Here is a 57,671-nt window from a genome sequence, read left to right as displayed (position 1 = left end):
AGGGCGTACCGGGGCAGACCGGTGCGCAGGGCCAGCAGGGCGCGCCGGGTGGTGTGCATGCCGCCGCCACCGTGTTCGCGCCGCCCGGCGGCGCGCCGATGCCTCCGCAGGGCGGTCCCGGCACCCCGCAGCCCGGGATGCCGCCCGGCGCCCAGCCGCCCCAGGGCGCGCCGGGCATGCCCCAGGGCGCTCCCGGTGTGCCGCAGGGTGCGCCCGGTGTGCCGCCGGGCGGGTACGGCTACCCGCAGGCCCCGAACGGTCAGCCCATGGTCGGCCCCGGCTACATGGCCGTCCTCCGCTACCGCGCGCAGGACGGCTCCGAGCAGCAGCTCATCCGCCGTTCCGCGCCGGGCCTCCCGCACCCGGAGTGGCAGATCCTGCATGAGCTGCGCGCCCTGGGAGTGCCGCCGCAGCAGGTGCTGGAGCTGCACACGGAGCTGGAGTCCTGCGATCTGCCGGGCGGCTACTGCGCCCGGATGATCCGGGAGACCTGGCCGCAGGTGCGGATCAGCCACACCGCGGCGTACGGCCTCGATCACGCCTCCCGCCAGCAGGGCGTACGGCATCTGATCGACCATCAGGGCGAGCTGCACCAGGTGGCGGACGGGCCCGCGCGGCCGGCGCCGAACCGGGTGCCGCTGCCGCACCCGAGCCAGGTGCAGCGGGTTCCCCCGGTTCCGGCGGAGGGCCTGGCGCACGAGCTGATGCAGGCGTTCGGTCCGCAGGGCGTGTTCCGCTTCGACCAGCGTGCGGTGTCCCGGCAGGGCGTGCCGGACGTGGTCGGGCAGACGCTCGTCTGGGCCGGGCTGCCGCTGGACATGGGCCCGTTCTTCTGGGCGCAGGCCCAGCCGGGCCGTCCCGTGCCCACGCTGGCGGAGCTCGCCGCCGAGCGCGCGGTGCAGCCGGCTCCGGACGCGGCGTCGTACCTGGTGATGGGCAGCGACTTCGGCCGTCAGCTGTGTGTGCAGTACGGCACGGCGGCGATCGTGGCGGTGCCGGTGGAGGCGGGCCCGGGCGGGCAGCCGGTGGCGCCGCAGTTCGTCAATTCCGGGCTGCCGGAGTTCGTCCGCTGCCTGGCACTGCTGGGCCGGATGTGGCGGCTGCGGTTCGGGCTGACGCCCGACCAGGCGGGCCGCTGGACCGTCGACTTCCAGGCGCAGCTGGCCGCGCTGGACCCGGCGGCCCTGTCGTCGCCGGAGAACTGGTGGGCGGTGCTGCTCGAGCAGATGTGGGACGGGCTTCTGTAGCGCCGCCCCGACGAACGGGTGTGCCGGACCGGGCGTCCGGCCTGTGGAAACAGGCCGGACGCCCGGTCCTTTTGTGCTGCCGGTGTCCGGTGGTCCCGGGGCCGCGGTTGCCCCGGATGCCCCGTCCGGCCGTGGTGCGGCCGGTGGGGAGGTTCCGTACTCGGGTGCTCTCGGCGCATCCTTGGGCAGGAGTGTGGCGGAGTGTCGCGTTATGAGTGGATCGCTCCGATCCAGAAAGATGGCGCGCAGAGCGTTGCATGACGGACCAAAAGGGGCTTCAAGATGAGTGCGTCTGTGTCACCTCACGGCTTCGCCGTCGTACGCGGCCGGGAACGCGGCTACGGTCCCGGGCAGGTCGACCGTGCCGTGAGCCGGCTGTCGGCCGACCGGGACGAGGCCTGGGAGCGCGCGGCGCGGCTCACCGTCCTCGCCAAGGAACTGGAGGAGGAAGTCCAGCGGCTGCAGGCCGAGGTCGCGGCACTCCCGCCGCAGACGTACGAGGCGCTGGGGCCGCGGGCGCAGGAGATGCTCGCCATCGCCGAGGCCGAGGCGGCGGGCCTGCGGGAGCGGGCGGACGCCGCGGCGCGGGAGTTCCGGGAGGAGGCGGAGGAGGAGGCGCTGGCGGTCCAGGACGGGGCGCGGACGTATGCCGTCGAGGTGCGGGGCGAGGCGGAGGCGTGGGCCGAGCGGTGTGCGGTGGCGGCCCAGCGGGTGGTCGACGACCTGCGGACCGGGGCCCGGCAGGACGCCCAGGAATGGCGTACGGACGCGACGGCGGTGCTGACGGAGGTGCGGCAGCGGACCGCCACGCTGCTCGCCGCACAGGAGCAGGAGATCGCGGAGCGGGCGGCGGAGGCCGAACGGGCGATCGCCGACGCGGAAGCGGAGTCGGACGCCCGGATCGAGAGCCTCTTCGAGCGGGCGGAGTCGACTCTGGGGGAGGCGCAGCGGGCGCACGCCGAGGTGGAACAGGCGGCGCGCGCCTGGCAGGAGGACGCGGAGACGCGGGGCGCGGAGCTGGTGGCGCGGGCCCGGGCGTGGGAGGAGCGGGTGGAGCAGGAGACGGAGCGGCTGCTGCAGGAGCACGAGCAGCAGCGGGAGGAACTGCGGGAGCACATGGCGCGGGTGCGCAGCACGCTGGCGGGGCTCGCGGGCGGGATGGAACGCGATCCGGGCGCGGTGCCGGGTCCGGCGCCGCGCCCGGAGGGCTGACGGCGGGCGGTTGGCGTCCTCCGGGCGCGGCGCCCCGGGCGTTCTCCGTGATGTGAGGGTGCCGGTCGTGGTGTTGCCGTGCCCGACGTCGTACTCCATCGGGCCCCGGCCGGGTGGGGCGTGGACGCCACGAGGGCCGGGCGGGCCGGTCCTCAGTCCGTCTCGCCGTCGGGCAGGACCGGGAAGCGGCGCGGCGCCAGGAGCAGCAGGACGAGGAAGGCGAGGGCGGCTGCCGCGGCGGCCCCCACGTACACATGGTCGACGGCGGTGTCGACCGCGCGCCGCAGGTAGTCCGCTGCCGGGGCGCTGAGTGACCCGGGGTGCTCCAGGGCGTGGGAGACGGAGTCGAGGTCGTCGGGGAGCCCGGAGCGCATCGCGGCCGGTGCGGTGGCGAGGTGTCGGGCCAGGGTGGCGTTGGCGACGGCTCCGAAGAGCGCCGCTCCGACGCTCTGGCCGACCTGCCGGCAGAAGAGAACGGATGCGGTGGCGGTGCCGCGCTCGGCCCACCGGACGGTCGACTGCACGCCCACGATGAGCGGCAGTTGGAAGATGCCGAGGGCGGCGCCGAGCAGCAGCATGATCAGGGCGGGCTGCCAGGGGGCTCCGGGGTAGGGCAGCAGGGGGAAGGCGAGCAGGATCAGGGCCGCGGCGCCGATGCCGACGAGGGCGCTCTGCCGGAAGCCGATGCGGTTGTAGACGTGGCTGCTGAGCGCGGCGGACAGCGGCCAGCTCAGCGTCATGACGGAGAGGACGAATCCGGCGGCGATGGGGCCGAGGCCGAGGACGGACTGGGCGTAGGTCGGCAGGAACACGGTCGGGGCGATCATGAGCAGGCCGAGCGCGCCGAGCGCCAGGTTGACGGCCGCGATGGTGCGCCGTTTCCAGACCCAGCCCGGAATGATCGGTTCTGCCGCCCGCCGTTCGATGGCCACGGTGGCCGCCGCGCACAGCGCTCCGGCACCGAACAGGGCGAGTGACGGGGCGGACAGCCAGGGCCAGGCGACCCCGCCCTGGACGAGGGCGGTGAGCAGCAGCCCGCCGCAGGCGAACACGGCCAGGGCGCCGGCCCAGTCGATGCGCGGCTTCCGGTCGCGGGCTCTGCGGGGTTCGTGCAGGTGGCGGAGGACCAGCCACACCGCGACCGCGCCGACCGGCAGGTTGATCAGGAAGATCCACCGCCAGTCCGCGTAGGCGGCGAGGAGCCCGCCGACGGCGGGTCCGGCGACGGCCGACACGGCCCAGACCGTGGACAGCCGGGCCTGGATCCGGGGCCGTTCCTTCAGCGGGTAGAGGTCGGCGGCGATGGTCTGGACGGTGCCCTGGATCGCCCCGCCGCCCAGTCCCTGCACCACCCGGAAGGCGATCAGCACGGACATGTCCCAGGCGCCGGCGCACAGCAGCGAGCCCGCGAGGAACAGGCTGATTCCGCAGACGAGGACCGGCTTGCGGCCGAAGGTGTCGGACAGCTTGCCGTAGACCGGCAGCGTGACCGTGACGGCCAGCAGGTAGCCGGAGAAGAGCCAGGAGAAGACGGAGAAGCCGCCGAGGTCGCCGACGATCTGCGGGACGGCGGTCGAGACGATGGTGCCGTCGAGCGCGGCCAGCGCCATCGCGAGCATCAGCGCGGCGACCACGGGCCCGCGGCGGGCCGCCGCCGGGGAGCCGGAGGCAGGCGCCGCGTCCCGGCTCGTACGTCCTGCGGTCCCGCCCACGCTTCCCCCTCCACCGGTCTGTGTACCCCACACCCTTCCATGCCGGGGGAGTCCGGAGAACGGGTCGGAGGGCGTGGCTCGGACCGGCGGCCCGGGTGCCCCGGTCATCGGCGGTGGGGTGGGTGATGTGTCCTGCCGGTCACCGTCGGCCGCTCATCTCCGGCCGCTGGTCATCTCCCGTCGGTCATCCCTTAGGGGGAGGCCCGCGTCTTCTCTCCTCCCATGTCTCGTCCCGGCGGAGGAGGTGGGCGATGCCCGCCGCTCCCTAACCTGTGGGAGCGGGCCCGACCCGGAGGCGGGCCCCGACCGGGGGCGCATTCGGTGCCGCGCAAAGCCGCCACTGAACGCGATCACGACGGCCCGGGTGTGCTGCGGGGGAGCACACCCGGGCCGCGGCGTCTCGTGGGCCTGGGTTCCCCGCGAGGCGGACTCGCCACTTCCTGGTCGCGTCCCGGTCGAGCTTCCCGAGGGCGGCGTCGGATGCGCTTGCAGTAGCGTGCTGGCCAGTCCAACTACCAGCGAGAGTACGGAAGTTGAAAATGCGACAGCGAGCACGAATTCCCGCGGCTGCCCTGCTGGCGGCTTCGGCGATGCTGCTGGCAGCCTGCGGAGGGGAGTCCGAACCCTCCCCGAAGGGGATCGAAGGGGCAAAGAAGGGCGGATCGGAGACTCCGAGTGCGTCGCCCTCGGCCCCTGCGGGCAGGCCGAGCGTCGAGTTGCCCGACGACCTCGAAATGAACTTTGCCTGGGGTGGAACCGGGAAACCTGCGGAGAATGCCGTTTACAGGGACGCCGAACAGTTCTTCCGGGGAATGAAGCGGGCCAGCGCGCGGAATGATCTCAAGGACCCTGCCTACCTGTTCTACTCGAAGAGCGGCGGCACGAAGTACGCCGCTACGCAGATCGGTCTGAACATCAAGGAAAACCTGGCTCCCACCGGGAAGGACCGGTACTTCGACGGCAAGGTGGCCATCGAGGGCGGGACCGCCGGGCTGGTGACGTGCCGGGACCAGAGCAAGGTGTTCAGCAAGAATAAGAAGACGAATAAGGTCTACAGGAACGCCCCTGACCCGAAGACTAGCTACAGCCGTTACACGCTCCGTCTGGAGAAAAGTTCCAAGGGCGTATGGAAGGTCTCTTACGTCTACGTGACCGAGGGAGTGAAGGAATGCATGCCGTGACCGTCCGCATGCCGCCGAACGCCGTCGGTCACGCCGAAGGCATCGTCTGAGTCACCCACTCCTCGCGGCGTGGCGCCGGCTGCGGGCTCGGGATGCACCGTCGCGCCCGGCTCCTGGGGCGGCGGACGCGAGCCCACCCCCGGCACGTCGGAGCGTGGGGCGTGAGCCCGTCCCCAAGCCCCTGCTGCCCGGCGTTCCAGCAGGTCACAGCCCAGGCCCCCCGCCCCTCTCCCGCTGCTCGCCCCCGGCTGTCGGTGCAGCGACGTAGTCTGGACCACCCCGGCCCGTTTCCACGTGTCGGGCGGTGTGCGTTGTCCGCCGCGTTCGTCATGTCCACACGTTCGTCATGTCCACCCCGGGACGGGAAAGCCTTCATGAGCCTGCACGGTCTGCTCGACGTCGTCGTCAATGATCCCGCGCTCGCGGAAGCGGTGAAGGCAGCCGCCGACGGCAACCGCCCGCAGGTGGATCTCGTCGGCCCGCCCGCCGCCCGTCCCCTCGCCATCGCCGCTCTGGCCCGCTCGGCCGAGCGGCCCGTTCTCGCCGTGACCGCCACAGGGCGGGAGGCCGAGGACCTCGCCGCCGCCCTGCGGTCGCTGCTGCCGCCGGACGGCGTGGTCGAGTACCCGTCGTGGGAGACGCTGCCGCACGAGCGGCTGTCGCCCCGGTCCGACACCGTGGGCCGCCGCCTCGCCGTGCTGCGCCGGCTGGCGCACCCGGCCTCGGACGACCCGTCCGCCGGGCCCGTCAGCGTCGTGGTGGCGCCGATCCGCTCCGTGCTGCAGCCGCAGGTCAAGGGCCTGGGCGACCTGGAGCCGGTGAGCCTGCGGGGCGGGGACACCGCCGATCTCGGCGAGGTGACGGACGCCCTCGCCGCGGCCGCGTACTCCCGGGTCGAGCTGGTCGAGAAGCGCGGCGAATTCGCGGTGCGCGGCGGCATCCTCGACGTCTTCCCGCCGACCGAGGAGCACCCGCTCCGGATCGAGTTCTGGGGCGACGACGTCGAGGAGATCCGCTACTTCAAGGTCGCCGACCAGCGCAGCCTCGAAGTCGCCGAACACGGCCTGTGGGCGCCGCCCTGCCGTGAGCTGCTGCTCACCGAGGAGGTGCGCACCCGCGCCGCGGCCCTCGCCGAGCAGCACCCCGAGCTCACCGAGCTCCTCGGGAAGATCGCCGAGGGGATCGCCGTCGAGGGCATGGAGTCGCTGGCCCCCGTCCTGGTCGACGAGATGGAGCTGCTGCTGGACGTGCTGCCCGCGGGCAGCATGGCCGTCGTCAGCGACCCCGAGCGGGTGCGCACCCGGGCCGCAGACCTGGTCGCCACCAGCCAGGAGTTCCTGCAGGCGTCCTGGGCGGCCACCGCCGGCGGCGGCGAGGCGCCCATCGACGTCGGCGCCGCCTCGCTGTGGGGCATCGCCGACGTCCGGGACCGGGCGCGCGAGCTGGGCATGATGTGGTGGACGGTGAGCCCGTTCACCACCGACACCGAGCTGGAGGGGGACGCGCTCCGGCTCGGGATGCACGCCCCCGAGACCTACCGCGGCGACACCGCCCGGGCGCTGGCCGACACCAAGGGCTGGCTGGCCGAGGGCTGGCGCGCCGTCTACGTCACCGAGGGGCACGGCCCGGCGGCCCGTACCGTCGAGGTCCTGGGCGGCGAGGGCATCGCCGCCCGGCTCGCCGACGCCGGGGGCCGGGCGGGCGACCTCGGCGAGATCGCCCCGTCCGTGGTCCATGTGGCCTGCGGCTCCATCGACTACGGCTTCATCGACCCGGGCCTCAAACTGGCGGTGCTCACCGAGACCGACCTGTCCGGGCAGAAGGCCGCGGGCAAGGACATGGGCCGGATGCCGGCCCGCCGCCGCAAGACCATCGACCCGCTGACACTCGAACCGGGCGACTTCATCGTCCACGAGCAGCACGGCGTGGGCCGGTACGTGGAGATGGTGCAGCGCACCGTCCAGGGCGCCACCCGCGAGTACCTCCTCGTCGAGTACGCCCCGGCCAAGCGCGGCCAGCCCGGCGACCGGCTGTTCGTGCCGACGGACCAGCTGGAGCAGGTCACCAAGTACGTCGGCGGCGAGGCCCCGACGCTGCACCGGCTCGGCGGGGCGGACTGGACCAAGACCAAGGCGCGGGCCAAGAAGGCCGTCAAGGAGATCGCCGCCGATCTGATCAAGCTCTACTCGGCGCGGATGGCGGCCCCCGGGCACACCTTCGGCCCGGACACCCCCTGGCAGCGGGAGCTGGAGGACGCCTTCCCGTACGCGGAGACGCCCGACCAGCTCACCACCATCGCCGAGGTGAAGGAGGACATGGAGAAGTCGGTCCCGATGGACCGGCTGATCTGCGGAGACGTCGGCTACGGCAAGACGGAGATCGCGGTCCGCGCGGCGTTCAAGGCGGTGCAGGACGGCAAGCAGGTGGCGGTCCTGGTCCCCACCACGCTCCTCGTCCAGCAGCACATGGGCACCTTCTCGGAGCGGTACTCCCAGTTCCCGGTGGCGACCCGCGCCCTGTCGCGGTTCCAGACCGACACCGAGGCCAAGGCCGTTCTGGAAGGGCTCAAGGAGGGCTCGGTCGACATCGTGATCGGCACCCACCGGCTGTTCTCGTCCGAGACCAAGTTCAAGGACCTGGGGCTGGTCATCGTCGACGAGGAGCAGCGCTTCGGTGTGGAGCACAAGGAGCAGCTGAAGAAGCTCCGCGCCAATGTCGACGTCCTCACCATGTCCGCGACCCCGATCCCGCGGACGCTGGAGATGGCGGTCACCGGCATCCGCGAGATGTCGACGATCACCACGCCGCCGGAGGAGCGGCACCCGGTGCTGACCTTCGTCGGCCCGTACGAGCAGAAGCAGATCGGTGCGGCCATCCGCCGTGAACTGCTGCGCGAGGGCCAGGTCTTCTACATCCACAACCGGGTGGAGTCGATCGACCGGGCCGCGGCGCGGCTGCGGGAGATCGTTCCCGAGGCGCGGATCGCCACCGCGCACGGGCAGATGACGGAGGGCGCCCTGGAGCAGGTCGTCGTCGACTTCTGGGAGAAGAAGTTCGACGTGCTGGTCTCCACCACCATCGTGGAGTCCGGGATCGACATCTCCAACGCCAACACCCTGATCGTCGAGCGGGGCGACAACTTCGGCCTGTCGCAGCTCCATCAGCTGCGCGGCCGGGTGGGCCGGGGCCGGGAGCGCGGCTACGCCTACTTCCTCTACCCGCCGGAGAAGCCGCTCACCGAGACCGCCCACGAGCGGCTGGCCACCATCGCCCAGCACACCGAGATGGGCGCGGGCATGTACGTCGCGATGAAGGACCTGGAGATCCGCGGCGCGGGCAATCTGCTCGGCGGTGAACAGTCCGGCCACATCGCGGGGGTGGGCTTCGACCTGTACGTCCGCATGGTCGGCGAGGCCGTCGCCGACTACCGGGCCTCCATCGAGGGCGGCGCCGAGGAGGAGCCGCCGCTGGAGGTCAAGATCGAGCTGCCGGTCGACGCGCACGTCCCGCACGACTACGCGCCCGGCGAGCGGCTACGGCTCCAGGCCTACCGGTCGATCGCCGCCGCCACCTCGGAGGAGGACATCGCCGCGGTCCGCGAGGAGCTCACCGACCGCTACGGCAAGCTGCCGGAGCCGGTGGAGAACCTCCTCCTGGTCGCCGGACTGCGGATGCTCGCCCGCTCCTGCGGGGTCACCGACATCACCCTCCAGGGCTCCAACGTCCGCTTCTCGCCGGTGGAGTTGCGCGAGTCGCAGGAACTGCGGCTCAAGCGGCTGTACCCGCGCACGGTCCTCAAGCCGAACACGCAGCAGATCCTGGTGCCCCGTCCGGCGACGGCCCGTATCGGCGGCAAGCCGCTGGTCGGCCGGGATCTGCTGGCCTGGACGGGCGAGTTCCTGACGACGATCCTCGGCTCCTGAACCCTGGGGTGCGCCACCGGGGCGGCATGCCCCGGTGGCGCACAGGACGCGGATTCGGTGGAGTGGTGTACCGGTAGGGGCCGGCGCCTCGGATCCGAACCGGTCGGCTCCTGAGGGGGCGGGCTCTCGGGGGCACGCTCCGGGAGGACCTCTCCGGCCTCAACTCCCCAGCAGGGAAACCGACTTGAACGGGCCGTCGTCCTCGCGCCCGTCGATACCCCTGCCGCAGCTCCCGCAACAGCCGCGCCGCCGTACCGGCCGGCGCGCGGCCGGGCGCAGGCGCGCCGCTCTATGCTGCCCTTCGGATCGCTGGATCGTCGCAGCTCATCGTGGGGGGCCGGGCCATGCACACCGAGGGGCACACGGATCGCGGACGGGCCGCGCGACGGAGTGCGGCGGGCGCCGCCGTACTGCTGGCCGCGGGGCTCCTGCTCACCGGCTGCAAGGGGATCGACCCGCCCGGGGACGGCGGCTCCTCGGCATCGGCCCCGGCCTCCGGGCCCGGACGCGCCGTCAGCCCGCTGCGGAACCCCGACGGTACGAAACCGGGGCTGGCCGCCATCACCTCGGCGGCCGAGAAGGCGCAGGCCAGAGCCGTCATCGAGAAGGTGACGACGAAGGGCCGCGGCCCGCGGACCGGATACGACCGGGACGCGTTCGGCTACGCGTGGATGGACTCGGCGGACGGGGTGCCGCTGGCGCGAAACGGCTGTGACACACGAAACGACCTGCTGAAACTCCACGGTCGGAACGTCGAGTTCCGTACGGGTTCCGACTGCGTGGTCGTTTCGATGGACTTGCACGACCCATACACCGGCAAGGACATCGCCTGGAAGAAGGCGAAAGCCACCGAGGTGCAGATAGACCACGTGGTGCCGCTCTCGTACGCCTGGCAGATGGGCGCCGCCCGCTGGAGCGAGGGGAAGCGGCAGCGGCTGGCCAACGACGTGCTGAACCTTGTGCCGGTATCGGGTTCCGCGAACTCCGCCAAGCGTGACTCCGGTCCGGCGTCCTGGCTGCCGCCCAGCAAGGCGGTCCGCTGTTCGTACGCGGTGCGGTTCGCGCAAGTGGCAGCCAAGTACGAACTGCCCGTGACGTCGGCGGACAAGACCATGATGCTGCAGCAGTGCGGCGCTTGAGGGGCCAGACGTTCGGCAGCTCTGCAGGCCGCTGCTGTCAGACTTGGGCACCCCGGTTCTCGTCTCCGCAGGCACCCTTTGGGCCACACCACCAGGAGGAACCAGTGTCATACCCGCAACGCACCACCCCTGAGGAGAAGCTTGCCGACGCGAAGAAGCAGCTGAGCCTCCCGCGTATCGTCGTGATCTGCGGCTCCACCCGTTTCATGACCGAGATGACCGAGGCCGATCTGCGGGAGACCAAAGCCGGAAAGATCGTCGTCAAACCGGGCTGTGACATGAAGTCGCCGCACGTACTTTGGTCCGATCCTGTCGAGGCCGAGGCGCTGAAGGTTCGACTCGACGATCTGCACCGAGCGAAGATCCGGCTCGCTGATGAGGTGCTCGTAGTCGGCGACTACATCGGAGACAGCACCCGAGCCGAAATCGCCTACGCCCGGTCGCTGGGCAAGCCCGTGCGGTTCACGCACCCCGAAGTCGCCCCCGACGCCTGACCGCCCACCCCCACACCCTCCGCAGTCACCCCTTGGTGGAGCTTCGTGGAAGACGGGCGGGATGCGTAGCAGCGCTATGACGGCATCGGGCACGGTGTGCGCGGTCTCGCGGGGGAGCGCGGGGATGCCCCGGCCAGCCGCTCGGCGCTCGGCGATGAAGGCCAGAGCCCGTTCGCGTGCCTGGCCGTGACCGAGGTTCCGGCCCTTGCGTGCTGCTTCGAGCGCGGCTACCTCCCGCTGTGCGGCGAGGATGTCGTCGCCGGCCGTCTCCACGTAGAAGACCGCCGCCTGCAGCAGTGGCGCGAGTACCTCCTCGGGGATGCGAGGGGTGGCGTTCTCTCCCTTGATCCGCCGCACCCCGGCGACGGCGTAGGCGCTGCGGCCATTCCAGGGCAGCTGCCAGTACGTCGGGCGAGCCGGCACGCGCGGGTGACGCCGGCCGACAAGCGGATGATGCTGCGGCAGTGCGGCGGGTGACCGGGGCCTCGTTTCCCGGTCCCCGTACTGCCCGGGGCCCGGTCCCCGTACCGCCCCGGGCACCGGTACCGGGCGTTCCGGACGGGCCGCGTACCCAAGTGACCGCGGAATCGTTGGTCGAATCAGTGGCTACGGTCCCGCGGACTCCCTAACATCGATCAACGCCGGATCGATATGCCCGCTCGTCGCACGCCACCGTCCCTCATGGAGGGTTTCGCCCGCACGCTGTGCCGATCTTTGCCGGGAGGCTTGATGCTGCCGTACCGCCCGAGGAACCGCTGGACCGCGCTCTCCGTGACCGCCGCCGCACTGCTCACCGCGTCCCCGCTGCTCACCGCCTGCGGCAGCACCCCGCACCCCGGTGCCGCGGCCGTGGTCGACGGCGACCGGATCACGGTGTCCCAGCTCCAGGACACGGTGGAGGGGGTACGGGAGGCACAGCGCAAGGTCCCGCAGTCCGCGCAGCTCATCCAGGACACCGGGCAGCTCAGCCGGGCCACCCTGAACAGCATGATCTTCGACAAGGTGCTGGCCCGGGCGGCCGAGGACGCCGGGATCGCGGTCAGCCGCCGCGACATCCAGCGGGCGCAGACCGCCGCCGAACAGGGCGCGGGCGGCGCGGCGCGGCTGCGGGCCCTCTGGCTCCAGCAGTACGCCATCGGTCCCGGCCAGGTGACGGACACCGTCCGCAACCAGCTCATGATGGACCGGCTGGCGCGCTCGCTCGGTGTGGAGCCCAACGACCCGAAGGGCCAGAGCAAGCTGGGCCGTGCCCTGCAGCAGGCCTCCGGATCGATGGGTATCGACGTCAATCCGCGCTACGGCACCTGGGACGAGAAGAAGGTGCTGCTCGGCACGGTGAAGGAGAGCTGGCTCCGCAAGGCCCCGCCGGCCCCCGGCGAGCCGGCCTGACGCCGCACCGCCGCAACCGCCGGCCCCCGGAGCACCGCCCGTCGGACCCGCGGGCCCCGACCACCCGCGCCCATCGGGACCGCGGAGCAAAGCGATGGCGGAGTAATGGGGCCGCGGAGCACAGGGATGGCGGAGCAAAGGGGCCGCGGAGCGCGGGGATGGCGGAGTAGAGGGACCGGAGATCAAAGGGATCAGGGGGCAAAGGGACCGGGGCGCACCGCCATCACCGGGCACGGGGTCCGACCGGGCCCCGACCGGCGGCCGGGTGCCCCCGCCCGGTGGGTTACGTTCGACGCGTGACTGCAGACGCCCCCGGCCGAATCGTCCTTCTCACCACCAGCCACCGGGTCGCCCCCGGGCTGCTGTCCTGGCCCGCCTGGCAGGTGCTGCACGGCGCCGACCGGGTGCTGTGCGCCGACCCGGCCCACCCGCAGCTGCCGTATCTGCGCGAGGCCGGGATCACGGTCGAGGAGGCGGCACCGGACGCCCAGGAACTGGTCGACGACAGCGCGGGCGGCCGCACCCTCGTCGTCATCCCGTCCGGTGAGGGCGACGCCCGGCTGACCGACGGGCTCGCCCGGCTCGCCGGATCGGGGCGGGTGCAGATGCCGGACCTGGAGCTGCTGCCCGCCTCGTACGACCTGCCGGGCGCCCGCCTCCTGGACCTGGTGCAGGTCATGGACACCATCCGGGCCGAGTGCCCGTGGAGCAGCGCCCAGACCCACGAGGGCCTGGCGAAGTACGGCATCGAAGAGGCCTACGAGCTGGTGGAGGCCATCGAGGCGGGGGACCGCGAGGAGCTCCGGGAGGAGCTGGGCGACGTCCTGCTCCAGGTCGTGTTCCATGCGCGCATTGCGCAGGACGACGCGGAGGAGCCGTTCTCCATCGACGACGTGGCGGGCACCATCGTGGAGAAGCTGATCCACCGGCACCCCCATGTCTTCGGGACGGAGACCGCCGAGAGCGCCGAGGACGTCAAGGCGCACTGGCGCCGCACGAAGGCCGCCGAGAAGCAGCGGGAGTCCGTCACGGACGGCATCCCGCTGGGGCAGCCCGCGCTGGCCCTCGCCACCAAGCTGGCCTCCCGGGTGCGGACGGCGGGGCTGGAGGTGGCCGAGCCGGTGTCCGCGGGCGGCGGTGACCTCGGCGAGCGGCTGCTGTCCCTGGCCGTCCGGGCGGAGGCGGAGGGCGTCGATCCGGAATCGGCGCTGCGGGCGGCCGCCCGCGCCTACCGGGACGCCATCCGGATGGCCGAACAAGTCGAGTGACCCCCCGCGACCCGGGTACTCGTCCGATATGTACCAGCAGCTGAGCTCGGACATCGCACTCCGGGACTACCTGGTCGGCATCGCCCCGCTGGTGGTCGGCATCATCGTGGTGCTTCTGCTGATCGGGGCCGTGTGGCTGGGGTACCGCGTCCGCTCGCGGGAACCCGACCCGCCGCAGCAGCCCCAGCCGCGCGGCGGTGCCTGGGAGACCCAGGTCGAACACCGGAGCGGGGAGGCCCCGCCCAACCACGGGCCCGGTCACCAGGACGTGGCCCGGCCGCGCACGGATGTGTCCGAGTACCGCGAAGGGGACGAGGTCCCGCGGGACGGCGTCCGGCGCATGCCGTACGAATTCGGCTCCGGGTCGCGGACCAAGGACGACGGGGAGCCCCGGAAGTGGGACCACGGCGGCAGCGGCCACGGCACGGGGTGACCCGCCGCGCGTGACGCGCCCGGACGGCGCGCACGCCCCGGCGGGACCCCGGCCCTTCGGGCCGCGGTCCGGGGGAGCGCTGCGCCCATGGGCCGACGGCCACCCGTCCGACGGGCCCGGTGGGAGCGGCACATCACATCACCCCACCGTTGACGGGGCATCAGCGGCATCGCGAGACTGCCTGCCATGGCGATCTTCGGGCAGGGCGGGCAGTGCAGGCGGACCCGGCAGGGCGGCACCCGGCGGCAGGGCGTACTCCGGGCGGCGGCCGCGGCCGCACAGCAGCTGACCCGGCCCGACGGCCACGGGCGCGGTGCGCTCGCCGCGTTCGGAGCGCTCTCCGCGGCCGACCTGGTGGGCGTGAGCAGCAGCCCGCGCGGCCTGTCCCGGGCCGCGAAGCCGCTGCTCATGCCCGCGCTCGCGGCCCATGTGCTGCGCCGCCGCCCCGACACCTCCGCGCCGGTCCCCAAGGCCCTCGTCGCCGGGCTCGCCTTCGCCGCCGCCGGTGACACGGCGCTCCTCTTCGACGAGCACAAGCCCGCCTTCCTCCTCGGAATGGCGGCGTTCCTGGGTACCCAGGTCAGCTACACCGCGGGCTGTACCGGACTCGGCGCACTCCGCGGCATCGCGCGGAAGCCCTGGCCGGCGGTCGGCTGCCTGGCGGGCTGGGCCGCGGTGAACGCCGCCCTCGCGCCGACCCTCGACAAGCAGCTGCGGCTGCCGGTCGCCGGTTACAGCCTCGCGCTGGTCGCGATGACGGCCACCGCGCTCGGCGTCGGCGGCCGGGTCGGCGCGGGCGCCGCCGCCTTCCTGGGCTCGGACCTGCTGATCGGGCTCAAGGCGGCGGGCCGGGAAGTGCCCTCCCAGGAGGTGCTGATCATGGCCGGGTACCTCCTCGGCCAGTACCTCCTCACCTCCGGCTGGCTGGAGCACCACGACGCCCGGCAGACCGCGTAACGTCCTCCGGCTCCCGGCTCCCGGCTCCCGGCTCCCGGCTCCCGGCTCCCGGCTCCCGGCTCCCGGCTCCCGGCTCCCGGCTCCCGGTGACCCGGCTCCCTGCTCCGGGGACCTGGGACCCGGCCCCTGACTCCCGGGGCACTGGCTCCGGCTCGTAAGACCCAGGCTCCGGGACCCTGGCCCGGCTCCGGCTCGCAAGCCCCAGGCTCCAGCTCCAAGCCCCCGGCTCCGGAGTCTCCCGCGGACGGGCGGCGGGGCCTCCCGGCGGGGGCGGTTACGGTGAAGCGTGCCCCAGGAAAACCCCGATCCGACCCCGGACGCCACAGCCCCGGACGCCGAGACCCCGGACATCACAGCCCCGGACGCCACAGCCCCGGACGCCGAGACCCCGGACATCACAGCCCCGGACGCCACCACCGCGGACCGCCGGACGCCGGAGGCCACCGCCCCGGAGCCCGCAACTCCGGATGCCGCCGCCCCGGCCCCCGAGACCCCCGGCGCCCGGGACCGAGACGCCTCCGACCCGGACTCCCCGCCCCAGCTCTTCGGCTGGGAGTTCGCCGCCGACCCGTATCCGGCGTACGCCTGGCTGCGCGAGCACAGCCCCGTGTACCGGACCGCGCTGCCCAGCGGCGTCGAGGCCTGGCTGGTGACCCGGTACACCGACGCCCGGCAGGCCCTCGCGGACGCCCGGCTCTCCAAGAACCCCGTCCACCACAGCGAGTCCGCCCACGCCAAGGGAAAGGTCGGCATCCCCGGCGAGCGCAGCGCCGATCTGATGACCCATCTGCTCAACATCGACCCGCCGGACCACACCCGGCTGCGCCGCCTGGTGTCCAAGGCCTTCACCCCGCGCCGGGTGGCGGAGTTCGCGCCCCGGGTGCAGGAGCTGACCGACCGGCTCATCGACGGCTTCGCCGGGAACGGCACCGCGGACCTCATCCACGAATTCGCCTTTCCCCTCCCCATCTACGCCATCTGCGACATGCTGGGCGTACCGGCCGAGGACCAGGACGACTTCCGTGACTGGGCCGGGATGATGATCCGTCACGGCGGCGGACCGCGCGGGGGAGTGGCCCGCTCGGTCAAGAAGATGCGGTCGTACCTCGCCGAACTGATCCACCGCAAGCGGGCGGAACCGGGCGACGACCTCATCTCCGGCCTGATCCGCGCCAGCGACCACGGTGAGCACCTGACCGAGGGCGAGGCGGCCGCGATGGCGTTCATCCTGCTGTTCGCCGGCTTCGAGACCACGGTGAATCTCATCGGCAACGGTATGTACGCGCTGCTGCGCCATCCCGTTCAACGGGAGCGGCTGCAGCGCTCCCTGGCGGCCGGCGAGACGGAGCTGCTCGCCACCGGCGTCGAGGAGCTGCTGCGCTACGACGGCCCGGTCGAGCTCGCCACCTGGCGCTTCGCCACCGAGCCGCTGAGGCTCGGCGGGCAGCGGATCGCCGCCGGGGACCCGGTGCTGGTGGTGCTGGCCGCTGCCGACCGCGATCCGGAGCGCTTCGACGCGCCCGGCACCCTCGACCTCGCCCGCCGTGACAACCAGCACCTCGGCTACGGCCACGGCATCCACTACTGCCTGGGCGCACCGCTCGCCCGGCTGGAGGCGCAGACCGCGCTGGCCACCCTGCTCCGCCGCCTGCCGGATATGCGGCTTGCGGTGGAAACGGATGAATTGCGGTGGCGTGGCGGGCTCATCATGCGGGGGCTGCGGACCCTTCCGGTGGAGTTCAGCCCTACAGGAAGTGAAGGTCTGTCAACTACGTGACCAATACGTGATCTCGACTACATCGTCTTGTGACTGCCGTGGGCCGCCGCTACTTTCAAGCGGTCCCCCCACGGCTCCCTGTCACTCGCTCGAAAGGCAACCGCATGCGTTCCGGGAACGGTCGACACCGCCGCCCCCGTCAGGCACCCGCCATCTTCGTCACCGTCGGCATGACCGGCGCGGGCATCGCGATGCCGCTGCTCGGGGCCACCGGCGCCCAGGCGGCGGACGCCGACACCTGGGACCGGGTCGCCCAGTGCGAGAGCGGCGGGCTGTGGAGCGCCGACGCCGGCAACGGCTTCTACGGCGGCCTGCAGTTCACCCAGGAGATGTGGGAGGAGTACGGCGGGCGGGACTACGCGCCGCGCGCCGACCTGGCCAGCCGCTCCCAGCAGATATCGGTGGCCGAGAAGGTCCTCGCCGACCGCGGGCCGGAGGCCTGGCCCAGTTGCGCCACCAACGCGGGGCTGCAGGAAGGGGGCGAGGCCCCCGACGTCGACCCCGGCAGCACCGAGCCGCCGGGCCCGCTGGAGTCCCTGCTGCCGCTCGACCCGGAGTACTCCGACGGCGCGTCGTCCTCCGGCAGAGCCGACGACGCCGACCGTGCCAAGAGCGGCGACGCCGATGACGACGAGGCCGACGGCAAGCAGCGCGAGGGCGAGAAGAGCGGCGACGAGAAGAGCGACGGCGCGGACGGCGACAAGAGCGGCGACGACAAGAGCGACGACGACAAGGCCGACGCCGACCGGTCGGACAAGAGCGACGGCGCGTCCGGCGGGAAGGACGGCTCGGGCAAGGACGGCTCGGACCAGGACGGCGAAGGCACCGGCCGGCACCGTGGCTCCCCCGCCGACGAGAAGGAATCCGGCGACGAGGAGCGCGACAGCGGACGGCACGCCTCGCGCGGTGAGGACCGGGCCGACACGTCCGCGGACGGCCGGTACACCGTCCAACCGGGTGACAGTCTGTCGGATATCGCTCAGGAGTACGCCCTTCCCGGTGGTTGGAGCGCGCTCTACGCGTCCAACGAGGACGTCGTCGGCTCCGACGCGGACGTGATTCGCCCAGGCCAGAACCTCGATCTGGTCGATTCCGAAGGGTAGTTCGAGCCCCTTTCGACCGTTGTGGGTGCGTGAGAGAAGCATCTCATCGGCCCAACGCGCCTGTCTGGACGGTCGGATGGCCCCGTACCCGCCCTCACCTGCGGTGATGCGAGTGACGGGCGGGCCGGGAGGGGTGAGACGGTCGGGATGTCGCACTTTGAACCCGCGGGGCGGGTGTGCTTACCGTCGTGTCCGCTCGCCACCGCGGGCGCCTCCGACCGTCACGCCGAATCCTGCCGGCGGCCGGAGGGAATCGTCGCGAAAGCGCCGTAGGCAGGAGCGGGGGACCCAAGGTAAGTGCCGGACACGTCCGTTGAAGGATGAACGGACCGACCGGCTAGGGGTGAAGCCCGGTGCGCAGGCACCGGGCCGGGCACTCACAGCCCGAACCCGACAGCTCACCTCGCAGGCGTCGGTGAGGAGACCGTTCCATGCTGCTTTCCGGCAAGAACAAGCACCGCCGTCCGTCCAAGGCCGTCCGTATGGCCGCGCTCGCCGGTCTGGCGGGCACGGCTGTGGCCGCCCCGCTGATCGGCGCCACCTCGGCCTCCGCCGCCTCCGTGGACACCTGGGAGAAGGTCGCCCAGTGCGAGTCCGGTGGCAACTGGTCCATCAACACCGGCAACGGTTACTACGGTGGCCTGCAGTTCTCCCAGTCCAGCTGGGCCGCCGCGGGCGGCACCCAGTACGCCCCGCGCGCCGACCAGGCCACCAAGGAGCAGCAGATCGCCGCTGCCGAGAAGCTGCTCGCCCAGCAGGGTCCGGGCGCCTGGTCCTGCGCCGGGGCCGGCGGCCTCACCGCGGGCGGCCCGGCCGCCGGTGTCGACACCGGCTCCTCCTCCGGCGGCGGCGCCGCGGAGGACCGCGGTGCCCCGGAGCACGCCGACCGCAGCGACCGCCCGGCCGCGGCCCCGCAGAAGCAGGCCGCGCCGAAGGCCGTCAAGAAGGGTGACGGCGAGTACAAGGTCAAGACCGGCGACACCCTCGGCACCATCGCGAAGGCCGAGGACGTCAAGGGCGGCTGGAAGAAGATCTACGACCTGAACAAGGACATCGTGGACGACGCCGATGTGATCTACCCGGGCCAGCAGCTCCACCTGAGCTGATCCGCCTCCCGCCGCCCGCCGCCCGGCCCCGGCCGGGGCGGCGGGCGGCGGGCCTGCCGCCCCGGCCCTGGCGCTCTGCCCCCGGACGCGCCCGGCCGGGGCGTGCTTTTGCGGGCCTATGGGCGCCTTTTTGTCTCGCCGGGCGGGCAGAGGCCGACCGATGCGGCCGGTCCGGTTAGGCTCGTGGCGCAGCGCCACTGAGACACTGCGAATCTGCGTCACACCTATGAAGGAGATGCTCGTGCCGTCCATCGACGTCGTCGTAGCCCGGGAAATCCTCGACTCGCGAGGCAACCCCACGGTCGAGGTCGAGGTCGGCCTCGACGACGGCAGCACCGGTCGTGCCGCCGTCCCCTCCGGTGCCTCCACCGGAGCCTTCGAGGCCCTCGAGCTCCGCGACGGTGACAAGAGCCGCTACAGCGGCAAGGGCGTCGAGAAGGCCGTCCTCGCCGTGATCGAGCAGATCGGCCCGGAGCTCGTCGGCTACGACGCCACCGAGCAGCGGCTGATCGACCAGGCGATGTTCGACCTCGACGCCACCCCGGACAAGTCCTCGCTGGGCGCCAACGCCATCCTCGGCGTCTCGCTCGCCGTCGCGCACGCCGCCTCCGAGGCGTCCGACCTGCCGCTCTTCCGGTACCTCGGTGGCCCCAACGCCCACCTGCTGCCGGTCCCGATGATGAACATCCTCAACGGCGGCTCGCACGCCGACTCCAATGTGGACATCCAGGAGTTCATGATCGCTCCGATCGGCGCGGAGTCCTTCTCCGAGGCCCTGCGCTGGGGCGCCGAGGTCTACCACACGCTGAAGTCCGTGCTGAAGGAGCGGGGCCTGTCCACCGGCCTCGGCGACGAGGGCGGCTTCGCCCCGAACCTGGACTCCAACCGTGAGGCCCTCGACCTGATCGTCGAGGCCATCCAGAAGGCCGGCTACACCCCCGGCCAGGACATCGCGCTCGCGCTCGACGTCGCCGCCACCGAGTTCTACAAGGACGGCGCGTACGCGTTCGAGGGCAAGTCGCTCTCCGCCGCCGAGATGACCTCCTACTACGCCGAGCTGGTCGCCGCGTACCCGCTGGTCTCCATCGAGGACCCGCTGAACGAGGAGGACTGGGAGGGCTGGAAGACCATCACCGAGCAGCTCGGTGACAAGGTCCAGCTCGTGGGTGACGACCTGTTCGTCACCAACCCGGAGCGCCTCTCCCGCGGCATCGAGAGCAACACGGCCAACGCCCTGCTGGTCAAGGTCAACCAGATCGGCTCGCTGACCGAGACCCTGGACGCCGTCGAGCTGGCCCAGCGCAACGGCTACAAGTGCATGATGTCCCACCGCTCCGGCGAGACCGAGGACGTCACCATCGCCGACCTGGCCGTCGCCACCAACTGCGGCCAGATCAAGACCGGCGCCCCGGCCCGCTCCGAGCGCGTCGCCAAGTACAACCAGCTGCTGCGCATCGAGGAGATCCTCGACGACGCCGCGGTGTACGCGGGCCGCTCCGCCTTCCCGCGGTTCCGCTCCCAGTAAAGGGGGCCTTGCACCAGGCTCGCCACGGCGGGGCCGCCGCACACGGCCCCGCCCGGCATCCGGACGTCCCCGTCCCCGGTCCCGTACCGTGGCCGGGGACGTTCGTACTGGACACGGAGAGCCGGTACGGGGAGCGACAGGGGAGGCGACGTGGCCGGAGACCGGGAGCGGTTCTCCACCGCGACCAGACTCAAGGCCCTCGGCGAGCAGGCCGCCGCCCGGGTCTACCGGGCCGGCCGGCGCGCCGGACCGCCGCGCCGCAGCCGGCTCACCGGCCGGGCGGCGCTGCTGGCCCTGGTGGTCTGCTCCCTCGTCGTCGCGCTCGCCTACCCGATGCGGCAGTTCGTCTCGCAGCGTTCCCAGATCGCCGAACAGCAGCGCCGCGCCGAGCGGGCGCGCGCCGAGGTCGAGCGGCTGCGCGACGAGAAGGCCCGCTGGCAGGACCCGGCGTACGTCGAGCGGCAGGCCCGCGAGCACCTGCACTATGTGCGCCCCGGCGAGACCGGCTACACCGTGGTCCGCGAGGGCGGCCCCGACACCGTCCGCAGCCGTGACGAGGAGGCGGCCGCCCGCCCCTGGTACAGCGAGCTCTGGGACGGCGTCGACCGCGCCGACGCGGGCCACCGGACCCGATAGGCGACGCGGGACACCGATCCCCGATCAACCGACCGAACCGACGAAGAGATCTGCGCAGGCATGGACACGCCCCCTCCCTCGACCGACCCCACCCCGCCGACCGACGCCGATGTGACGGCGATCGGTGAGCAGCTCGGCCGCGTTCCGCGCGGGCTGCGGGCGATCGCCCACCGCTGCCCCTGCGGGCTGCCCGACGTGGTGGAGACCGCGCCGCGCCTGGAGGACGGCACCCCGTTCCCGACGCTGTACTACCTGACCTGCCCGCGCGCCGCCTCCGCCATCGGCACGCTGGAGGCCGACGGCGTCATGAAGGACATGACGGCCCGGCTCGCCGAGGACCCGGAGCTGGCAGCCGCCTACCGGGCCGCGCACGAGGACTACATCCGGCGCCGGGACGCGGTCGAGGTGCTCCAGGGCTTCCCCAGCGCGGGCGGCATGCCGGACCGGGTGAAGTGCCTGCACGTGCTGGTCGGCCACTCCCTGGCGGCCGGCCCCGGGGTGAACCCGCTCGGCGACGAGGCCATCGCGATGCTGCCCGAGTGGTGGCGGAAGGGCCCGTGCGCGGGCTGCGGCCCGGCCGGGGCGGCGGAGGAGGCGCAGTGACCCGGGTCGCCGCGGTCGACTGCGGTACGAACTCCATCCGGCTCCTCGTCGCGGACGCCGACCCGGCCACCGGGAGCCTGACCGAGCTGGACCGCCGGATGAAGATCGTCCGGCTCGGGCAGGACGTGGACCGGACGGGACGGCTGGCGCCCGAGGCGCTGGAGCGGACCTTCGCCGCCTGCCGCGAGTACGCCGAGGTGATACGCGACCTCGGTGTGGAGGCCCCGGCCCGGCTCCGCTTCGTCGCCACCTCCGCCTCCCGGGACGCGGAGAACCGTGCGGACTTCGTCCGGGGCGTGGTCGACATCCTCGGGGTGGAGCCCGAGGTGATCACCGGCGACCAGGAGGCCGAGTTCTCCTTCACCGGCGCCACCAAGGAGCTCGGCGGCGCCGGCGACGGGACGTCGCCGTTCGAGGAGCCCTACCTGGTCGTGGACATCGGTGGCGGCTCGACCGAGTTCGTGGTGGGGGACGGCGCGGTCCGCGCGGCCCGTTCGGTCGACATCGGCTGTGTGCGGATGACCGAGCGGCACCTCGTCCGGGACGGGAAGGTCGTCGACCCGCCGACGCCCGGCCAGGTCACCGCGATCAAGGCCGACATCGCCGCCGCGCTGGACGTGGTCGAGGAGACGGTCCCGCTGCACGAGGCCCGCACGCTCGTCGGGCTGGCGGGCTCGGTGACCACGGTCGCCGCCGTCGCGCTGGGCCTGAGCTCCTACGACCCCGCCGCGATCCACCACGCCCGCATCCCGGTGGAGAAGGTCCGGGAGATCACCGGCGACCTGCTGACCTCGACCCACGAGCAGCGCGCCGCCAGCCCGGTGATGCACCCGGGCCGGGTCGACGTGATCGCCGCGGGCGCCCTGGTACTGCTCTCGATCATGGAGCGGACCGGTGCCCCGGACGTCGTGGTCAGCGAGCACGACATCCTCGACGGCATTGCGTGGAGCGTGGCGGCCGACGCGCACTGACGGTTCGCGGCGCCGTACGGGCCGCCCCGGAGCCATGGGCTCGGGGCGGCCCTCGGCGTTCAGCGGGTTCCCCGGCAGCGGGTCCCCGGCGTTCAGCGGGTCCTGGCGCGTGCCGGAGCGCGGCATTCCCGCACGCCTCCGGGCCTCCGGTGAACGGGGCGTTGACCTCTCCCGTCGTGCCGATGCCAGGGGTGCGAACCGCCCCGGCAGGGCCTCCGGAGGGGGCCTTGGGGGCCCCTGCCGAAAAAGCTTCGTGAAACTCTTCACATGAAAAAGTGCCCCCGCGACCGCTCTGGAGGGCTGTAAACCCCGGATAAGTGCCCGCTCCGCCTCCGAAGTCGGGGTCGCCGCCCTGTTTCGGGAGTGTTGCGCCGCGTCGGTCCGCTTCGGGCCGCATGGTGTGTCGGCGGACACAATGCCAGTTCAGGGGGGTGTTCAACGCCCCTGCCTACACTGAGGTTCCGTCCGTCGCCATGACCTCGGTCACGGCGGCGGCGGAGTGTAGCAGAGGGGTGCCCGATGCTTGTGAAGGGGCTCACGAGCACCCCCCGGAGGGGTGCTGGATACTCGAATCATGAGCACCACGGAGCGTCCCAGGATCCTCGTAGTAGGCGGTGGGTACGTAGGCCTGTACGCGGCACGCCGCATCCTCAAGAAGATGCGGTACGGCGAGGCGACCGTCACGGTCGTCGACCCGCGCTCGTACATGACGTACCAGCCCTTCCTTCCCGAAGCCGCCGCCGGCAGCATCTCCCCGCGGCACGTCGTTGTCCCCCTGCGACGCGTGCTTCCCAAGGCGGAGGTTCTCACCGGCCGGGTCTCCACCATCGACCAGGACCGCAAGGTCGCCACGATCACGCCGCTCGTCGGCGAGGCGTACGAGCTGCCGTTCGACTACCTGGTGGTGGCCCTCGGCGCGGTCTCCCGCACCTTCCCGATCCCGGGCCTGGCCGAGCAGGGCATAGGCATGAAGGGCGTGGAGGAGGCCATCGGCCTGCGGAACCACGTCCTGGAGCAGCTCGACAAGGCCGACTCGACGACCGATGAGAACGTCCGCCGCAAGGCCCTGACGTTCGTCTTCGTGGGCGGCGGCTTCGCCGGCGCGGAGACCATCGGCGAGGTCGAGGACATGGCCCGCGACGCCGCGAAGTACTACCCGAACGTGGAGCGCGAGGACATGCGCTTCGTGCTCGTCGACGCCGCGGACAAGATCCTCCCCGAGGTCGGTCCCGAGCTCGGCAAGTGGGGCCTGGAGCACCTCCAGAAGCGCGGCATCGAGATCTACCTCAGCACCTCGATGGAGTCCTGCGTCGACGGCCACGTCGTGCTCAAGAACGGCCTCGAGGTCGACTCCAGCACCATCGTGTGGACCGCCGGCGTCAAGCCGAACCCGGCGCTGGCCCGCTTCGGCCTGCCGCTCGGCCCCCGCGGCCACGTGGACACCACGCCGACCCTCCAGGTCAACGGCACGGACTACATCTGGTCCGCGGGCGACAACGCCCAGGTGCCGGACCTCGCCGCCCGGTCCGCCGGCGTCGAGAACGCCTGGTGCCCGCCGAACGCGCAGCACGCGCTGCGCCAGGCCAAGGTCCTCGGCGACAACGTGATCTCCGGGATGCGGGGCTTCCCGCAGACCGAGTACAAGCACGCGAACAAGGGCGCCGTCGCCGGTCTCGGCCTGCACAAGGGCGTCGCGATGATCGTGATGGGCAAGGCCAAGATCAAGCTCCGTGGCCGCCTCGCCTGGTACATGCACCGCGGCTACCACGGTCTGGCCGTCCCGACCTGGAACCGGAAGATCCGGGTCTTCGCGGACTGGGCCCTCGCGATGTTCCTCAAGCGCGAGGTCGTCTCCCTCGGCGCGATGGAGAACCCCCGCGAGGAGTTCTACGAGGCCGCCCGCCCGGTGCCGGCCGCCGTGTCCGCCGAGAAGGCCGCCGGCCCGTCGGAGAAGGCCAAGGCCTGACGCCGCAGGGCAGCACAGAGCAGTAGTCCGGAGGGACGTCCGCCATCCGTGGTGCGGACGTCCCTCCGGGCGTTCCGGGGCCGGTTCGCCGAACCGGCCCCGCGGTGCGTCCGGGCACCCCGGCACCACCCCGGCCTGCGGGGTCCCTTCCGGCCCGTGGGGGCCGCCCTCCGGTGCGGACGCCCGTTCGGGTGCTTTTGGCGGGCCCGGCCCCGAGCCTCGCCGGATGCCGTGGGCCCCGAGCCGACACTGGCTTCTGCGCCGGGCGCCCCCGGTGCGGGGTGGTTTGCGGGCGCATTTCGGCGTATGGACTGTAGGTGCTCTTTGCCGTTCTCTTACGCGGCAACAGGACTGCGTTCCGGGTCCGTTGGCGTTGATACAGGTGATGGACCCCGTCGATCCGCCGTCACGGAGGTGTACGACATGGCCGAAGCCGCGTCGCGGCTCACCGCACTTGCCGAGGAACTGCTGGGATCACCTCTCCCGGTCCGCATTCGTGCCTGGGACGGCAGCGAGGCCGGCCCACCGGGCGCCCCCACCCTGGTGCTGCGTCACCGCCGCGCCCTGCGCCGCCTGCTGTGGCGGCCGGGGGAGCTCGGGCTCGCCCGGGCCTGGGTCGCCGGCGAGATCGACTTCGACACCGATCTCTACGAGGGCCTCGACCGGCTCGCCGGCCTCCTCTGGGAGCGCGACCCGGGCACCGGTGGGGGCGGCGCGCTCGGTCGGCTGACCGCGCTGCGGGACCCCGGGCTGCGGTCCGCGGTCCGGGAGCTGGTCACGCTGGCCGGTCCGGGCCTGCCGCCGGCCCCGCCGCCCGAGGAGATGCGCAGCCGCACCGGAGTACTGCACAGCCCGCGCCGCGACAAGGCCGCCATCAGCCACCACTACGACGTCGGCAACGACTTCTACGAGCTGGTGCTCGGGCCGTCCATGGTCTACTCCTGCGCCTACTGGGAGGAGGGGGCGTCGCTGGAGGAGGCGCAGCGGGCCAAGCTCGACCTGGTCTGCCGCAAGCTCGCCCTGCAGCCGGGGGACCGGCTGCTGGACGTCGGCTGCGGCTGGGGCTCGATGGTGCTGCACGCGGCGCGCGAGTACGGCGTGCAGGCCGTCGGCATCACCCTCTCCACCGAGCAGGCGGCCTACGCCCGCAAGCGGATCGCCGACGCGGGCCTCACCGACCGGGTGGAGATCCGCGTCCAGGACTACCGCCACGTCACCGACGGCCCGTACGACGCGGTCTCCTCGATCGGGATGGCCGAACACGTGGGCGCCGCCCGCTACCGGGACTACGCCGCCGCCCTGTACGGCCTGCTGAAGCCCGGCGGGCGGCTGCTGAACCACCAGATCGCCCGCCGTCCGGTGGGGGACGAGGAGGGCTACCGGGTCGACGCCTTCATCGACGCCTACGTCTTCCCCGACGGGGAGCTGGCGCCGGTCGGCCGCACGGTCTCGCTGCTGGAGGAGGCCGGGTTCGAGGTGCGGGACCTGGAGGCGATCCGCGAGCACTACGCCCGCACCCTGCGCCGCTGGGTGGCCAACCTCGAAGCGGGCTGGACGGACGCCGTCCGCCTCACCTCGCCCGGCCGGGCCCGGGTCTGGCGGCTCTACATGGCCGCGTCCGCGCTCTCCTTCGAGCGCAACCGGATCGGTGTCAACCAGGTCCTCGCGGTGCGGACCTCCGGCTCCGGGGACGCGGGGCTGCCGCTGCGCAGCCGCGACTGGCGGAGCTGAGCCCGCCGCCCCGGCGTGCGGGGCGGCACAACGGACAGGGCCCGTCCGCACGGTGCGTACCGTGCGGACGGGCCCTGCCGCCGGGGGTCATTCGGCCTTGATGGCCTCCAGGGCGTTGAGCCGGGCGGCCCGCCGGGCCGGCCAGACCGCGGCCAGGACGCCGACCACCGCGGCCGCCGCCAGGAAGACGCCGATCCGGTCGAACGGGATCTCCATCGCGTAGGTCTTCACCTCTTCGCCGATGGACCGGCCCGCCGCCCAGGCCAGGAAGATGCCGAGCCCGATCCCCAGCAGGGCGCCGAACAGCGAGATCACCACCGACTCCAGCCGGACCATCTGCTTGACCTTGGCGCGGTCCAGGCCGATCGCCCGCAGCATGCCGATCTCGTGCTTCCGCTCGAACACCGACATGGCCAGGGTGTTGACGACACCGAGCACCGCGATGAGCACCGCCATGCCGAGCAGGCCGTACAGCATCTTCAGCATCAGGTTGATCATCTCGCCGAACTTGTTGCTGATGTCCTCCTTGTCCATGATCTGGATGCCGGGGTTCTTGCCCAGTTCGTTCACGATGGCGGTCTGCGCCGCCTCGGAGGCGCCCTTCTCCATCTTGACCAGCACCTGCTCGTCGCCGGGCTTCTCCAGGTGCGGGGTGACCACGGACGTGGCCACGTAGATGCCGTGGACCATGTCGTTGGCGTGGTAGATCCCGACGACCTTCAGCCGGTCCTTCTTGCCGTCGTCGAACTTCACCGGGAGCGGGTCGCCCATGCCGAGGTGCAGGTCGTCGGCGGTCTGACGGTCGATCACCGCTCCCTTGTCCGCCAGGCCGGCGAACGAGCCGCTGGTGAAGTCCGGGCCGAGCAGCCGGTCGACGGACTTCGGGTCGACGCCGTTGAAGGCCGAGTAGCTGCCGTCCGCCTCGCCGTACGCCTCGCGGACCGGGCTGGTCGCCGCGACACCGTCCAGCTCCGCCAGCTTCTCGCCCACCTCCGGGGCGAGCGGCGAGTAGTTGGCCATGCCGACGGTGTAGTCGGCCTTCAGGGAGTCGGCGGCCATCCGGTCGAGGGCGCCCTGCGTGGAGGTGGCCAGCACGGTCATCGCCGTGATGAGGGTGAGGCCGATCATCAGCGCGGCCGCGGTGGAGGCGGTGCGGCGCGGGTTGCGCAGCGCGTTCGCCCGGGCCAGCCTGCCCGGGACGCCGAGGCGGTCGAGCAGCGGCGTGGCGGCCGCGATGACCGGGCGGGACAGCAGGGGCGTCAGCACGATGACACCGATGAGCAGGCATCCGGCGCCGCCCGCCATGACGGGGTTGCCGTCCTCGCCCATCGAGGCGCCCAGGAGGACCAGCGCGCCGCCGAGCGCGGTGATGACCGAGCCGATGACGTTCCGGACGACCAGACTGCGGGTGGTGGGCGTGGCGTGGACGCTGTTCATCGCGGCGACCGGCGGCACCTTCGCGGCGCGGCGGCCGGGCAGCCAGGCGGCGAGCATGGTGACGACGACACCGACGACGAGCGAGACGAGCCCGGTGGCGGGCGCGATGACCAGTGGCCCGTCGGGCAGCGAGGCGCCGGTCATGGTGATGAGCGAGCGCAGGCCCACGGCGACGCCGATGCCCAGCAGGAAGCCGGAGGCCGCCGCGACCACGCCGACGAGCAGCGCCTCGACCAGGACGGAGCGCGTCACCTGGCGGCGGGAGGCGCCCACCGCGCGCATCAGGGCGAGCTCCCGGGTGCGCTGGGAGACCAGCATGGTGAAGGTGTTGGCGATGATGAAGATGCCGACGAAGAGCGCGATGGCGGCGAAGTAGAGGAGCGTGCTGCTCATCGACGCGGTCTGCTTGGCGATCATCTCCTCCTGCTCGGCCGCGAGGGTCCGGCCGGTGACGGCCTCCGCGTCCTTCGGCAGGATCTTCTCGACGGCGCTCTTGAGGGCTTCCTCGGAGGTGCCGGAGGCGGCCGCGACGGTGATCTCGTCGTACTCGGAGGTCTTGTCGAGCGCCGTGCGGGCGGTGGCGTTGTCGAACAGCACGAGGCTGCCGCCGGCTATGACATGGCCGTCGTCGGTGTGGAAGACGCCGGTGATCCTCGGCTTCATCACAGGCCCGTTGGTGGACAGCCGGACGGTGTCGCCGACCCGGTAGCCGGTGCGTCCGGCGGTGGCGCTGTCCAGCGCGATCTCCCCGGAGGACCGGGGGGCCCGGCCGGTGGAGAAGGAGTAGCGGGCGTCCTTGCCGTCGGGGCCGGGGACGTAGTTGGCGCCCATGGTCCCCCAGTCCTTGCCGACCAGCTTGCCCTGCTTGTCGGCGAGCGCGGTGAAGCCGGAGACGACGCCGGTGGCGGACTCGGTGCCCGGCAGCTTCCGGATCTTCGTCAGCAGTCCGTCGGTGAGCACGGCCTCGGGCTCGGACGCGCCGTCCTCGGGCATGGCAGCGTTGCTGCGGACCGACACGGAGGTGTGGTCGAAGCTTCTGGACATCTTGTTCTTGTAGGCGTCGCCGACGGTGTCGGTGAAGACCAGGGTGCCGGAGACGAAGGCGACGCCGAGCATCACGGCGAGCACGGTCATCAGCAGTCTGGCCTTGTGCGCGAGCACATTGCGCAGGGCGGTTCGGAACATTGGCTTTCCTGAGGGAGAAGCCCCCGCCCCGGTCTCGGGGCGTGCCGGTGGCAGCAGGGGCGGAGGGCGGACGACGGAGCGCGGCGGAGCCGCGGGACGGCCGGGCGGCGCGCGACGGCGGACGAGGAAGGGCGCGACGCGGAACGACGGGGGCGGCCGGCGGCGGGCCGCTCGGCGACCGGTGGAGCGGGCGGCCGGTGGCGGGCCGCTCAGCGACGGGTGGTGCGGGCGGCCGGTGGTGCGGGGCGGCGGGTCGGCCGTGGGTTCAGCTGGTGCGGCCCTTGGCGTCGAAGCGCTTCATCCGGTCGAGGACGCCGTCCGCGGTCGGTCCGTGCAGCTCGTCGACGATCCGGCCGTCGGCCAGGAAGATCACCCGGTCGGCGTAGGAGGCGGCGACCGGGTCGTGGGTCACCATCACCACGGTCTGGCCCAGCTCCCGCACGGAGTTGCGGAGGAAGCCGAGGACCTCGGCGCCGGACCGCGAGTCCAGGTTGCCGGTGGGCTCGTCCGCGAAGATGATCTCGGGCTTGCCCGCCAGGGCGCGGGCGACGGCCACGCGCTGCTGCTGGCCGCCGGACAGCTCGGTCGGCCGGTGCTTCAGCCGTCCGGAGAGCCCCACGGTCTGCACCACCAGATCGAGCCACGTCGCGTCGGGCTTGCGGCCGGCGATGTCCATCGGAAGGGTGATGTTCTCCAGCGCGTTGAGGGTCGGCAGCAGGTTGAAGGCCTGGAAGATGAAGCCGATCTTGTCGCGGCGCAACCGGGTGAGCTGCTTGTCCTTCAGTCTCGTCAGCTCGGTGTCACCGATGAGGGCGGATCCGGACGATATGGAGTCCAGGCCCGCGACACAGTGCATCAGCGTCGATTTGCCGGAGCCCGAGGGGCCCATGATCGCGGTGAACTCGGCGCTGCGGAACTCCACGGAGACCCTGTCGAGCGCGACCACCTGGGTCTCGCCCTCGCCGTAGACCTTCGTCAGATCCGTGGCGCGGGCGGCCACCGCGGTGCGGGAGGCGGTCTGGACGCCGGAAGAGGTGGTGGTCACGGAAGGGTGCTCCTGTCGGACGGTGCTGTTCGTGAGGACCGCTCCATCGTGCTGGCCGAGGGGGCCCTCCGTAATCAGTCCCGACGCCGGTTCCGTCGGCAGTCCTGGGAGGTAGCCCGGCGTCGCCGGGTCCTCCTTGGGGATGACAGCACCCCTGAGAGGGGCGGCCATTTTCCGTCAATCCCGGCCGAACAGGTGACCCGGGCCATCCGGCCCGACAAGGTCTCTACCACTGTCAGCGCCTTGCTGACGCCCCCTCAGCTGCCAATAAAATCAGACAACCTCGTTCTGTCGCAGGGCTGTTCAGGGGGCGGGCCCGGATAGGCTCGGGCTGCGCTCTGGGGAGGACCGTAAGACGTTCGGACGGTTCGGGAAGCCCGCCCGGATGGTGGAATGCAGACACGGTGAGCTTAAACCTCACTGGCCTTCGGGCCGTGCCGGTTCAAGTCCGGCTCCGGGCACCTCGCCATCCCCCCGGGCGCACTCTTCGTGCCCGTCCGGTCGCGACACGTGGCTCCGGGATCCTCTGGGGGGCTCACCGACTCCTCCCAAAGATCCTCCTCCGGTACTAGAGTGCATCCTTTGCTTACCCATTACTCTTGGGGCAAGGTCGCGCCCGACGGCCATGGAGGAATGAGATGAGGAGCAGCAACCCGGTCTTCTCGCGACGAGGGTTCAGCCGCGACACCGGCTACGCGGGCTTCAACGCGCCGCCGCAGGCCGGGGGCCCCGCCGCAGCCCAGCAGGGCAACCCGTACGCAGGCAACCCGTACGCGCAGGCGCCCGGCAACCCGTACGCCCAGCAGGCGGGCAACCCGTACGCGCAGCCCGCCGACCAGCACACGCAGATGGCCGACCCCTACGTACAGGGAGCGCCGCCGCAGGCCGGCCGGATGACGATGGACGACGTCGTCATGCGGACGGGCATGACGCTCGGCACGGTCATCGTCGGTGCCGTCGCGGGCTGGATCGCGCTGTCCGGACAGGGCCTCGGCCTCGCCATCGGCGCCGGTCTGGTCGCGATGGTGCTCGGCCTGGTCCAGGCGTTCAAGCGCAAGGCGTCGCCTGCCCTGATCCTGACGTATGCGGCATTCGAAGGCCTGTTCCTCGGCGGTCTCAGCGGCGCGATCAACGCCCAGCTCGAGGGCGCCCCGATGCAGGCGGTCCTCGGCACGCTGGCGGTCTTCGTCGGTGTGCTGATCGCCTACCGGACCCGGCTCATCCGGGTGAACCAGCGCTTCTACCGCTACGTGATGGCGGCCGCCATCGGCTTCGTGCTGCTGACCGCCGTGAACCTGCTGTTCATGGCCTTCGGCGGCGGTGACGGTCTCGGCTTCCGCACCGGTGGCATGGGCATCCTCTTCGGCGTCATCGGCGTCGTCCTGGGCGCCTGCTTCCTGGCGCTGGACTTCAAGCAGGTCGAGGACGGCATCGCCTACGGCGCGCCGCGCGAGGAGTCCTGGCTCGCGGCGTTCGGTCTCACCCTGACGCTGGTGTGGATCTACCTCGAACTGCTGCGCCTGATCTCGATCCTGCGCGGCGACTGACGCACGGGTCCCGGCGCACCGCGCGCCGTACGGACACCGCGAAGGGCCCGGAGGCACTGCCTCCGGGCCCTTCGGCCTGTGCTCGGACGGGTGGTGGTGTGCGCGGCCACGGCCGGGCCGGGCACCCGGGCGCGTCCTAGCCGCGCTTGCGCGCGGCGCGCCTCAGATCGTGTTCATGGATGATCGCTTTGGCGTGGCCGTAGGCGAGCTCGTGCGCGCCGCGGAGCCAGTTGACCTTTTCCTCGAAGCGGAGGAGAGCGGGGCCGTCATCGACGGTGCGCAGCCAGTCGGAGACTTCACGACCAGTGCACTGGGGGATACGGGAGAGCAGGTTCCGGTGGGTCTCTTCGGAGAAGACTTGGGACATCAGCGCCTCCGGACGCGTCCATTGCCGGTTCACTTGCGTGTGCCGGATTGGTCCTTCCGGACACCGTGCCCGACTGTCCGCCCGTTGGCAACAGGCCCGGGGCGGCGCATAGGCTCGCGCCGTGCTTGATGTGACGCCCTTGGTGGCTGCCGTGGACAGTCTGGCCGACCGGCTGCGGTCGGCCCCGCAGAGCCGCCTCCAGCGGGGCGCCGCCGACGAGGGGCTGGCGCTGGCCCGGGAGTTGGCCCGGCGGGCCCACGGCATCGAGTCCCCCGGGGCGGAGCCCCGGCCGATGCCCGAGGTGGGCATGTTCGCGGTGGCCGACCAAGTGGCGGTGGCGGGTCACGATCTGGCGGAGGCACTCCGGAGCGCGTCCGGCGCACAGCCGGCCGCCCCCGCGCCGGGGGGCGCCGACCTCGCCGACGCCGTCGCACTGGTGGAGGCCGCGGCGGAGCGCTGCGGCCTCTGACACGTGCCGGTACGCGGGCCGGGCGCGCCATGGGTGGTGGTGCCGGGCGCCCGGTCGGCCGGGGGCCGGTTCGGGGCGTGCCCGGAGCCGGTTCGGGGCGTGCGGCGGGCCGGTGGCGCCGGGTGGCGTTCCGGCGGGCGCGTGCCGACGTACGGGCACGGGCCCGGTCCGGGCGTGCCGGGGGACGGTGCCGCCGAGGGGCGCGCAGGCGGGCCGGCCCGGGGCGGTCGGCTCACGGTCCGACGCCGGTACGGCCGGCTCCGGGGGCGGCTCCGGGGGACGGCTCCGCGGGCGTCAGAGCGAGGCGATGACGCGGTCCGCGAGGACGAACACGCTCTCCTCGCCGTAGGCGAAGGTCATGGCGTAGGCGCCGGAGATCCCGGAACCGCCCAGCAGTACCGGCGCGTTGCCCGCGCGCAGCGCCGCGGCGAGCTGTTCCGCGGTCTCCCGGTCGCCCGGCGTCATGCAGATCGTGGTGCCGTCCGCGAAGACGTACACGTCCAGGGTGCCGAGCGGGCCGGGGCGGACGTCGGTGAGCGGGGTGGCGTCCTCCGCCAGCTGCTCCAGCCGGGTCACGGTGCGCTCGTGGTCCGCGACGGCGGGCACCGAGGTGCCGCCGCCCGTGTCCTGGGAGTTGGCGGGGTGCGAGGGGTGCCGCCGGCGGGCCGCGGCCAGCTCCGGGGACTCCGCGGACTCCGGGACGTCCTCGGCGGGCACGCCCGGCTCCTCGATGGCCGCCTCCAGGGCGTCCAGCGCGTCGAGCGCCTCGGCACCCAGGAACGGCTCCACCCCGGCGAAGTCGGTCTGGCGCGGCAGATACAGCGGGGCCTCGTCACCCGGGCCGGTCAGCGGGCCCAGCAGCGGGGGCGAGTCGGCCGCGTCGCGGGCCTCCTGCGCCGCCCAGAACGCCCGCGCCTCGGCGAGCTCCCGCTCGCGCTCCTCGGCGAGGGCGTCGGCGACGGCCGCCCGTATCTCCTCGGCGGGCACCGCGCGGGCGGCGGGGACGGCGGCGGACTCCGCCGCGGCCGGTCGGGCGAGCTCCGCGCGCAGGGCGGTGAGCTGCTTCCGCAGACCACGAGCAGTGTGCAGGGCCGCTGCGCCCAGAGCCGTGGCGGCGACCGCGGCCAACAGCAGGGCAAGGGACATGGCGCTCACTGACGTACTCCCGATTCGACTGGATCCCCCGAATTCCTACCTCAGCTTGTCGTGCGCCGCCTCCCTCGGGCAGTGCAAAACGTCCTGAAACGGTCGGGCCCTTGGACCTTGTCCGTCCACGGGCAAGGGTTCGACCTGCACAAATGAAGCTCCCCCAGGACATACATCACATCCTGGGGGAGATTCGGTCACGGCCGAGTGGCCGGTGCGGACGCCCGTATCCCGGGCTGTCGCGCGCCGGCCGGCGGCGCGTTCCCCGGGGGTCGGTTCCGCTTCGCTTCCGCTGCGGGCCGCGGGTGACTCCGGCTCCCCGGAGCGTCTCTGCCCTCTGCGGCGGCTCGGCTCAGCCGCGTGCTGCTGCCGGTCGCGTTCCGCTTCGCTTGCGGCGGGCGGGGGCGGGGCCTCGTTCCTCGTTCCCGGGCCGGGCCGTTTTCCCGGGCCGGCCCCGGCCGCCGTCGGCGCCACCCGGACGAAGGCGGCCGGCATCCTCCCCCGGCAGGTTGCTCAGCTCAGCCGCTCGATGACCATCGCCATGCCCTGCCCGCCGCCGACGCACATGGTCTCCAGGCCGAACTGCTTGTCGTGCCACTGCAGGCTGTTGATCAGCGTGCCGGTGATCCGGGCGCCGGTCATGCCGAAGGGGTGGCCGACGGCGATGGCGCCGCCGTTGACGTTCAGCTTGTCGATGTCGATGCCCAGGTCGCGGTAGGAGGGGATGACCTGCGCGGCGAACGCCTCGTTGATCTCGACCAGGTCGATGTCCCCGATGGACAGCCCGGCCCGCCGCAGGGCCTGCTTGGACGCCTCGACCGGGCCGTAGCCCATGATCTCGGGGGAGAGGCCGGAGACGCCGGTGGAGACGATGCGGGCCAGCGGGGTCAGGCCGAGCTCGCGGGCCTTGGTGTCGGACATGATCACCAGGGCGGCGGCGCCGTCGTTCAGCGGGCAGCAGTTGCCCGCGGTGACCAGGCCGTCGGGGCGGAACACCGGCTTCAGGCCCTGCACGCCCTCCAGGGTGACGCCCGCGCGCGGACCGTCGTCCTTGCTGACGACCGTGCCGTCGGGGGTGGTCACCGGGGTGATCTCGCGCTCCCAGAAGCCGTTCTTGATGGCCTCCTCGGCGAGGTTCTGCGACCGCACGCCGAACTCGTCCATGTCCTGGCGGGTCACGCCCTTGAGGCGGGCCAGGTTCTCGGCGGTCTGGCCCATCGCGATGTACGCGTCCGGGATCAGGCCGTCCTCGCGCGGGTCGTGCCAGTCGGTGCCCTCCTGCTCGGCGCGGGCGGCCGTACGGGCCTCGGCGTCGGCGAACAGCGGGTTGTGGGTGTCCGGCAGGCCGTCGGAGCTGCCCTTGATGCTGCGCGAGACGGTCTCGACACCGGCCGAGATGAAGACGTCGCCCTCACCGGCCTTGATGGCGTGCAGCGCCATCCGGGAGGTCTGGAGCGAGGAGGAACAGTAACGGGTGATGGTGCAGCCCGGCAGGTGGTCCATGCCCAGCTGGACCGCGACGATCCGGCCCAGGTTGTGGCCCTGCTCGCCGCCGGGGAGGCCACAGCCGAGCATCAGGTCGTCGATGTCGCGCGGGTCCAGCTCGGGGACCTTGGCGAGCGCGGCCTGGATGATCCCGGCGGTCAGGTCGTCCGGGCGGACGTCCTTGAGGGAGCCCTTGAAGGCGCGTCCGATCGGTGTGCGGGCGGCTGAGACGATCACGGCTTCGGGCATCACGGCTCCAGAGGGAATGAGGTGGCGCGCGCGGCGCCTGGTCGGGGCGCCGGGCCACGGCGGGCGGGACGGCGGAACTGTGTGGGAAGTTACCTGCACGTACTGCCGAGGTCACGGCTTGGGTGCTGTGACGCGGGCCTCTTTTCTAAGCGCCCGCTCAGGTGTCGTCGGGGAGTGCGGGAGCCCGGCAGCCGTGGCCCGGCGCCGCCGACCGGGGTGTACCCGCGGCCCGGACCCGGCAACCGGCGGATCCGGAGCCGTTCGTTGACAGCTCCGGCCCCGCGGCCGGCTCCGGTCGGCGGGCCCGGATCGCCGGTCGCGGGCGTCCCGTTTCCGCCGGTCGCGGGCCCGCTTTCCGTCGGCCGGCGCGTCCGGATCTCCGGCCGGCCGGCCCCGGTCCGCCCACCGGAGCGGACGGGACGAGGTGCCCGCCGGGTCAGTCCGGGCCGTGCACCGTCGAGTCCGGCCCCCGCACCCTCGCCCGGGCCGCGCCCGGCAGGTCGCTCGGCGGGAGACGCCGCCGGCGGCGGCGCTTGAGCAGCACCCACGGGCCCCGGATGCCGACCGGCGCGGCCGCCGCGACCTCGGTGCCGCCCTCGGCGGCCGCCTGCGCCGCGGCCTCCGCGACCGGCAGGATGCCCTCGTGCCGTGAGGCGTCCGGGCGGTCCTCCGCCGCGGGCCACAGCCCCAGCACCGCGCAGAGCGTCGGCAGCACGGCCATCGCGGCGGTGGCGTAACCCTCGGCCGACGGGTGGTAGTTGTCCGGGCCGAACAGCTCCCGCGGATTCGCCTCGAACTCCGGGCCGAGGAGATCGCCGAGGGAGACCGTCCGGCCGCCCTGTTCGACCGCGCCGATGGTCTGGGCCGCGGCCAGCTGGCGGCTCATCCGGCGGGCCACCCAGCGCAGCGGCTGGTAGACCGGCTCGATGGTGCCCAGGTCGGGGCAGGTGCCGACGACCACCTGGCAGTTCTTCTCCCGGAGCCGGCGCACCGCGTCCGCCAGCAGCCGCACCGAGCGGGCGGGCGGCATGCGGTGGGTGACGTCGTTCGCCCCGATCATGATCACGCAGACGTCGGGCACCAGGCTGCTGTCCGCGAGCAGCAGCGCGACCTGCCGTTCCAGGTCGTCGGACTGGGCACCGGGGAGCGCCACGGTCCGCAGGTCCACCGGGCACTCGGCGACCGCCGCCAGCCCCGAGGCGAGCAGCGCGCCCGGTGTCTGCCGCGGCCGGTGCACCCCCTGCCCGGCCGCCGTGGAGTCACCGGCCAGGGCGAGCCGCAGCGGCCGGTGCCCGGCCTGCCGGGCGAAGGCCAGTCCGTAGCGGCCGTCCGCGTTCGGCGGGAGGTCGCCCGAGCCGCCCACCACCCGTCGCGCCAGCTGCACCTCGGTCATCAGCAGCCCGACGGTGGCGCCGCCCAGCAGCCCGATCCCCCCGCCGCCGTATGCCGCCGCCGCCGCGATCCGCCGCGCCACCCTCGCCCTCGACATCGACATGTGTCCGGCCCGCCTCCCGCTGTCCGACCGTGCCACTGGTTAGGTGCCCCGTGCGGCCGGTCCCGCAACGCCTCCGTACGGCGGGCCCCGGCGGAATAGGCTGGGCAGGCACGGGCCCGCGAGAGCGGCTGCCCGCCCGACCGCGGAGACCCCGCCTGACTTGGAGAACGTCGTGCAGTATCACGATTCGATGATTGAGCTCGTCGGCAACACCCCGCTGGTGCGGCTCAACAACGTGACCGAGGGCATCCAGGCGACCGTCCTGGCCAAGGTCGAATACTTCAACCCGGGCGGGTCCGTGAAGGACCGCATCGCCGTCCGGATGATCGAGGCGGCCGAGGAGTCCGGCGCGCTGCAGCCAGGCGGCACCATCGTGGAGCCCACCTCCGGCAACACCGGGGTGGGCCTGGCGATCGTGGCCCAGCAGAAGGGCTACAAGTGCATCTTCGTCTGCCCGGACAAGGTGTCCACCGACAAGATCAACGTGCTGCGGGCGTACGGCGCGGAGGTCGTGGTCTGCCCGACCGCCGTCGACCCCGAGCACCCCGACTCGTACTACAACGTCTCGGACCGGCTCGTCCGGGAGACGCCCGGCGCCTGGAAGCCCGACCAGTACAGCAACCCGAACAACCCGCGGTCGCACTACGAGACCACCGGCCCGGAGCTGTGGGAGCAGACGGCGGGGAAGATCACGCACTTCGTCGCGGGCGTCGGCACCGGCGGCACGATCAGCGGCACCGGCCGGTACCTGAAGGAGATCTCCGAGGGCCGGGTGCGGATCGTCGGCGCGGACCCGGAGGGCTCGGTGTACTCCGGCGGCTCCGGCCGCCCGTACCTGATCGAGGGCGTCGGTGAGGACTTCTGGCCCACCGCGTACGACCCGAAGGTGACCGACGAGATCGTCGCCGTCTCCGACAAGGACGCCTTCCAGATGACCCGCCGGCTCGCCAAGGAGGAGGGCCTGCTGGTCGGCGGCTCCTGCGGCATGGCGGTCGTCGGCGCGCTGAAGGTCGCCGAGGGCCTCGGCCCCGACGACGTGGTGGTCGTGCTGCTGCCGGACAGCGGCCGCGGCTACCTCAGCAAGATCTTCAACGACGAGTGGATGGCGGACTACGGCTTCCTGGAGGAGGCCGGGACCAGCGCCCGCGTCGCCGACGTGCTGGCCTACAAGGAGGGCGCCCTGCCCTCGCTCGTCCACATGCACCCGGACGAGACGGTCGGCGAGGCCATCGACGTGCTGCGCGAGTACGGCGTCTCGCAGATGCCGATCGTGAAGCCCGGCGCCGGCCACCCCGACGTGATGGCCGCCGAGGTCATCGGCTCGGTGGTGGAGCGGGAGCTGCTGGACGCGCTCTTCGCCCAGCGCGCGTCGCTCACCGACCCGCTGGAGAAGCACATGAGCCCGCCGCTGCCGCAGGTCGGCTCGGGCGAGCAGGTCGCCGACCTGATGTCGGTCCTGGAGCGGGCCGACGCCGCGATCGTGCTGGTGGAGGGCAAGCCGAAGGGTGTGGTGAGCCGGCAGGACCTGCTCGCGTTCCTGGCGAAGGACGCCAAATGACCCTCCCGGGCCGGGCCTTCGCGTAAGAGGTACGTATGCGTCACGCGCCCGCAGCACGGACTTAACACGGGTGGGGCACCGTAGGGGATGTCGGCAAGGACGACACCGGCTTCCACAGGCGGCGCCCAGGACCTCCGGAGCGGCTCCCGGACCTCCGTGGCGCCCGGACGTGGCAGACCGGCCCTGACCCGGCCCGCGTCCCCCGCGGGGACCGCCGTCGTCCCGCCCCCGGCCTCCCGGCCGGGGTGCGGCGGTCCCCGCTCATCCGCTTCCCCTCTGCGGCCCCGGCTCCGGCCGGGGCCGCAGGGGTTTCCGGCGTGCGTGGCCCACGGCGTCACGGTTCCCCGGCTCGGGCCCGCCGTGCCCCGCGCGCTACGGTCACGGTGACCGCAACCGGGGGCCCGGCCCCCAACCGAACCGGGGACGTCCCCGGGGTGAAGGAGCGCATCCGTGACCGGAGTTCTGCTGCCCTCCCTGGCCGGGCCGTACGGCGCCGACCGTCCCGACGCGCTCACCGTCGCCGGGCGCTCCTCCTCCCGGGAGGAGCTGGTGGGGGCGGCCGGCGCGGTCGCCGGACGGATCGCGGGGGCCCCGGCCGTCGCCGTACGGGCCGACGCGTCGCTGGAGACCGTGGTGGCCGTGGTCGGCGGGCTGCTGGCCGGGGTCCCGGTCGTCCCGCTGCCGCCCGACGCGGGACCGGCCGAGCGGAGCCACATCCTGCGGGACTCGGGCGCCGAACTGCTGCTCGGGGGCGACGGCGCGGACGGCGTGGAGGGCGTCCCGGTGGACGTCCGGGAGCGGGCCGACTGGAACAAGGCCGAGCCCGCGCCGGACACCACCGCGCTGATCCTCTACACCTCCGGCACGACCGGAGCCCCCAAGGGCGCGCTGATCCCGCGCGGGGCCGTCGCCGCCGATCTGGACGCCCTGGCCGAGGCGTGGGCGTGGACGCCCGGCGACACCCTGGTCCACGGGCTGCCGCTGTTCCATGTGCACGGCCTGGTGCTGGGGGTGCTGGGGGCGCTGCGGGTCGGCAGCCGCCTGGTCCACACGGGCCGGCCGACGCCCGGGGCGTACGCGGCGGCGGGCGGCTCCCTGTACTTCGGCGTCCCCACGGTGTGGGGGCGGGTCGCCGGGGACGCCACGGCCGCGCGGGCGCTGAGCGGCGCCCGGCTGCTGGTGTCGGGCAGCGCGGCGCTGCCCGCCCCCGTCTTCCGGGACCTGGCGGAGCTGACCGGGCACCGGCCGGTCGAGCGGTACGGCATGACCGAGACGCTGATCACCGTCAGCGCGCGGGCCGACGGGGACCGCCGGCCCGGCTGCGTCGGCACCCCGCTGCCCGGCATCGCGACCCGGGTCGTCGCCGAGGAGGGGGGCGGGATCGGGGAGCTCCAGCTCACCGGCCCGACCCTGTTCAGCGGCTACCTGGGCCGGCCCGAGGCGACCGCCGCGTCCTTCACCGACGACGGCTGGTTCCGCACCGGCGACATCGCCGCCGTCGAGCCCGACGGCACCCACCGCATCGTGGGCCGCGCCTCCACCGACCTGATCAAGTCCGGCGGCTACCGGGTCGGTGCGGGTGAGGTGGAGAACGCCCTGCTGGACCACCCCGCGGTCCGGGAGGCGGCCGTCGTCGGCGTCCCGCACGACGACCTGGGGCAGCAGATCGTGGCCTATGTCGTGGCCGACGGGGCCGGTGAGGACGAGCTGATCAACTTCGTGGCCGGGCACCTGTCGGCCCACAAGCGCCCGCGCCGGGTGGTCTTCCTGGAGGCGCTGCCCCGCAACGCCATGGGCAAGCCGCAGAAGCGCCTGCTGCCGCCGCTCTGAGCTCGTCCTCCCGGGCGGGCCGGCCGGACTGCGGAAGGGTGCGCCGACCGGGGCCGCCTGTATATGGTCATGCAGAGCTCATGGTGGCTGAATAGGCGCCGCCGCGGTCCCCGGGCCGGGACGGACACGGCGCCTTCGGCCCGGGCCCGGCCGCCGACGGACGACGCGACGCGGCCGGATCCCCGCTCGCCCACCGGACCGCGGGCGGAGCTCGGCGCACGACGGACAGGGAGGACCGGATGAGCGACGCGGACACCGGCGGCACGGAGGGCGCGGCCGCCCGGCTGCAACAGCTCTTCGAGGGACACCGGCTGACGCCCACGCAGCGGCGCATCGCCCACTGCATGGTGCGGCGGGCCGCGGACGTCCCCTTCCTGTCCAGCGTCGAGCTGGCCGAACTCGCCGGGGTCAGCCAGCCGTCGGTGACCCGGTTCGCGGTCGCCCTGGGCTTCGACGGCTACCCGGCGCTCCGCAGGCACCTGCGCGAGGTCGCCCCCGCGGAGCGGCCGGAGGCGGAGGCCGCGGCGCTCAACGAGTACCAGCAGGCGGTCCAGGCCGAGATCGGCAATCTGCGGCACCTCGCGGCACTGCTCGCCGACCCCGCGCCGGTGGAGCGCGCGGGACGGCTGCTGGCCGGATCCCGTCCGCTGCCGGTCCTCGGGCTGCGGGCGGCCTCCGCCCAGGCCCGCGGCTTCGCCTACTTCGCCGCCAAGGTGCACCCGGACGTCCGGCTGCTCGACGAGGGCGGCACGATGCTCGCCGACCGGATCGACGCCGCGGCGCGGGCGGGGGCGAACGCGCTGCTCTGCTTCGCGCTGCCCCGCCACCCGCGGGAGGTCGTGGACGCCCTGGAGCACGCCCGGGAGTCGGGCCTGACCGTGGTCACCGTGGCCGACAGCGCCTTCGCCCCGGTGGCCGGGCACACCGATCTGCTGCTGCCCGCGGCCGTCGGCACCGGGCTCGCCTTCGACACGGCCTGCGCGCCGATGCTGCTGGGCCGGGTCCTGCTGGAGGCGATGTGCGACGCGCTGCCGGACGCGCAGGCGAGCCTGGAGGAGTTCGACGCACGGGCCGCGGCGCGCGGGCTGTTCGTGGACTGAGCGGGCTGTTCGCGGACTGAGGAGCGCCCGCCGGGTGTGTGGCCCGGCGGGTCACGCCCCGTCGGAGGAATGTCCTGTCGGCGCCCCCGGCCGTCGGACCGTCGCCGTCACCCGCCCGCCCTCACGCCCCGGCCCTCACGCCCCGCCGTCACGCCCCCGTGAAGGCGTCCCGGAAGCCGCCACCGCTCTCCGCGACCAGCTCCTCCACCGTCTGCTGGGGGCGCGCCATCGCGAAGCGCACCGGTTCCGCCGGCCCGCCGGTGAAGCCGTGCACCGCCGGGCGCGGCAGCGTGTTGTAGGCGAAGTGGTTGGTGAAGTAGTACGCGCCGGTGTCGAGCAGCGCGACGAGGTCACCCGCCTCGACCGGCGGCAGGGGGCGGTTCTCGGCCACCAGGTCGCCCGCGAAGCAGCAGGGCCCCGCGACGTCCTGGGCGACGGCCGGTCCGGTCCGGGGCCGGCCCTGCGCGTCGTACGCCTCCACCCGGAGCGGCCAGGCATCGGGGACGAAGACCGTACGGGTGGCCAGCTGGGCCCCGGCGTGGGTGACCGCGATGGGGCGCCCGCCCGCGCTCTTGGTGTACTCCACCCGCGCCAGCACCAGGCCGTTCTTGGCCAGCAGCGACCGGCCGAACTCGGTGACCAGCCCGTACCGGCCGTCGAGCAGCCCGGGGACGGTGTCCCGCAGCACCTGCGCGTACTCCCGGAAGGTGGGGGTCGTCTCGTCGGAGCCGAAGTTGACCGGGAGGCCGCCGCCGATGTCCAGGGTGTCGACCTGCCGCCGGCCGGCCGCCGCGTTGATCTCCTCGGCCAGCTCGTACGTGGCCCGGACGCCCTCCGCCATGAGCTCCAGCGGGACGCCCTGGGAGCCGGTGTGGGCGTGCAGCCGGGTCAGCCACGGCCGCTCCGCGTAGGCGCGCAGCACCCAGGCGCGGGCCCCCTCGTCGCGCAGCGCGACCCCGAACTTGGAGGTGGCGGTGGCAGTGCTCAGCGCGCCGATGGATCCGCCGCCGACCTGCGGATTGACCCGCAGTCCGAGCGGCGAGCGGCTCGGCGCGGCGGCGACCGCCGCGTCGATCCGGGCCAGCTCCTGGGGGTTGTCGGCGTTGAGGGCGATGCCCAGCTCCAGCGCCTCGCGCAGCTCGGCGGGCGTCTTGGCGGGGGAGTCCAGCACGGTGTCCTCGATGGGCACCCCGGCCGCGCGGGAGAGCGCGAGCTCCCCGGGGCTGGCCACCTCGCAGCCCACCCCCTCCTCGGCGAGCAGCCGCAGCACCGGCACCAGGGGCGCGGCCTTCACCGCGAAGGCGTGCAGTACGGGGGTGCCGGGGGCGGTGACCTCGTCGAACGCCGCCCGCAGCGCGGCGGCGGACTCCCGGATGCCGGCCACGTCCAGCAGTCCGACGACCGGCTCCTCCGTCCCGATCAGGCCCTGCTCGACGGCGGCCCGTACGGCCCGCTCGCGCCGCGCCGCCCGGTCCTCGTCGCTCCCGGCCGCGATGCCCCCGCCCGTGGTCTCTGCCGCCGTGATGTCCCCCGCCGTGGTGTTCCTGTCCGAGGTGCTCATGAAGCCACTCCACCATCCGCCCGCCACCTCTGGCCAGAAATGACCCGGATACAGTGGCGGCCGCCGACCGAGGAGGAGCCGTGGCCGGGGAGCAGGGGCGGGCGGGGCGGATGCTGGGGGCGAACCTCCGAGCCCTGCGCACGGAGCGGGGCCTGTCGCTGTCCGAGGTCGCCCGCAGGTCGGGCGTGGCCAAGAGCGCGCTGTCCCAGCTGGAGGCGGGGCTCGGCAACCCCACGATCCAGACAGTGTTCAGTTTGTCGAACGCCCTCAAGGTGCCCGTCTCCGATCTGCTGACCGAGCGCACCGAACCGGACGTGCTGCTCGTCCGCTCCGCCGGCCTCGAAGTGCTGAGCAGCGAGGCCGTGGACCTGCGGATCCTGCGCCGGATCGAACCCCGGGGCGGGGTGCTGGAGGTCTACGACCAGCGGGTGCGCCCCGGGGCCCGGCAGTACTCCGAGGGGCATCCCGGCGTGGAGCACGTGGTGGTCACCGCGGGGGTGCTGCGCGTCGGCCCGCCGGAGGACCCGTACGAGCTGGGGCCCGGCGACTACGTCTGCCTGCCCGGGGCGCGTCCGCACATCTACGAGACCGCGGGCGACACGCCGGTCTCCTCGGTGCTGGTGATCGAGTACCCCGAGGGCATTGACCGCTCCACGGTGCCGCACTAACGTCACTGCCGTTCTTTCTAGAGAACGGCGGTGCGGTGCATGCTCGTCCTCCGGAAACACCCCGACGTGATCGTCGTCGGCAGCGGCATCACCGGCGCGGCCTGCGCCGAGGCCCTGACGCGCCGCGGCTTACGGGTCGCCGTCCTGGACCGCGGGCCGCTCGCCTCCGGCACCACCGCGTGCGGCGAGGGCAACCTCCTCGTCTCCGACAAGCCGCCGGGCCCCGAACTCGCCCTCGCCCAGGCCTCCCTGCGCCGCTGGCCGCGGCTGCTCGCCGCCCTCGCGGACGAACTGGGCCCGGGCGCGGCCTGCGAGTACGAGCCCAAGGGCGGGCTGGTCGTCGCCACCGGCCCCGAGGAGGCCGGCGCCCTCACGGAGTTCGCCGCGGCCCAGCGCGCCGCCGGCGTCACCGCGCAGGCACTCACCCCGGCCGAGGCCGCGGACCGGGAACCGGGCCTGACGCCGGAGGTGCGCGGCGCGGTGTTCTACCCGGAGGACGCCCAGCTCCAGCCGGTGCTGGCCGCCACCGCGCTGCTCGCCGCGGTCCGCGCCCGCGGCGGGGAGGTCCGGACCGGCATCGAAGCGGTCGGCGTCGACCGGACCGGCGACCGGGTCACCGGCCTGGTCACCCGCTCCGGCACCGTCCCCTGCGGCGCGGTGGTGAGCGCCTGCGGCCCGTGGACCGCGTCCTTCGCCGCCGCGGCCGGCGCCCCGCTGCCCGTCCTGCCACGGCGCGGCATGATCCTGGTCACCGCCCCGCTGCCGCCCGGCACCGTCCGGCACAAGGTGTACGACGCCGGGTACGTCGGCGCGGTCGGCAGCGACGACGCCGACCTGAGCACCTCGACCGTGGTGGAGTCGACCCGGGCCGGCACCGTCCTCATCGGGTCGAGCCGGCAGCGCGCCGGCTTCGACGACACCGTGCGGATCGACGTCCTGCGCCGCCTCGCCCGCCGGGCCGCCGTCCTCTTCCCCGGCCTGCGGAACGTCCCGGTGATGCGCGCCTACGGCGGCTTCCGCCCGTACACCCCGGACCATCTGCCGGTCATCGGCGAGGACCCGCGGCGGCCGGGGCTGTGGCACGCGACCGGCCACGAGGGCGCGGGAATCGGCCTGGCCGCGGCCACCGGCGAACTGCTCGCCGAGCTGTACGCGGGGGAGCGGCCGCATCTGGACCCGGAGCCGTTCCGGGTGGACCGTCCGGGACTGGAGGAACCGCCGTGCCCACAGTGACCGTCGACGGGGAGCCGCGCGGCTTCCGGCCCGGACAGACCGTGGCGGCGGTGCTCCTGGCCGCGGGCCGAGTCTCCTGGCGCACCACCCGGACCGGCCGCCGGCCGCGCGGCGTCTTCTGCGGGATCGGGGTCTGTCACGACTGTCTGGTGACGGTCAACGGCCTGCCGGACGTGCGCGCCTGCCTCCGCGAGGCGGCCGACGGCGACGCGATCGGCACCGCGTCATGAACGCCGTGGTCGTGGTGGGGGCCGGACCCGCCGGGATGGCGGCGGCCCTCGCCGCCGGCGCCGCCGCGGACGTCGTGCTGCTCGACAACGGCGCACGCCCCGGCGGCCAGTTCCACCGGCAGACGCCCACCGGACCACCCGCCGCGCCCGCCCGGGCGGTGCTCGGCCATCCCCGGATCGACCACCGCCCGCACACGTCCGTCTGGGCCGTCGAACCGGGCCCGGACGGCACCCACCGGATCCACACCCAGCAGGGGCCCGCCGACGCCGCCCGGCCGGTGGACACCCTGGACGCCCGGTCGCTGATCCTCTGCCCCGGCGCGTACGACCGGGCGCTGCCCTTCCCCGGCTGGGACCTGCCCGGCGTCTGCACCGCGGGCGCCGCCCAGGCGCTGGCCAAGGGACAGGGGCTCGCGGTGGGCCGCCGGGTGGTCCTCTCCGGCACCGGCCCGTTCCTGCTCCCCGTCGCGTCCGCACTGCTGGACGCGGGCGCCGAGCTGCTCGGCGTGTACGAGGCGGGCACCCCCGCCCGCTGGCTGCGCCGGCCCGTCACCGCGCTCCGGGACGGTCGCGCCAAACTCCCCGAACTCGCCGCGTACACCGCCCGGCTGGCCCGCCGGAACGTCCCGTACCGCCACCGCACCGCGGTGGTCGCGGCGCACGGCGCGGACCGCGTCGAGGCGGTGACCGTGGCCCGCCTGGACCGGGACTGGAACATCCGCGCGCTCCGGCGCATCGACGGAGTGGACGCCGTCTGCGTCGGCTTCGGCTTCACCCCGCAGCTCGAACTGGCCGTCGCCGCGGGCTGCTCCCTGCGTCCCGGCCCGGACGGCCACCCGGTCGTCGCGGTCGACGCCCGCCAGGCCACCTCGGTGCCCGGGGTGTACGCGGCGGGCGAGATCACCGGCATCGGCGGCGCGGACCTCGCGGCGGCCGAGGGCACCGTGGCGGGCGCGGCCGTCATCGGCGCGAACACACCGCGCGCCGCGGCCCGCGTCCGGGCCGGCCGCCGGTTCGCCGCCGCGCTCGCCGCGGCCCACCCGGTCCGCCCGGGCTGGCCCGGCTGGCTCACCGACGACACCCTCATCTGCCGCTGCGAGGAGGTCGGTTACGGCGACCTGCGGACCGCGCTCCGGGACCGCGGCGCCGACGGCATGCGGGTCCTGAAACTCACCAGCCGCGCCGGCCTCGGCCCCTGCCAGGGCCGGATCTGCGGCCGCAACACGGCCGAACTCGCGGGCCTCCCCCCGTCGGACCGCCGCCCGATCGCCCAGCCGATCCGCCTCGGAGACCTGGCCGAACCACCGCCACAACCGCCGTAGCGCCCAGGGGCCGACCCCGAACACCTGGGGCCACAGGACCGGTCGACGGCAGGGCGCGGTGAACAGAAGCGGCCGGGCAGGTCCGGGGACGCTACGACGGGGGTCGGTCCGGACGTCAAGGAATGGGGCCGCAGGGCTGGGTGGACGTCAGGGGGTGGGGGCGCAGGGGTGGGGGGTTCCGGAAGCTGCCGTGTATTTGTGGGCCCCCAGGGCCCGTAAATATACGTTCCGGAACCCCCCCCCCCCCCCCCCCCCCCCCCCCCGCCCCCGAAACCCACCACAGGCCCGCACCCAACAACGACACCCGGCGACCCACAGGGACCCCGCACCCCGCAACCCCGCACCCGGCACCCCGTACTCCGCACCCGCAGGGACACCGCCCCCGGCACCCGCAGGGACCCCGCACCCGGCACTGGCAGGGACCCCGAACCAGCACACCCCGTCACCGCAATCCCGCGCTCCACACCCCGCCCGAGGAGGACCGCCACCATGCCCCCCGACACCGCCCACACCCGTCACCCCGGCCACCCCGACGCCAACCCCACCCCCAACCCCCTCACCGGCGTCATCGTCGCGACCGCCCTCCCCTACACCGAGGCCCCCACCGCCCCCGCCGCCCTCCGCCCCGACCTCGACCGCTACGCCGAGCACTGCCGCTGGCTGGTGGACAACGGCTGCGACGGCGTGGGCCCCAACGGCTCCCTCGGGGAGTACTCCTCGCTCACCGACGCCGAGCGCCGCGCCGTCGCCCGGACGGCCGTCGAGGCGGTCGGCCGGGACGCGGCCGTCGTCGTCGGAGCCCATGGCCCCGGCGCGCACCAGGCCCGCCACTGGGCCGAACTCGCCGCCGAGGACGGGGCGGACGGGGTGCTGGTCCTGCCGCCGACGATGTACCGGGCCGGCACCGCCGAGGTGGTCCACCACTTCACCGAGGTGGCGAAGGCGGGCCTGCCGGTCATGGCGTACAACAACCCGATCGACACCAGGGTCGACCTGACCCCCGAGATGCTGCGCGAGATCGCCGCGATCGACAACGTCGTGGCGATCAAGGAGTTCTCCGGGGACATCCGCCGCATCCTGCACATCCAGGAGCAGGCACCGCGGCTCGCCGTCGTCGCCGGCGCCGACGACCTCGTGCTGGAGGCCCTGCTGATGGGGGCCACCGGCTGGTTCGCGGGCTTCCCGAACGTCTTCCCCGCCGAGTGCGTACGCCTCTACGACCTGGCCCGGGCGGGAAAGCTCACCGAGGCACGGGCGCTCTACGAACCCCTGGTCGCGGCCTTCCGGTGGGATTCGCGCACCGAGTTCGTGCAGGCCATCAAGCGGGGCATGGATCTCGTCGGCCGGTACGGCGGTCCGAGCCGCCCGCCGCGCGGTCCGCTGACCGGGGAGTCCCTCGCCCGGCTCGACGCCGATCTGCGGCAGGCCATCGCGTCACTGGAGCGGTTCGAGGCCGGCCCGATGCTGTCCGAGGGCGAGCCGATGCCCAGCACGACCGGCCCGATGTCCGGCACGACCGGCCTGATGTCCAGCACGACCGGCCCGATGTCCGGCACGACCGGATCGACGCCCGAGGCGGCCGGCCCGGCCCCGGCGGAGGCCGACTGATGCGCGCGGCCCGGTACTTCAGCGCGGTCGACTCGCACACCGAGGGGATGCCCACCCGGGTCGTCACCGGCGGGGTCGGCCCGATCCCCGGCGGCACGATGGCCGACCGGCGCCGGTACTTCGTCGAACACCTCGACCACATCCGGCAGTTGCTGGTGAACGAGCCCCGCGGCCATGCGGCGATGAGCGGCGCGATCCTCCAGCCGCCGACCCGGCCGGACGCGGACTGGGGCGTGCTGTTCATCGAGGTCTCCGGCTGTCTGCCGATGTGCGGGCACGGCACGATCGGGGTGGCGACGGTGCTGGTGGAGACCGGCATGGTCGAGGTGACCGAGCCGGTCACCACGGTGCGGCTGGACACCCCCGCCGGTCTCGTCGAGGTCCGGGTGGCGGTCCGGGACGGGCGGGCGGAGCACGTCACGCTGCGGAACGTGCCGTCGTACGCGGACGAGCTGGACGCGGCCGTCCGGGTGCCCGGCCTGGGGGAGGTCCGCTATGACATGGCGTACGGCGGCAACTTCTACGCCGTCGTTCCGCTCGAACGGCTCGGCATCCCGTTCTCCCGGGAGCACAAGGACCGGATCCTCGCCGCGGGCCTCGACCTCATGGCGGCGATCAACAAGGAGCGGCGGCCGGTGCACCGGGAGGACCCGGCGATCTCGGGCTGCCACCACGTCCAGTTCACCGCCCCGGGAACGGCGGCCCCCGAATCCACAGCACGCGAATCCACAGCACCCGGAAGCACAGCACGCGAATCCACAGCACCGGAATCCACTGACCCCGCCCCCGCGGCCGCCCCCACTCCCGACCCCACCCCCGTCAGCCACGCCCGGAACGCCATGGTCATCCACCCCGGCTGGTTCGACCGCTCCCCGTGCGGCACCGGCACCAGCGCCCGTATGGCGCAGCTCCACGCCCGCGGCGAACTGCCGCTGCACCGGGATTTCGTCAACGAGTCGTTCATCGGCACCCGCTTCACCGGCCGTCTGGTCGGCACGGCACAGGTCGGCGGGAGCGAGGCCGTCGTCCCGACCGTCACGGGCCGCGCGTGGATCACCGGGATGGGCCAGTACCTGCTGGACCCCTCGGACCCGTTCCCGTCCGGCTTCACCCTGTAGCGCCGCCGCGGCTCCGGCCGGATCCACCCCTGCCCGGCCGGAGCCACCCCCCCGGTCCGGCCGGAGCCGCACCGCTCCCGCCCGGAGCCGCACCGCTCCCGCCCGGAGCCGCACCGCTCCCGCCCGGAGCCGCACCGCTCCCGCCCGGAGCCGCACCGCTCCCGCCCGGTTCCCGCCCCGCCCGATTCCCGCCACCGCACCCCTCCCGGCCCGGCGGCCGGGACCCGGTCGCCGGATTTCCGCCGTGGCGCCGCCTCCCCCTGTTGACTACTCCTATTCACCCAAGGAGTATGTGCAGTGCCCTATTCAAAGGTGCCGTATTCACCGGTGCCCCATTCAGAAGTGTCCGACTCAGGAAGGTCCCGGTCCCCGCCTCCGGCGGACGGTCGCGGGCCGATGGCAGGGAGGCAGTGCCGATGTCAGGACCGCGACCCGTGCGAGCACCGCGTGGTACGGAACTGAGCACTCCGGGGTGGCAGCAGGAGGCCGCCCTGCGGATGCTGCAGAACAACCTCGACCCCGAGGTGGCCGAGCATCCGGACCGGCTCGTGGTCTACGGCGGCACCGGCAAGGCGGCCCGCGACTGGCGCTCCTTCGACGCCATGGTCCGCACCCTGCGGACGCTGAAGCAGGACGAGACGATGCTCGTCCAGTCCGGCCGTCCGGTCGGCGTCATGCAGACCCACGAGTGGGCGCCTCGCGTGCTGATCGCCAACTCCAACCTGGTGGGGGACTGGGCCAACTGGGAGGAGTTCCGGCGGCTCGAAGCCCTCGGCCTGACCATGTACGGCCAGATGACGGCCGGTTCCTGGATCTACATCGGCACCCAGGGCATCCTCCAGGGCACCTACGAGACGTTCGCGGCGGTCGCCGCCAAGAAGTTCGGCGGCAGCCTGGCCGGGACGATCACGCTCACCGCCGGTCTCGGCGGCATGGGCGGCGCCCAGCCGCTCGCCGTGACCATGAACGACGGCGTCGCCCTCTGCATCGACTGCGACCCGCGCGCCATCGAGCGCCGGATCGAGCACCGCTTCCTGGACGTCCGGGCGGACAGCCTGGAGCACGCGCTCGCCCTGGCCACCGACGCCCGCGACCGCCGCAAGCCGCTCTCCATCGGGCTCCTCGGCAACGCCGCCGAGCTGCTGCCGCGGATGCTCGCCGAGGGCGCGCCGATCGACATCGTCACCGACCAGACCTCCGCCCACGACCCGCTCGCCTACCTCCCGCTCGGCGTCGACTTCGCCGACATGGCGTCCTACGCGGCGGAGAAGCCCGCCGAGTTCACCCAGCGGGCCCGGGAGTCCATGGCGCGGCACGTCGAGGCGATGGTGGGCTTCCAGGACGCGGGCGCCGAGGTCTTCGACTACGGCAACTCGATCCGCGGCGAGGCCCAGCTCGCGGGCTACGAGCGGGCGTTCGCCTTCCCCGGCTTCGTCCCCGCGTACATCCGGCCGCTCTTCTGCGAGGGCAAGGGCCCGTTCCGCTGGGCGGCGCTGTCCGGCGACCCGAAGGACATCGCGGCCACCGACAAGGCGATCCTCGACCTCTTCCCGGAGAACGAGTCCCTGGCCCGCTGGATCAGGATGGCCGGGGAGCGGGTCCACTTCCAGGGCCTGCCCGCGCGGATCTGCTGGCTGGGCTACGGCGAGCGGGACCGGGCGGGGGAGCGGTTCAACGAGATGGTCGCCGACGGCACCCTCCAGGCGCCGCTGGCCATCGGCCGCGACCACCTGGACTGCGGCTCCGTCGCCTCCCCGTACCGGGAGACCGAGGCCATGCTCGACGGCTCGGACGCGATCGCCGACTGGCCGCTGCTGAACGCCATGGTCAACGTGGCCTCCGGCGCCTCCTGGGTCTCGATCCACCACGGCGGCGGCGTCGGCATGGGCCGTTCGCTGCACGCCGGTCAGGTCACGGTCGCCGACGGCACCGCGCTCGCCGGGGAGAAGATCCGCCGGGTGCTGACCAACGACCCGGGCATGGGCGTCATCCGCCATGTCGACGCGGGGTACGACCGGGCCGACGAGATCGCCGGGGAGCGCGGCGTGCGCGTCCCGATGCGTGAGGGCGAGTCCCGTTGAGTTCCTCCTTCCACGAGATGTGGGCGGAGCTGCTGCCCATCGGCCGCAGCTCCGCCACCGGCGGCTACCGCCGCTACGCCTGGACCGGGGCCGACGCCGACTGCCGGGCCTGGTTCCGGGCCCAGGCCGAGTCCCGGGGACTCGCCTACGAGCTGGACCGGAACGGCAACCAGTGGGCCTGGCTGGGCGACCCGGCGGCCGGGAACGCCGTGGTCACCGGCTCCCACCTGGACTCCGTGCCGGACGGCGGTGCGTTCGACGGCCCGCTCGGCGTGGTCTCCTCCTTCGCGGCCCTCGACGAGCTGCGCGCCCGCGGCGCGCGCCCCGACCGGCCGCTGGCGATCACCAACTTCGGGGACGAGGAGGGCGCCCGCTTCGGGCTCGCCTGCGTCGGCTCCCGGCTCGCCGCCGGACAGCTCACCCCCGAGCGGGCCCATGAGCTGCGGGATGCCGACGGTGTCAGCCTCCCGCAGGCCATGGAGCGCGCCGGATACGACCCGGCGGGCATCGGGCCCGACCCCGAACGGCTCGCCCGCATCGGCGCCTTCGTCGAGCTCCACGTCGAACAGGGCCGGGCGCTCGCCCTGCCGTCGGACGGTGCCCCGGAGGGTTCGCCGGTGGGGGTGGCGTCCGCGATCTGGCCGCACGGCCGCTGGCGCTTCGACTTCCGGGGCGAGGCCAACCACGCGGGGACGACCCGGATCGAGGACCGCCGCGACCCGATGCTCACCTATGCCGAGACGGTCCTCGCGGCCCGTGCGGCGGCGGTGCGGACCGGTGCGCTCGCCACGTTCGGCAAGGTCGCCGTGGAACCCAACGGCGTCAACGCCATCGCCTCCCTCGTCCGCGGCTGGCTCGACTCCCGGGCGCCGGACGAGCAGACGCTCGACGCGGTCGTCGGCGAGATCGAGCGCACCGCCACCGGGCGCGGCGCCCGGGACGGCGTCGCGGTCGACGTCACCCGTGAATCCTTCACCCCCGTGGTCGAGTTCGAGCACGGCCTCCGGGACAAGCTCGCGGCCCTGCTGGGCCGGGACGGCACCCCCGTCCCGGTGCTGCCCACCGGCGCGGGACACGACGCGGGTATTTTGTCCGCCTCGGTGCCCACCGCCATGCTGTTCGTACGGAACCCCACGGGCGTCTCGCACTCACCCGCCGAGACGGCCGCCGAGGACGACTGCCTCGCCGGGGTGAGCGCACTCGCCGACGTACTGGAGGGCCTCGCGTGTCGCTGACGGCGCAGACCTACTGGGCGGAACACGCCTGGCTGAACGGCGTGGTGGAGCCGTCAGTGATCATCGACACGGCCACCGACGGGCGGATCACCGCCGTGCGCGCCGGCGTGCCGGCCCCGCCCCCGGGATCGGTCGCGCTGCGCGGCCTGACCGTCCCCGGGCTGGCCAACGTCCACTCGCACGCCTTCCACCGGGCGCTGCGCGGCACCGTCCAGGTCGGCTCCGGCACCTTCTGGACCTGGCGCGAGATCATGTACCAGTTCGCCGCCGGGCTCACCCCCGACAGCTACTTCGACCTCGCCCGCGCCGTCTACGCCGAGATGGCGCTCGCCGGCGTCACCGCGGTCGGCGAGTTCCACTATGTGCACCACGCCCCCGGCGGCGCGCGGTACGACAACGCGAACGCCATGGGGGAGGCGCTGATCCGCGCCGCGGCCGAGGCCGGGATCCGCATCACGCTCCTCGACACCTGCTATCTCTCCTCCGACATCGGCAAGCGCGGCCGGGGCGTCGCCCCCAACCGGCACCAGCTCCGGTTCAGCGACGGCAGCGCCGAGGCCTGGGCGGAGCGGGTCTCGGCCCTCGCCGGCGCCGACCACGGCGGCCACGCCCGGATCGGCGCCGCGATCCACTCCGTACGGGCCGTCCCGGCGGCCGAACTCGGCACCGTCGCCCGGTGGGCCCAGGACCGCGAGGCGCCGCTCCACGTCCACCTCTCCGAACAGACCGCGGAGAACGACAGCTGCCGGTCCGTCCACGGCATCAGCCCCACCCGGCTCCTCGCCGACCACGGGGTCCTCGGCCCCCGCACCACCGCCGTCCACGCCACTCACCTCTCGGCGGAGGACATCGCCCTGCTCGGCGGCTCGTCCACCGGCGTGTGCATGTGCCCCACCACCGAGCGCGACCTGGCCGACGGCATCGGACCGGCCAAGCGGCTCCAGGACGCCGGCAGCCGGCTCAGCCTCGGCAGCGACAGCCATGCCGTCATCGACCTGCTGGAGGAGGCACGGGCGATGGAGCTGGACGAGCGGCTGCGCACCCGCGCCCGGGGCCACTGGACGGCGTCCCAACTGCTGCGGGCCGCCACCGAACAGGGCCATGCCTCGCTCGGCTGGGCGGAGGCGGGACGCATCGAGGAGGGCGGGCTCGCCGACCTCACGACGATCGCCCTGGACTCCGCCCGCACCGCCGGACCGGTGCCCCGGCTCGGTGCCGAGACGGCGGTATTCGCCGCGACGAACGCCGACGTCCGGCACACGGTGGTGGCGGGCCGGCACATCGTCCGCGACGGAACCCACCAGCTCGTCCCGGAGGTCCCGGTGGCACTCGCCGACGCGATCGCGGCCCTGCGCACCTGACGGACCGGCACCCGGCGTCCCCGGCGGCCCCGGACCGGCCGGGACCGCCGGCCCCGGCCCGCCCGCCGGCCCCGGCCCGCCCGCCGGACCGGACGACTCCGGACCGGACGACTCCGGACCGGACGACGCCGGACCCGACCACGCCGGACCGGAGGACTCCGGACCCGACCACGCCCACAGAGCGCCCGAGCGCCGAGCGCCCGACCACACCACCCCCGACCGCCCTGTCCCCGACCACCGAGCCCCCGACCACCGAGCCCCCGGCAGCCCCGCGCCTGCCCGGCCCCCGTCCGATCGCCCCGCACCCGAACCACCCGCGGCTGAAGGAGCACAGCGCGCATATGGCCACCACCGCCATCACCCACATCGCCGGCCTCGTCACCAACGACCCCTCCCTCGGCTCGGGCCCCCTCGGTCTGATCCAGGACGCGGCGGTCGTCATCGACGACGACCGCATCGCCTGGGTCGGTGCGTCCAGTTCAGCACCCGCCACTGACAACCGGGTCGACGCCGGCGGCCGCGCGGCCCTCCCCGGGTTCGTCGACTCCCACTCCCACGTGGTCTTCGCGGGCGACCGCACCGAGGAGTTCAACGCCCGCATGTCGGGCCGCGGCTACACCGCGGGCGGTATCCGCACCACCGTCGCCGCCACCCGCGCCGCCTCGAACAACGTCCTCGACGCCAACGCCGCCCGCTACGTGCGGGAGGCCCTCGGCCAGGGCACCACCACCCTCGAGATCAAGTCCGGTTACGGCCTCACCACCGAGGACGAGGCCCGGTCGCTGAGCATCGCCGCCGCCCACACCGACGAGGTGACGTTCCTCGGCGCGCACATCGTGGCCCCCGAGTTCGCCGACGACCCCGCCGCGTACGTCGGCCTCGTCACCGGCCCGATGCTCGACGCCTGCGCCCCGTACGCGCGGTGGATCGACGTCTTCTGCGAGCAGGGCGCCTTCGACGGCGACCAGGCCCGCGCGATCCTCACCGCCGGTGCCGCCCGTGGCCTGATCCCCCGGGTCCACGCCAACCAGCTGTCCTACGGCCCCGGAGTCCAGCTCGCCGTCGAACTCGGCGCCGCCTCGGCCGACCACTGCACCCACCTCACCGACGCCGACGTCGACGCCCTGGGCCAGAGCGGGACGGTGGCGACGCTGCTGCCGGGCGCCGAGTTCTCCACCCGTGCGACGTACCCCGATGCGCGCCGGCTGCTCGACGCGGGGGCCACGGTCGCGCTCTCCCCGGACTGCAACCCCGGCTCCTCGTTCACCAGCTCCATGGCCTTCTGCATCGCCCTCGCCGTCCGGGACATGGGCATGACGCCCGACGAGGCGGTGTGGTCGGCGACCGCGGGCGGAGCGGCGGCGCTGCGCCGCACCGACGTCGGCCGGATCAGCCCCGGCGCCCGCGCCGACCTGGTCCTCCTCGACGCGCCCTCGCACGTCCACCTCGCGTACCGGCCCGGCGTGCCGCTCGTCTCGGCCGTCTGGCACCGCGGCGAGCTCGTCTGACCGAACCCCGCCGAGCCCGCCCCCGGAGCCCCGGCGCCGGGCGCGGCCGGGCATCAGCCGGCCTCGCCCGGAAACAGTCCGCCCCCGGCCCGGAGACGGCGCCGGACACCGTCCCCCGACATCGCGCCCTCCCGTCAACGCACCCGCCCGTCACCGCTCCTCGACGCCCGGACGTGGCCTCCCCCGCGGCGGGCCAGGCGTGTCGCCCCGGCCCCCGCCGGCACCGGCATACGGTGTCCGGGCGGAGGCGGGCATGCGGCGGCCGGGCGTCCCGCTCGCCCGGGCCCCTCGCCCAGGACCGGGGAAGGAGCCGCGTCCTTGCAGGCGACACGCGGAACGCCCCTGGTGGTGGCCATGGTGGCGCTCACGGTGACCACGGGGATGATCGAAGCCGTCAGCTTCCTCGGGCTGGGCCAGGTCTTCACGGCGATGCAGACCGGGAACCTGCTGTTCCTCGGCTTCGCCCTGGCCGGCGAGGGCGGCCTCTCCGCCGCGGCGTCGGGGCTCTCCCTCGGCGCGTTCGCGGTCGGCGCCGTCCTCGGCGCCCGGCTGGAGGCGAAGGCGTACGCGGTACGCCGGCGCTGGTTCCTCGGCGGCCTGCTGGCCGAGGCCGTCCTCCTCGGCGGCGCCGCCCTCGTGGCCTGGGGGAGCGACCGCTCCGGCGAACCCCTCACGACCCACCGCTACGCCCTGATCACGCTGATGGCCCTGGCCATGGGGCTGCGCAACGTCACCACGCTCCGGGCGGGCGTCCCGGACCTGCCGACCACGGTGGAGACCCGGGCGCTCACCGCGCTGCTCAACGGCCCGCCGGTGGGGCGGACGCCCGGAGCCGGCGAAGCCGTCCATCCCGCGCTCCGCCGCACGGCGTCGGTGGCCGCGATGTTCACCGGGGGCCTCGTGGGCGCCTGGCTGCTGCACGAGGGCCGGCACGCCCCGGGGGTACTGCTGGTGGCCGCCGTCGTGGTGCTGGCCGTCGCGCTCGTGTACGGCGTCGCTCCCCGCCGCCGCCCTCCCGAGGCGGAGAGCTGAACCGTGAGCCGGTCCGGTGCGACCGGCAGGCATGACGGCGCGTCCCCCGGGCAGGCGAACGTCAGGGAAACAGCGGCGGCGCGCGCCGGGGTTGCGCCGCCCGGTACCAACCGAACGACACGACGGCCGAACAACAGGACGGCAGCTTGACGGTGCTTCTGAGGCCTCCCGCCATCGGACGGCTCCCCACGCCCGGGGAGCCTCCCGCCGTCGGACGGCGCCCTGCCCCCGGGCAGATGCCCGTCACCGGACGGCTTGCCGTGCCCGGACAGCCTGCCGCCCCCGGCCGGGGAGCGGGACAGCGAAAAGCGCCGCCGGGCCACGGACGGCGTACGGCCGTCCACGGCACCCGACGGCGCCCCGTGCTCACCCGCGCGTCGCAGGACGGCGGCAGCGCCGGAACCCTGCGGGATCCGGCTCCGGGAGCGTCCCGGCGTGGGTCACTCCTCGATCATCAGGCCCTTGCGCAGCCGACCCAACGTCCGCGACAGCAGCCGGGACACGTGCATCTGCGAGATGCCCAGCTCCTCGCCGATCTCGGACTGCGTCATGTTGCTGACGAAGCGCATCGACAGGATCTTGCGGTCCCGCTGCGGCAGTTCGGCGATCAGCGGCTTCAACGACTCGACGTACTCGATGCCTTCGAGGCCGTGGTCCTGGTAGCCGAGCCGGTCCGCCAGCGCGCCCTCGGTGTCGTCCTCCTCGGGCTGGGCGTCCAGCGAGCTCGCGGTGTACGCGTTGCTCGCGGCCATGCCCTCGGCGACCTCGTCCTTGGTGATCCCGAGACGTTCGGCGAGCTCGCCCGCCGTGGGCGCCCGGTCCAGCTTCTGCGCCAGTTCGTCCCCGGCCTTGGCCAGGTCGAGGCGCAGCTCCTGGAGCCGCCGCGGTACGCGCACGGACCAGCTGGTGTCCCGGAAGAACCGCTTGATCTCACCGATGATCGTCGGCATCGCGAAGGTGGGGAACTCGACGCCGCGGCTGAGCTCGAAGCGGTCGATCGCCTTGATCAGCCCGATGGTGCCGACCTGGACGATGTCCTCCATCGGCTCGCTGCGGGAGCGGAACCGGGAGGCCGCGAACTTCACCAGGGCGAGGTTGAGCTCGACCAGGGTGTTGCGGACGTACGCGTACTCGGGCGTCCCCTCCTCGAGCGATTCGAGGCGGGCGAAGAGCGTCTTGGACAGGGCCCGTGCGTCCACTGCGCCCACCTCGTCATAAGGCGGGATCTCGGGAAGCTCGGCGAGGACGTCCTCGCTGTGGCCCTGGAGCTCGTATTCGACCTGCTCGGTGTCGATCTGCTCGGTCAGGGGGTCCACCCGCCGGGGGGAGGGGGCGGTTGTCGACGTCGCGGTCCGTGCGCTTTCATGGGCGCTGTCAACGGTGCGCGGTGCGTCGAGCCGGGGTGACATGGTCTCCTCCATCATTCTC

At 73.5% G+C, this 57,671-nt stretch carries 45 protein-coding genes, 1 tRNA gene and 1 riboswitch (1 of these 47 only partly in view); of the genes, 37 read left to right on the top strand and 9 right to left on the bottom strand.

Annotated features, from left to right (window positions below):
- Positions 1-1,247: the 3' portion of an SUKH-4 family immunity protein gene (locus ACFYYR_RS28465; RefSeq protein ID WP_388859858.1), read on the top strand. Its footprint begins 1,597 nt before the window's first position; 1,247 of the gene's 2,844 nt are visible here — the last part of the coding sequence; its start codon lies beyond the left edge, outside the window; it ends in the stop codon at positions 1,245-1,247.
- A 282-nt stretch (positions 1,248-1,529) separates the two neighbouring features.
- Positions 1,530-2,459 (top strand): cellulose-binding protein, encoded by a 930-nt coding sequence (locus ACFYYR_RS28460; protein WP_388859604.1) that lies wholly within the window; start codon positions 1,530-1,532, stop codon positions 2,457-2,459.
- 152 nt (positions 2,460-2,611) lie between these two features.
- Here ACFYYR_RS28460 and ACFYYR_RS28455 read toward each other — a convergent pair whose 3' ends face one another.
- Positions 2,612-4,171 (bottom strand): MDR family MFS transporter, encoded by a 1,560-nt coding sequence (locus tag ACFYYR_RS28455; protein WP_388859601.1) that lies wholly within the window; start codon positions 4,169-4,171, stop codon positions 2,612-2,614.
- A gap of 539 nt (positions 4,172-4,710) precedes the next feature.
- Between ACFYYR_RS28455 and ACFYYR_RS28450 the strand changes: the two genes are divergently transcribed.
- From ACFYYR_RS28450 to ACFYYR_RS28365, 18 genes are all read left to right on the top strand, one after another.
- Entirely contained in the window at positions 4,711-5,352 is a 642-nt protein-coding gene (locus ACFYYR_RS28450) for a hypothetical protein (RefSeq protein ID WP_388859598.1), read from the top strand.
- A gap of 374 nt (positions 5,353-5,726) precedes the next feature.
- Positions 5,727-9,275 (top strand): transcription-repair coupling factor, encoded by a 3,549-nt coding sequence (gene mfd / locus ACFYYR_RS28445; protein WP_388859595.1) that lies wholly within the window; start codon positions 5,727-5,729, stop codon positions 9,273-9,275.
- Positions 9,276-9,619: 344 nt separating this feature from the next.
- Positions 9,620-10,414 (top strand): HNH endonuclease family protein, encoded by a 795-nt coding sequence (locus ACFYYR_RS28440; protein WP_388859592.1) that lies wholly within the window; start codon positions 9,620-9,622, stop codon positions 10,412-10,414.
- Positions 10,415-10,518: 104 nt separating this feature from the next.
- Positions 10,519-10,908, top strand: a complete 390-nt coding sequence (locus ACFYYR_RS28435) for a hypothetical protein (protein ID WP_388859589.1) — start codon at positions 10,519-10,521, stop codon at positions 10,906-10,908.
- A gap of 96 nt (positions 10,909-11,004) precedes the next feature.
- Positions 11,005-11,385 carry a hypothetical protein gene (locus ACFYYR_RS28430; protein WP_388859586.1) on the top strand — a complete coding sequence of 127 codons (381 nt, stop codon included), beginning with the start codon at positions 11,005-11,007 and terminating at the stop codon, positions 11,383-11,385.
- A 252-nt stretch (positions 11,386-11,637) separates the two neighbouring features.
- The gene (locus ACFYYR_RS28425; RefSeq protein WP_388859583.1) at positions 11,638-12,297 is read left to right on the top strand and encodes a SurA N-terminal domain-containing protein; all 660 of its coding nucleotides are present in this window, start codon (positions 11,638-11,640) and stop codon (positions 12,295-12,297) included.
- Between the two features lie 296 nt (positions 12,298-12,593).
- The gene (locus ACFYYR_RS28420; RefSeq protein WP_388859580.1) at positions 12,594-13,565 is read left to right on the top strand and encodes a nucleoside triphosphate pyrophosphohydrolase; all 972 of its coding nucleotides are present in this window, start codon (positions 12,594-12,596) and stop codon (positions 13,563-13,565) included.
- A gap of 28 nt (positions 13,566-13,593) precedes the next feature.
- On the top strand, positions 13,594-13,998 hold the full coding sequence (locus ACFYYR_RS28415; protein WP_388859577.1) for a DUF6479 family protein: 405 nt from the start codon (positions 13,594-13,596) through the stop codon (positions 13,996-13,998).
- Between the two features lie 186 nt (positions 13,999-14,184).
- On the top strand, positions 14,185-14,955 hold the full coding sequence (locus tag ACFYYR_RS28410; protein WP_388859574.1) for a lysoplasmalogenase: 771 nt from the start codon (positions 14,185-14,187) through the stop codon (positions 14,953-14,955).
- 394 nt (positions 14,956-15,349) lie between these two features.
- On the top strand, positions 15,350-16,732 hold the full coding sequence (locus ACFYYR_RS28405; protein ID WP_388859855.1) for a cytochrome P450: 1,383 nt from the start codon (positions 15,350-15,352) through the stop codon (positions 16,730-16,732).
- Positions 16,733-16,836: 104 nt separating this feature from the next.
- The gene (locus ACFYYR_RS28400) at positions 16,837-17,835 is read left to right on the top strand and encodes a transglycosylase family protein (protein WP_388859571.1); all 999 of its coding nucleotides are present in this window, start codon (positions 16,837-16,839) and stop codon (positions 17,833-17,835) included.
- A gap of 255 nt (positions 17,836-18,090) precedes the next feature.
- Positions 18,091-18,262, top strand: a riboswitch (cyclic di-AMP (ydaO/yuaA leader).
- A gap of 4 nt (positions 18,263-18,266) precedes the next feature.
- On the top strand, positions 18,267-18,941 hold the full coding sequence (locus tag ACFYYR_RS28395; RefSeq protein ID WP_388859568.1) for a transglycosylase family protein: 675 nt from the start codon (positions 18,267-18,269) through the stop codon (positions 18,939-18,941).
- 235 nt (positions 18,942-19,176) lie between these two features.
- Positions 19,177-20,466 (top strand): phosphopyruvate hydratase, encoded by a 1,290-nt coding sequence (eno, locus tag ACFYYR_RS28390; protein WP_388859853.1) that lies wholly within the window; start codon positions 19,177-19,179, stop codon positions 20,464-20,466.
- 150 nt (positions 20,467-20,616) lie between these two features.
- Positions 20,617-21,102 (top strand): septum formation initiator family protein, encoded by a 486-nt coding sequence (locus ACFYYR_RS28385; protein ID WP_388859565.1) that lies wholly within the window; start codon positions 20,617-20,619, stop codon positions 21,100-21,102.
- Positions 21,103-21,162: 60 nt separating this feature from the next.
- A complete protein-coding gene (locus ACFYYR_RS28380) occupies positions 21,163-21,705 on the top strand; it encodes a DUF501 domain-containing protein (protein ID WP_388859562.1) in 543 nt (180 codons plus the stop codon).
- Complete coding sequence (locus ACFYYR_RS28375; protein WP_388859559.1) at positions 21,702-22,676, top strand: exopolyphosphatase; 975 nt, start codon at positions 21,702-21,704, stop codon at positions 22,674-22,676. The genes ACFYYR_RS28380 and ACFYYR_RS28375 overlap by 4 nt, the downstream gene beginning before the upstream one ends.
- A 574-nt stretch (positions 22,677-23,250) precedes the next feature.
- Entirely contained in the window at positions 23,251-24,642 is a 1,392-nt protein-coding gene (locus ACFYYR_RS28370) for an NAD(P)/FAD-dependent oxidoreductase (RefSeq protein WP_388859556.1), read from the top strand.
- 423 nt (positions 24,643-25,065) lie between these two features.
- Positions 25,066-26,373, top strand: a complete 1,308-nt coding sequence (locus ACFYYR_RS28365; protein ID WP_388859553.1) for a class I SAM-dependent methyltransferase — start codon at positions 25,066-25,068, stop codon at positions 26,371-26,373.
- 87 nt (positions 26,374-26,460) lie between these two features.
- On the opposite strand, the gene ACFYYR_RS28360 is transcribed toward ACFYYR_RS28365, so the two are convergent.
- The gene (locus tag ACFYYR_RS28360) at positions 26,461-28,995 is read right to left on the bottom strand and encodes an ABC transporter permease (RefSeq protein ID WP_388859550.1); all 2,535 of its coding nucleotides are present in this window, start codon (positions 28,993-28,995) and stop codon (positions 26,461-26,463) included.
- Positions 28,996-29,260: 265 nt separating this feature from the next.
- Positions 29,261-30,040: an ABC transporter ATP-binding protein gene (locus ACFYYR_RS28355; RefSeq protein ID WP_388859547.1), complete on the bottom strand. Its 780-nt coding sequence runs from the start codon at positions 30,038-30,040 to the stop codon at positions 29,261-29,263.
- Positions 30,041-30,419: 379 nt separating this feature from the next.
- Here ACFYYR_RS28355 and ACFYYR_RS28350 point away from each other — a divergent pair.
- A tRNA-Leu gene (locus ACFYYR_RS28350) sits at positions 30,420-30,501 on the top strand.
- A gap of 177 nt (positions 30,502-30,678) precedes the next feature.
- On the top strand, positions 30,679-31,587 hold the full coding sequence (locus tag ACFYYR_RS28345; RefSeq protein WP_388859544.1) for a Bax inhibitor-1/YccA family protein: 909 nt from the start codon (positions 30,679-30,681) through the stop codon (positions 31,585-31,587).
- Between the two features lie 136 nt (positions 31,588-31,723).
- Here ACFYYR_RS28345 and ACFYYR_RS28340 read toward each other — a convergent pair whose 3' ends face one another.
- Positions 31,724-31,954 (bottom strand): DUF4287 domain-containing protein, encoded by a 231-nt coding sequence (locus tag ACFYYR_RS28340; RefSeq protein ID WP_351506128.1) that lies wholly within the window; start codon positions 31,952-31,954, stop codon positions 31,724-31,726.
- A 121-nt stretch (positions 31,955-32,075) separates the two neighbouring features.
- Here ACFYYR_RS28340 and ACFYYR_RS28335 point away from each other — a divergent pair, with 121 nt between their 5' ends.
- Positions 32,076-32,423 (top strand): hypothetical protein, encoded by a 348-nt coding sequence (locus tag ACFYYR_RS28335; protein ID WP_388859540.1) that lies wholly within the window; start codon positions 32,076-32,078, stop codon positions 32,421-32,423.
- A gap of 294 nt (positions 32,424-32,717) precedes the next feature.
- Here ACFYYR_RS28335 and ACFYYR_RS28330 read toward each other — a convergent pair whose 3' ends face one another.
- From ACFYYR_RS28330 to ACFYYR_RS28320, 3 genes are all read right to left on the bottom strand, one after another.
- Positions 32,718-33,578, bottom strand: coding sequence for a hypothetical protein (locus ACFYYR_RS28330; RefSeq protein WP_388859537.1), 861 nt, complete (start codon positions 33,576-33,578; stop codon positions 32,718-32,720).
- 504 nt (positions 33,579-34,082) lie between these two features.
- A complete protein-coding gene (locus ACFYYR_RS28325) occupies positions 34,083-35,303 on the bottom strand; it encodes an acetyl-CoA C-acetyltransferase (protein WP_388859534.1) in 1,221 nt (406 codons plus the stop codon).
- A 436-nt stretch (positions 35,304-35,739) separates the two neighbouring features.
- Positions 35,740-36,798, bottom strand: coding sequence for an SGNH/GDSL hydrolase family protein (locus ACFYYR_RS28320; RefSeq protein WP_388859531.1), 1,059 nt, complete (start codon positions 36,796-36,798; stop codon positions 35,740-35,742).
- Between the two features lie 172 nt (positions 36,799-36,970).
- Here ACFYYR_RS28320 and ACFYYR_RS28315 point away from each other — a divergent pair, with 172 nt between their 5' ends.
- The 3 genes from ACFYYR_RS28315 (at position 36,971) to ACFYYR_RS28305 (ending at position 41,286) form a co-directional block, all read left to right on the top strand.
- A complete protein-coding gene (locus ACFYYR_RS28315) occupies positions 36,971-38,356 on the top strand; it encodes a cystathionine beta-synthase (protein ID WP_388859528.1) in 1,386 nt (461 codons plus the stop codon).
- A 450-nt stretch (positions 38,357-38,806) separates the two neighbouring features.
- Complete coding sequence (locus tag ACFYYR_RS28310; RefSeq protein WP_388859525.1) at positions 38,807-40,186, top strand: acyl-CoA synthetase; 1,380 nt, start codon at positions 38,807-38,809, stop codon at positions 40,184-40,186.
- Positions 40,187-40,425: 239 nt separating this feature from the next.
- Positions 40,426-41,286, top strand: coding sequence for a MurR/RpiR family transcriptional regulator (locus ACFYYR_RS28305; protein WP_388859522.1), 861 nt, complete (start codon positions 40,426-40,428; stop codon positions 41,284-41,286).
- 148 nt (positions 41,287-41,434) lie between these two features.
- Here the strand turns inward: ACFYYR_RS28305 and ACFYYR_RS28300 are convergent, their stop codons facing one another.
- Positions 41,435-42,847 (bottom strand): diaminopimelate decarboxylase, encoded by a 1,413-nt coding sequence (locus ACFYYR_RS28300; RefSeq protein WP_388859519.1) that lies wholly within the window; start codon positions 42,845-42,847, stop codon positions 41,435-41,437.
- 80 nt (positions 42,848-42,927) lie between these two features.
- On the opposite strand from ACFYYR_RS28300, the gene ACFYYR_RS28295 reads away from it, so the two are divergent.
- The 11 genes from ACFYYR_RS28295 to ACFYYR_RS28245 all read left to right on the top strand — a co-directional run bounded on the left by ACFYYR_RS28295 (position 42,928) and on the right by ACFYYR_RS28245 (position 56,243).
- Entirely contained in the window at positions 42,928-43,515 is a 588-nt protein-coding gene (locus ACFYYR_RS28295; RefSeq protein WP_388859516.1) for a helix-turn-helix domain-containing protein, read from the top strand.
- 39 nt (positions 43,516-43,554) lie between these two features.
- Positions 43,555-44,748: an NAD(P)/FAD-dependent oxidoreductase gene (locus ACFYYR_RS28290; RefSeq protein WP_388859513.1), complete on the top strand. Its 1,194-nt coding sequence runs from the start codon at positions 43,555-43,557 to the stop codon at positions 44,746-44,748.
- Positions 44,736-44,978, top strand: a complete 243-nt coding sequence (locus ACFYYR_RS28285) for a 2Fe-2S iron-sulfur cluster-binding protein (RefSeq protein ID WP_388859510.1) — start codon at positions 44,736-44,738, stop codon at positions 44,976-44,978. Before ACFYYR_RS28290 ends, ACFYYR_RS28285 begins: the two co-directional genes overlap by 13 nt.
- On the top strand, positions 44,975-46,300 hold the full coding sequence (locus ACFYYR_RS28280; protein ID WP_388859507.1) for an FAD-dependent oxidoreductase: 1,326 nt from the start codon (positions 44,975-44,977) through the stop codon (positions 46,298-46,300). Before ACFYYR_RS28285 ends, ACFYYR_RS28280 begins: the two co-directional genes overlap by 4 nt.
- A gap of 489 nt (positions 46,301-46,789) precedes the next feature.
- Entirely contained in the window at positions 46,790-47,908 is a 1,119-nt protein-coding gene (locus ACFYYR_RS28275) for a dihydrodipicolinate synthase family protein (protein ID WP_388859504.1), read from the top strand.
- Positions 47,908-49,026, top strand: coding sequence for a proline racemase family protein (locus ACFYYR_RS28270; RefSeq protein ID WP_388859501.1), 1,119 nt, complete (start codon positions 47,908-47,910; stop codon positions 49,024-49,026). The genes ACFYYR_RS28275 and ACFYYR_RS28270 overlap by 1 nt, the downstream gene beginning before the upstream one ends.
- 416 nt (positions 49,027-49,442) lie before the next feature.
- Positions 49,443-51,107 carry a urocanate hydratase gene (gene hutU / locus ACFYYR_RS28265; protein WP_388859498.1) on the top strand — a complete coding sequence of 555 codons (1,665 nt, stop codon included), beginning with the start codon at positions 49,443-49,445 and terminating at the stop codon, positions 51,105-51,107.
- Between the two features lie 17 nt (positions 51,108-51,124).
- Positions 51,125-52,342 carry an allantoate amidohydrolase gene (locus ACFYYR_RS28260; RefSeq protein ID WP_388859850.1) on the top strand — a complete coding sequence of 406 codons (1,218 nt, stop codon included), beginning with the start codon at positions 51,125-51,127 and terminating at the stop codon, positions 52,340-52,342.
- On the top strand, positions 52,333-53,703 hold the full coding sequence (locus ACFYYR_RS28255) for a formimidoylglutamate deiminase (RefSeq protein ID WP_388859495.1): 1,371 nt from the start codon (positions 52,333-52,335) through the stop codon (positions 53,701-53,703). The genes ACFYYR_RS28260 and ACFYYR_RS28255 overlap by 10 nt, the downstream gene beginning before the upstream one ends.
- Positions 53,704-54,044: 341 nt before the next feature.
- Complete coding sequence (gene hutI, locus ACFYYR_RS28250) at positions 54,045-55,211, top strand: imidazolonepropionase (protein ID WP_388859492.1); 1,167 nt, start codon at positions 54,045-54,047, stop codon at positions 55,209-55,211.
- A gap of 318 nt (positions 55,212-55,529) precedes the next feature.
- Entirely contained in the window at positions 55,530-56,243 is a 714-nt protein-coding gene (locus tag ACFYYR_RS28245; protein WP_388859489.1) for a YoaK family protein, read from the top strand.
- 440 nt (positions 56,244-56,683) lie between these two features.
- On the opposite strand, the gene ACFYYR_RS28240 is transcribed toward ACFYYR_RS28245, so the two are convergent.
- The gene (locus tag ACFYYR_RS28240; protein WP_388859846.1) at positions 56,684-57,664 is read right to left on the bottom strand and encodes an RNA polymerase sigma factor SigF; all 981 of its coding nucleotides are present in this window, start codon (positions 57,662-57,664) and stop codon (positions 56,684-56,686) included.
- Positions 57,665-57,671: the final 7 nt, after the last annotated feature.

It is taken from the genome of Streptomyces sp. NPDC001922, from assembly GCF_042891165.1.
Taxonomy (GTDB): Bacteria; Actinomycetota; Actinomycetes; order Streptomycetales; family Streptomycetaceae; genus Streptomyces.
Note: the sequence above shows the minus strand (reverse complement) of the source record. Positions and strands in the feature narration are given on the sequence as shown.

Bases quoted from the DNA above. Each gene is read 5' to 3' on its own strand.
- ACFYYR_RS28415 (WP_388859577.1), top strand. From the start codon at position 13,594: ATGTACCAGCAGCTGAGCTCGGACATCGCACTCCGGGACTACCTGGTC.
- ACFYYR_RS28300 (WP_388859519.1), bottom strand. From the start codon at position 42,847: ATGAGCACCTCGGACAGGAACACCACGGCGGGGGACATCACGGCGGCA.
- ACFYYR_RS28440 (WP_388859592.1), top strand. From the start codon at position 9,620: ATGCACACCGAGGGGCACACGGATCGCGGACGGGCCGCGCGACGGAGT.
- ACFYYR_RS28305 (WP_388859522.1), top strand. From the start codon at position 40,426: ATGAGCGACGCGGACACCGGCGGCACGGAGGGCGCGGCCGCCCGGCTG.
- ACFYYR_RS28280 (WP_388859507.1), top strand. From the start codon at position 44,975: ATGAACGCCGTGGTCGTGGTGGGGGCCGGACCCGCCGGGATGGCGGCG.
- ACFYYR_RS28365 (WP_388859553.1), top strand. From the start codon at position 25,066: ATGGCCGAAGCCGCGTCGCGGCTCACCGCACTTGCCGAGGAACTGCTG.
- ACFYYR_RS28425 (WP_388859583.1), top strand. From the start codon at position 11,638: ATGCTGCCGTACCGCCCGAGGAACCGCTGGACCGCGCTCTCCGTGACC.
- ACFYYR_RS28270 (WP_388859501.1), top strand. From the start codon at position 47,908: ATGCGCGCGGCCCGGTACTTCAGCGCGGTCGACTCGCACACCGAGGGG.
- eno (WP_388859853.1), top strand. From the start codon at position 19,177: ATGCTCGTGCCGTCCATCGACGTCGTCGTAGCCCGGGAAATCCTCGAC.
- ACFYYR_RS28325 (WP_388859534.1), bottom strand. From the start codon at position 35,303: ATGCCCGAAGCCGTGATCGTCTCAGCCGCCCGCACACCGATCGGACGC.
- ACFYYR_RS28340 (WP_351506128.1), bottom strand. From the start codon at position 31,954: ATGTCCCAAGTCTTCTCCGAAGAGACCCACCGGAACCTGCTCTCCCGT.
- ACFYYR_RS28400 (WP_388859571.1), top strand. From the start codon at position 16,837: ATGCGTTCCGGGAACGGTCGACACCGCCGCCCCCGTCAGGCACCCGCC.
- ACFYYR_RS28240 (WP_388859846.1), bottom strand. From the start codon at position 57,664: ATGGAGGAGACCATGTCACCCCGGCTCGACGCACCGCGCACCGTTGAC.
- hutI (WP_388859492.1), top strand. From the start codon at position 54,045: ATGGCCACCACCGCCATCACCCACATCGCCGGCCTCGTCACCAACGAC.
- ACFYYR_RS28275 (WP_388859504.1), top strand. From the start codon at position 46,790: ATGCCCCCCGACACCGCCCACACCCGTCACCCCGGCCACCCCGACGCC.
- ACFYYR_RS28370 (WP_388859556.1), top strand. From the start codon at position 23,251: ATGAGCACCACGGAGCGTCCCAGGATCCTCGTAGTAGGCGGTGGGTAC.
- ACFYYR_RS28450 (WP_388859598.1), top strand. From the start codon at position 4,711: ATGCGACAGCGAGCACGAATTCCCGCGGCTGCCCTGCTGGCGGCTTCG.
- ACFYYR_RS28345 (WP_388859544.1), top strand. From the start codon at position 30,679: ATGAGGAGCAGCAACCCGGTCTTCTCGCGACGAGGGTTCAGCCGCGAC.
- ACFYYR_RS28260 (WP_388859850.1), top strand. From the start codon at position 51,125: ATGTGGGCGGAGCTGCTGCCCATCGGCCGCAGCTCCGCCACCGGCGGC.
- ACFYYR_RS28460 (WP_388859604.1), top strand. From the start codon at position 1,530: ATGAGTGCGTCTGTGTCACCTCACGGCTTCGCCGTCGTACGCGGCCGG.
- hutU (WP_388859498.1), top strand. From the start codon at position 49,443: ATGTCAGGACCGCGACCCGTGCGAGCACCGCGTGGTACGGAACTGAGC.
- ACFYYR_RS28380 (WP_388859562.1), top strand. From the start codon at position 21,163: ATGGACACGCCCCCTCCCTCGACCGACCCCACCCCGCCGACCGACGCC.
- ACFYYR_RS28395 (WP_388859568.1), top strand. From the start codon at position 18,267: ATGCTGCTTTCCGGCAAGAACAAGCACCGCCGTCCGTCCAAGGCCGTC.
- ACFYYR_RS28410 (WP_388859574.1), top strand. From the start codon at position 14,185: ATGGCGATCTTCGGGCAGGGCGGGCAGTGCAGGCGGACCCGGCAGGGC.
- ACFYYR_RS28360 (WP_388859550.1), bottom strand. From the start codon at position 28,995: ATGTTCCGAACCGCCCTGCGCAATGTGCTCGCGCACAAGGCCAGACTG.
- ACFYYR_RS28290 (WP_388859513.1), top strand. From the start codon at position 43,555: ATGCTCGTCCTCCGGAAACACCCCGACGTGATCGTCGTCGGCAGCGGC.
- ACFYYR_RS28320 (WP_388859531.1), bottom strand. From the start codon at position 36,798: ATGTCGATGTCGAGGGCGAGGGTGGCGCGGCGGATCGCGGCGGCGGCG.
- mfd (WP_388859595.1), top strand. From the start codon at position 5,727: ATGAGCCTGCACGGTCTGCTCGACGTCGTCGTCAATGATCCCGCGCTC.